Raw genomic sequence first — 57,671 nt, forward strand, 5'->3', positions numbered from 1 at the left:
TAAAACCCCCGGTTTTTCTTAGAAAAACCGGGGGTTTTATTTTTTCCTCTTTTCTCTCTCCTCTTTCCTCTTTCCTCTTAATTATTCCATTTCTAATTTCAAACTTCTACCCTCTAACTTCTTTTCACGCTTCTCCCCGTGCAGGATAATCTTTTTCAAGCACAAAATCTACAGCTTTAAGTAAATCATCAAATTTTGGCCGGGCAAAAAAAGGCATAGATTGTACAGAAGCTGCATACAAAGTGAAATCTGGCTTTATCAGGAAAATTGCAGGTTCAAAAAATACCTCCGGTTCCTCCTCTTTCACTCCTTCAGAAATATATAAATCCCATTTGCGGGCATCTTCAGGAGCAAGCCCATAACCAATAACAAGGTTTTCCACATCCCACTTTTCAACAGTCTTCCCGGCTCTTTCTTTGGAATCCCCACTAACGCAAATTACACTCACTCCTTTCTCCCTGAATTTGTCAATTTTACTATTCAGTTCTTCCAGGTATTTTTTACAAACCGGGCAATGCAATCCACGGTAAAAAACAATCATGGTAAAATTTTCCGGTTTTTGATCCCGCAACTCCCATTGCATTCCGTTTACCGTATCTACTATTAATCCCGGAACTTCCTTTTTTGGCAATGTATTTTTCATATCTCTTTCTTTAGTTTTTGATAAAATACCACTTTTGAAAAGTTCTTGCTATTAAAGCGCAATTAATCTTCTGCTAAGCTTGCCCGAAAATTAAATCCTACAGCTGAATTTCACTCAAAACTTTCAGAAATTTCTGGTGCATTTCTTCGGAATAGTCCAGGTGAGTTACAATCCTTAGTTTTCCCTGCCCCATGTTACTTATCCTAATGTTTTCATCCTGCAGTTTTTCCATAAAGGCGGCTTCATCTGAAGGGTTTCTTAGATAAAATATAATGATATTGGTCTCTACAGGTTCCACTTCAGCCACGTAGGCTTGCGAATCTAAAGTTTCGCCTATTTCCGTAGCCCTTCTATGGTCTTCTGCCAGACGCTCTACCTGGTGGTCCAGCGCGTAAATTCCCGCGGCGGCCATAAAGCCTACCTGGCGCATTCCGCCACCCAAGACTTTTCGCACCCGAATGGCATTTTTCATAATATCGCTATTCCCAATAAGCACCGTGCCTATTGGTGTGCCCAATCCTTTGGAGAGGCATACCGAAATCGTATCGAATATCTTCCCGTATTCCCTCGGATCTTCATTTTTGGCAACTAAAGCATTAAAAAGCCTTGCCCCGTCAAGATGGAGCCCCATATTATGCTCATCACAAACTTTCCTGATCTTTTTAAATTCTTCAAAATCATAACAGGCACCGCCGCCTTTATTAGTGGTATTTTCCAGGCAAACCAAAGTAGAAAGCGGACTATGATAAAAGTCCGGCGAATTGATATTCTCCTCAACCTGCGCCGCAGTGATCATTCCGCGGTGGCCGTCTACAAGTTTGCAGGAAACACCGCTGTTAAAGGAAGCGCCACCACCTTCATAATTAAATACGTGCGCCCATTTATCGCAAATAAGCTGCTCGGCAGGTTGGGTATGCAACTTTATAGCCGCCTGGTTGGCCATACTGCCTGTTGGGAAAAATAATGCCTGGTCTTTACCAAACATGGCCGCCAGCTTTTTTTCCAGTTTATTTACAGTGGGATCTTCTTTATAAACATCGTCCCCAACTTCAGCTCCCATTATGGCCTGTAACATTCCTTTTGTTGGCCGGGTTACCGTATCGCTTCTTAAATCTATTTCTTTCATTTTACTTTAATCCTGTAATTATTGGTTTATCTGAATTTCTTATTGCTCTGAATAGGTCTTAATATGATACATTTTTAATCCCACGCAAAACTTCCAATAGGAGAACCATCCGGAATTTTTGGGGCGTTTGGAATAGCTTTAAATTCTGAAGGATCCTCGCGGAATTCCTTTATTTCCCGGGACATTTGCGTGAACATTGGTTCGTCCTGTTTTCTTAGCCATTGCTGTACCTCATCAATCTGCGCGTTTGCTATGGCTTTTACCTGTGGAGTGGCATCTTTATGCACTGCCAGGTTCATAAGATGCTGGAGCACGTTATATCCTACAGTATTTTGCACTTCCTGCAAATAAGTATCTTTTTTTGAAGTTTTAATAGTTTCAGAAATGAGCCTATCTATAACTTCTTCTAATCCCAGTTGCTCTTTCTCTAAAGATTTTTGCTGAATTAGCCTTGCAGCTCTTTCCGGGTGCAGTAAAAGCCCCAGTGTCATGTCGCTTGCGGTGGCCGGGGCAGCCAGGGCATCAAAGGAAACTCCTGTATTACTCCTGAAGGATTCCCTGGTACGATTAAACCCAAAAGCCCTTGGCGGGAAAAGTTTTAGTTTATCTTTGGGAATAGCCAGTTCTTCGGCAGTAAGGGTTTGCAACACCGCATCTAAAGCTTTTAGTTGTTCTTTTTTATCTACAAATTCCACCACTGTTTCTTTACCTCCTTTTACGGCATAATTGTAATTGAGGCCGCCAATCGTCTTTACAGCTGCTTCAGTTTGATATCGGTGAAAAAAATAGAGCGGTACAAAAACATCTTCTAAAACAGTATACGGCTCATCTGTCCTTATATTATCTTCAGAAAAATCCTGAATAGCTTTTTTTCTAATTTTCAGCACTTCTTCAAGTTCTTCTGCAGCGTTGGCGCCATTGTCCCAAAGATGGGCGTTTATATGCGCTCCTCCTGCCGCCCTCGCATCACTGTCGGTTATAAACTGAAGCCCCTGCGCCGTGGCTTCAGAAATAATGTTGTTCAGGTATTCTTTTTGGCTAACACCTTCAGGTATACCACTATAGCTGTATTTTACCGTAACTTTGTCCCATTCTCCTATTCCGGTATCATAGGCATTGCTTAAATCTATTTTACCGTTTTTCAGCTCGAATTGTGGATGCGGATAATCCATAACCGAAGCCCTCTTGCTAACACTGGCCGCAAAATTATGCGCAAAACCAAGGGTATGCCCAACTTCATGTGCCGCCAGTTGTCGTATCCTGGCCAGGGCCATTGTCATCATTTGCTGATGGTTTTCATCATTTTCAGCAAACGGGTTATTGAGCAAAGCCTGGGCAATCATAAAATCCTGCCTTATACGCAGGCTTCCCAGGCTTACATGGCCTTTTATAATTTCGCCTGTGCGCGGATCTACCACGCTTGCACCATAACTCCAGCCGCGTGTAGAGCGATGCACCCACTGTATAACATTGTAACGCACATCCAGGGGATCTGCCTCCTCCGGCAGCATTTTCACCTGGAAAGCATTATTATAGCCTAATTCGCTAAAGGCCTGGTTCCACCAGGAAGCGCCTTCCAGCAAAGCAGATCTCACAGGCTCGGGGGTTCCTGGGTCCAGATAGTAAATGATGGGTTCCTCAGCTTCACTCACTGCTGCTTCAGGATTTTTCTTCTGTAAGCGATGCCTTATGGCATACCGTTTTTCCAAAGGTTCAAAAACAGGGGAAGCATAGTCATAATAAGAGATTGATATTGCCCCACTCCTGGGATCAAAAAGCCTTTTCTCGTAATGATCGTCTGGCAACTTCACAAAACTATGGTGCTGTACAAGGCTTATATTTTGAGGGTCCGGCACCACACTTCTAACAGTTCCTCCTTCCGGCTCGCCTTCAAAGGTAAGAAGCGCCTCAAATTCCACATTTTCAGGAAAAGCTTTTGTTCCGGAAAGTGATAACGCGCTTTTGCTTTTATTTAATTTATAGCTTCCGTAGTTACCGCGTTTCAGTCTTTGCACTACTCCGTGGGCATCCTGCATAAGGAAAGGAGTAAAGTCTATCACGTAACTGCTGTCCCTTTCCTCTTTTATTTCAAAACCAAAAAGTACCGACTGAGCAAAAGCCTCTTCCACACTTTGCCTTTCCTGTAAATTATCTGTTTCTGCCCTGTACTTGTAGTTAGGCTGAATAAGCAAAAGCTTATTCCCCGCTTTTTTAAATTTTACAATAATACCATCACCTAACTGGCCGCGATCCAGGCCTATATCGTTAGAACCTACACCGCTCCTTATGAAATGTGTATATAAAAATTCCCCATTTAAATTTTTAACTTCAAGATAAAGCTCGTCCTCTTCCTCGTTATAATGAAAATTAAAGAACCCATTGTAAGATTTCAGATTATCTTTTTCCTCTAAAAACTGGGAGATAGAAACTTGTGTTATGAGCAAAAACAGGCAGCAGAAGACTCTTTTCATATAAAATTTAATTGGAGATAAAGTTATAAAAATTGCGCTGCCTCAAAAGCAAAACTGGCTTGAGAAATCCTATAAAAAAGAATCTTTTTATTTAAGAATCTTCAGTTTAGCAAGGGATAAATATGAAATCAGCAGCTTCTAATTCCCTGAAAAGTTGTAATTTATATGAAAAGATATAGTTATGAAAACTCATGAGAACCAACCTACGTTTTCTTCTTATCAAAACGATCCACAATTTTTTGATGAAATTTTTGATGAAAATGATAACGTAAAAGATATTTACAAAACCCTTCTTAATCTCTATAGTGAACATTCTGCCCAGGATTTTGCCCTTTTAAACAACAAGGCCAAAGCTTCATTTTTTAATCAGGGGATTACCTTTCAGGTTTACGGAGAACATGAAATAAAAGAGAAGATTTTTCCTTTTGACCTTTTCCCGAGGATAATTCCCCCTGAAGAATGGGAGCATATAGAACAGGGAGTGTTGCAACGAAGTCGCGCTCTTAATGATTTCCTTTGGGATATTTATCATGATAAAAATATTATCAAGGAAGGCATTGTACCACTGGACCTTATTAATTCTTCGGTAAATTACCTGGACCAGATGATAGGACTCGATCCTCCCGGTGGGATTTACAATCATATTTCAGGAACAGACCTTATAAAACATTCAGACGGGGAATATTATGTGCTGGAAGATAATATCCGTTGCCCTTCAGGCGTGAGTTATGTTATTTGCAACCGTACCGCTTTAAAGAGGGCTCTATTTGGTGTTTTTAACCATTATCAAACCCATACGGTAACAGATTATGCCCAAAACTTACTGGAAATAATAGAGTCTGTTAAGCCTCAGGGGGTAGACAATCCAAATTGCGTGGTAATCACCCCCGGAATTTATAACTCTGCATACTATGAACATTCCTACCTCGCCAAATCCATGGGTGTGGAACTGGTGGAAGGCCGGGACCTTTTTGTAGAAAATGATTTTGTTTATATGAAGACCATAAGAGGGCCTGAAAAAGTAGATGTAATTTACCGCCGGGTAGATGACCTGTTCCTGGACCCGCTGGAGTTTAAGCCAGATTCCACTTTGGGAGTACCAGGTTTATTAGCGGCCTACCGGCAGGGAAACGTGTGCATAGTAAATGCCCCAGGCACCGGCGTGGCAGACGATAAAGCGGTATATACCTATATGCCCGAAATAATCAAATATTACCTTAATGAAGAACCGATACTAAAAAATGTGCATACCTACCATTGCAGCCGTCCAGACGAGTTAAAATATGTACTCGAAAACGTAGAGAAGCTGGTAATAAAACCTGTGGATGAATCTGGCGGGTATGGAATATCTATCGGCAATAAATTAACCAAGGAAGAAATTGAAAAGGTAAAGACCACCATACAAGCCAGTCCGCGTAAATATATCGCACAACCCATAATGTCCCTTTCCACACACGCCACCTATATAGAGGACAGCGAGTCTTTTGAACCCAGGCATGTAGATCTTAGAACCTTTACCCTGCTGGGCCAGGAAAAAGACTTTGTATTAAAAGGCGGCCTCACCAGAGTGGCCTTAAAAAAGGGAAATTTAGTTGTTAATTCTTCTCAGGGAGGTGGTTCAAAAGATACCTGGGTTTTAAAAAAATAAAAGTATTTTATGTTAGCAAGAGTAGCCAATAATTTATTCTGGATGGGACGTTATATAGAACGAACTGAACATGTGGCCAGATATTTAAATGTAAATTATTTTTCTTCACTGGATGCGCCCAACGAGCTTTCGCAATCCCGGCAATTTGTATTAAAGTCTTTGCTTTTTATGGCAGACGACGCGGTAACTTCTTCTAAAGATTTAAATGAAGAAGAAGTGCTTTACAACATTGGCCTTAATCCCGATAAAGATTTTTCTGTTATTAATTATGTAAAGCTTGCCCGGGAAAACGCCAATAGTGCCCGCGATCTTATCTCTACGGAATTATATGAAGCCCTCAACAGGTTTTATCATTATGTGCTGAATTACGACAGGAATACATTTGTAAAAAGCGGACTTTATGATTTTACCGTTCATGTGGCAGAATCTACCGCTGTTCTCCGGGGCAAAATCAGGGGGACACTATTACATGATGAGGTTTATGCCATAATTATGCTGGGTATAAACCTGGAAAGGGCCACGCAAATTATTCGTATTATAAATGCTAAATACAACGATGCCCTTATTGCCAAGGGAAGTTACGGTGATGCCATAAAAAAGAGTTACGAATGGATAACCCTGCTAAAGTGTACGGAAGCTTATGATATGATGCGCCGGCACTACAAAAAAACACCTGATAGCATTAATACCCTGGAATTTTTAATCCTGAACCCCAGCTGCCCGCGTTCCATAATGAATTGCCTTAATGAATTAAGCCGGCACATGGAAGGACTTATAACAGAAAAACGAACCAGGAAAGATTCTGTTGCCTTCCTGGTAGGCAAGGTTAAAGCGGAATATGAATACAAGCATATAGAAGAGATCGAAGGAAACTTCCAGGCTTTTATTGAAGGTATTCAGGATTCCCTGGTTCAAATAGGACAAAAAATGGAAAAGGAATATTTTAACTATTAGCTATGCTCCAGATGACTAAATTTGCACGAATTAAATTTGCCCACAGTGGAATATACAATAAAATACAAAGCGCACAATACTTACGAAGCTTCCACCAATGGAGCTTTATGGCAGTTCCTCATTACTCCTGAAGATAATGAGAACCAGAGCCTGGAGTATTATCAGTTTAAGAATTCCCTGCAAATTGCGGTGGAGAACAGCATCAACGGATATGGCTTTAAAACCTTCAGGGTCAATTCTAAAAATGTTATAAAAGAAATAGAGTTTGAAGCTGAATTTAAATTGTGGAAAAAAGAAGTCAATCCTTTTGAAGGAACACTATCTACAGATCCTGAAAAGGACCTTCAACTTTTAAATGAACTTTCCTTTAGGGTAGAGCATGAGCAATATCTTAGAAGTACAGAGCTTACTTCTTTGCCGTCACAGCCTGAAACAATTTTAGAATTTGACAAATCCCAAAGTATTTTTGAGAATCTTCAGAAATTAAACCAGTGGATTTTTGAAAGTTTTCAGTTTAAACCTGATGTTACCACCATAGATACAGATTTAAACCAGGTCATAAAAAGTAAAAAAGGCGTCTGCCAGGATTTTACACATTTGTTCTGTGCCATGGCCCGGAAAAATAAAATCCCCACCCGTTACGTTTCCGGATATTTGCACCAGGGAAATGGCTATTTTGGAGATTCCCAGATGCATGCCTGGGCAGAAAGTTTTATTCCGGGCAAAGGCTGGACCGGCTTCGATCCTACCAATAATCTCTTAGCCGTGGAGAACCACATTAAAGTAGCGCATGGTAAAGATTATGCCGATTGCCCTCCCATTAAAGGTATTGTTTTTACTTCAGGGGCAAACGAAACAATTTACAGTGTTGAAGTAACTTCTCAACAGCAGCAGCAACAGCAATAGCTTAATTTCAGCAATAATTTCTTGTTAAGGTTTCCCGTAAATAAAAAAAGTGTTATAATTTCGGGTAAAATTGAATAAATGGTTACTACCGATCAGGTAAAAGATATAAAGGAAAGGCTTAGCGCTCTGCATACCCATCTGGATATAGAGCAGAAACAGATAGAGATCCAGAATGATGAGGAAAAAACCTTTGATCCGGATTTCTGGAATGACCCTAAAGAAGCTGAAGCTTTTATGCGGGTCCTGAGGGGGAAGAAGAAATGGGTGCAGGAATATACGCAGGCAAAAAATTTACTGGAAGAACTTCAGGTTTTAATTGAATTTCATGAAGAGGGAGATGCATCTGAAGAAGATGTTCTAAAACAATACGATAAAATTATAAATCTTGTTGAAGGCATTGAATTTAGAAATATGCTTTCTGAAGAAGGAGATGATCTTAGCGCTGTACTGCAAATTACTGCTGGTGCCGGCGGAACCGAAAGTTGTGACTGGGCGCAAATGTTAATGCGAATGTACCTCATGTGGGCCGAAAAGCAGGGATATAAAATTAAAGAGCTAAATTACCAATCCGGAGACGTTGCCGGTATAAAAACGGTCACTTTGGAAATAGAAGGGGAATTCGCTTTTGGATGGCTTAAAGGTGAAAATGGGGTACACCGGTTGGTGAGGATTTCCCCATTTGACAGTAATGCAAAAAGGCACACCTCTTTCGCTTCTGTTTATGTTTACCCACTGGCCGATGAAAGCATAGAAATTGATATAAACCCTTCAGAAATTTCCTGGGAAACCATGCGCTCTTCAGGTGCAGGCGGGCAAAATGTAAATAAAGTGGAAACTGCGGTTAGATTACGCCACGCCCCAACGGGAATAGTGATTGAGAATTCTGAAACCCGCTCCCAGCTGGAGAATAAAAATAAGGCGATGCAGCTGTTAAAGAGCCAGTTATACGAAATTGAACTTCAGAAGCAACAGGCCCAACGAAGGGAGATTGAAGATTCAAAAATGAAAATTGAATGGGGATCCCAAATTCGCAATTATGTGATGCATCCATACAAGCTGGTGAAAGATGTGAGAACCGGAGAGGAAACAGGTAATGTAGATGATGTGATGGACGGGGCGCTGGACGATTTTCTTAAAGCATATTTAATGATGATGGGACAACGGAATGATGATTGATAATAATATTGAGATGTTTTAATTTTAAAATTAATTGTTTATTTTAAGACGTGTAAAGGAAAAAGAAAAATGATTACCATTTACCATAATACCCGCTGTAAAAAATCCCGTGAAGGATTGGAAATTGTAAAAAATTCAGGAGAAGATTATAGAGTAAGAGAATATTTGAAGGTACCTTTAACAGAAGAAGAAATCTCGGCACTTATAGGGAAGATGAACATTTCTCCTATTCAGTTAGTAAGGAAAAATGAGAAAACCTGGAAAGAGAATTATAAAGACAAAGATCTTAGTGACCGGGAATTGATAGCGGTAATGGCAAAAAATCCTAAATTAATAGAAAGGCCAATCGCAGAAAATGAAGAAAAAGCGGTTATAGGTAGGCCGCCTTCAAATATTGAAGAAGTACTGTGAAAGAAAAAGAATCACAAAAAAGGGAGAGAATGAAACTAGAACAAAGGTTAGGACTTATAGGATTGGCAGGCTTGCTTGTAGCAGGCTTTGTTTACACCAATTTGTATATACATAAAAAGAACCGCCAGGATATTAAGGAAATTGCCGAAGAACTGGCTTATGCCTGGAAATCAAAATTAAACCTTACACTGGACCAGGTTCATAAACTGGAAGAACTAATTATTGAATATACCATTAAGAAGAATGAGATTATTAATTCTTCATTGAAGCATGATTCCCAGATCACCAAATTGAAGTCAATTCAAAAATCAGAAAATACAGCGTTAAAAAAACTTTTTAATGAAGAGCAATTTGAAAATTATACTGCTATAAACAGGCAAATTACGCAAAAGTCTTAATTCTTCATTTTGAAATAGATAAGCGGTGACTTCAAAAAAAGTTTCCGCTTTAACGGAATCTTAACCTATTTCAATTAAACCATCTGCATTTTGAGGGGTCAAAAGAGAAAATCTATCTATGACCACCAAAATTTTTCGTGGGTTAAGTTGCACTCTTATCCTTCTTTTCAGTTTTATTTTTACAGCAAATGCACAAAGTCCGGAGGCGGAATACACTATCTCAGGTAAGGTAATTGATAATGACCTGGAGGTCCCTCTGGAATATGCCACTATTTCGGTTACCAACGTAAACGATCCGCAGGATGTAACGGGCGGAGTTACCGATGTGGATGGTAATTTCTCTGTAGAAGTACCGGGCGGCACTTATAACATTGTCGTGGAATTCATTTCTTACGAGCCAAAAAACTTCAATAACCGCAATGTAAATTCTGATCTTGACCTGGGGACGATTCCCCTTGGAGTAAGTTCTTCCAGCCTGGATGAAGTAGTGGTGCGTGCTGAGACCACACAGGTAGATGTGAGACTGGACAAGAAAATTTATAATATTGGGAAAGACCTTACCACTGCCGGTGGAACAGTGAGTGACGCCCTTAACAATGTACCCTCTATTTCTGTAGACATTGAAGGCGGAATAAGCCTGCGTGGTAATGAAAATGTGAAAATTCTAATTAACGGAAAACCTTCAGCCATGGCTGGTTTTGGCGGCACCGATGTGCTTGCACAGCTTCCCGCTGAGGCCATCGAACGTGTAGAAGTAATCACTTCTCCTTCGGCCAGATATGACGCTGAAGGGACTGCAGGGATTATTAATATTATCCTGCGGAAAAAAGAAACCCTTGGTTTCAATGGTTCTTTAACATTAAACACAGGCCATCCTGCCAACGCTGGGGTTTCAGCAAATCTTAATTACAGGACAGAAAATTATAATCTCTTTACCACAACAGGTTACCGGTATTCAGAATCTCCCGGGAACGGCTTTTTTGACACCCGGTACTTCCAAAATCAGCAGGATGCTTTTTTAGATAGCATTCCTTATAACCGCAACATTGAAGACAGGGAATATGACAGGATAAATCGTGGCTTCAATACCAACGTGGGAATGGAATATTACATCAACGATATGTCTTCTATTACCGGTGCTGTTTTCTATAGATATGGTAACGACGATGATCTTACTACTAACATAAGCGAATATTACCTTAATAATGCTCCACAATTGGGTACCTCGAGGTTTGAGCGGGAAACTGAAGATGATGACAGCTACCAGTTCTCGCTTAATTATATCAATAAATTTGATAATGAAGGGCATCAATTAACGGCAGATTTTCAGTACGAGATAGACAAAGAAACACAGGCCTCCTATATTAGGGAGCCGGTAACTTTTAATAATACTGCAAATGATGATATTTCCATTCCTAGGGAGCAAACTTCTACCCTGGAAGATCAGAAAGAATACCTGATACAGGCGGATTATGTGAGGCCAATTGGAGAAGATTCTCAGTTTGAAGCCGGCTACCGCGGAAATTTTGAAAATGAAGTGACCGATTACGAACTTTACCAGGAAAATGCCAATGGAGAGCTTATACTAAACGTAAACCAGACCAACGTTTTTGATTATTCTGAAAATGTGCAGGCATTATACTCGCAATACGGTTCAAGATTTGGCGATTTTAGCTTCCTTCTTGGTTTGCGTCTTGAAAACACACAGTTAAAAGGAACCATTGATTCAGAATTATCTGAAGATGAATTACAGGATATTTATTCCTTTGAAATTGATACCGATTTTGATAATAATTACCTCGGCCTCTTCCCTACCGTAAACCTTATTTATGAATTGGGGGAAGAAGAAAATATTACCCTGGGATATAACCGAAGAATTAACAGGCCCCGTGGCTGGTTTATCAATCCTTTTCCTTCCAGGAGCAGTAGAAACAACGTCTTTCAGGGGAATCCCAATTTACAACCCGCATACTCCAATGCCTTTGATCTTGGATATTTAAAAAGATGGGAGAAATTAACTTTAACTTCTTCAGTTTATTATCAACGGGAAACTGATGCTTTCTCCAGGGTACAGGAAAATGTGAATATTACCATTACCAATCCAAATTACGATCCTGAAGATGCCGATTCAGATCAGTACATTCAGCAGCGAGTAATAAGAAGTATTCCGTTTAACCTTGCGACTAACGACAGGATGGGCGCAGAACTTGGTTTCTTATACAACCCTGCCGACTGGTTAAGGCTGAATGGTAGTTTCAATTATTTTCAGTTTAACCTGGACGGGGAATTTAACGGCACAGACTACAGCCAGAAAAACACCAGTTATTTTGGAAGATTTAGTTCTAAAGTTACCCTGCCCTGGAGCATTGACTGGCAAACCAATGCCTTCTACCGCGGGCCTTCAGATGAAGTACAGGGAACACAGGACGGAATTCTTTCCATAGATGTTGCCTTGAGTAAGGAAATTTTGAATGAACATGCCACTATTTCCTTAAATGTTCGGGATTTATTGAATTCCAGGAAAAGAAGTTCGTACACGCTAACTGATAATTACGAACAGGACAGTGAATTCCAGTGGAGACAAAGGCAAATAAATGTTTCTTTTATATACAGGTTTAATCAACAAAAGAGGCAACAGGAACGCCGTGAAGAAGGAGAAAACGGAGATGGTGAAATGGAAGGGGAATTTTAGAAAAGATAAGATCTAAAAAAAGGGACATTTTACCGTCCCTTTTTTTATGCTGTGCTTTTTTATTGCGCTTCTTCTGCCTTTTTCTTTGCTTTTCTTTCTTTAAGAAGTTCGGTTATTGAACCGCCAAGCCAGTAAGGAACTATGGCCACAAGAAAAAACATTAACCAAAAACCCATGGTTAAAATAACAAGAAAAAGTAAAAACCCAAGATACTGATCAAACTCGAACATAATTCCTTAAATTTTGAATCTTGTCAAAGATATAAACTCTGCCGGCTTATCACAATTAAAATTTAAAATTTTCTAAAACCTCATTTTTTGGTCTTGCGTTTTGTAGAAGTGAAATTTCAGATTTTGACTTTATATATGTACGGGATTTAGCTATAAGCTCCCGGTGAAATAGAAAATATTATCTCTTTTTTATCTTCTTGAACCTTTTACTTTTCAACTCCCCCACTCCAAACATACAAATCCTAAAAATTTATTTTTCCTTATAAAGACGGTTAAGAGTTTCAAATTTAATGCCTTTTTTAGGGCCAAAGACCTCCCTAAAATGTAAATTTGTAAAGCAAATAACCTTTAACATTATGGATTACAGAATAGAGAAAGACACCATGGGGGAAGTTAAAGTTCCTTCAGATAAACTATGGGGAGCCCAGACAGAGCGATCCAGAAATAACTTTAAAATAGGCCCACCGGCGAGTATGCCGCTGGAAATTATCTATGGCTTCGCCTATTTAAAAAAGGCTGCGGCTTACACCAACTGCGAGTTGGGAGTACTTCCTGTGGAGAAAAGGGATTTAATCGCTAAGGTTTGTGATGAGATCCTGGCAGGAAAACATGACGATCAATTCCCACTGGTAATCTGGCAAACCGGGAGCGGCACGCAAAGCAACATGAATGTAAATGAAGTTATCGCCAACCGTGCCCATCAACTATCAGGAAAAGCTATCGGGGAAGGTGAAAAAACACTTCAGCCTAACGACGATGTAAACAAATCGCAGTCATCCAACGACACTTTTCCTACTGGAATGCATATTGCAGCCTATCACAAAATTTCAAAAATCACCCTTCCCGGAGTAAAGAAATTAAGGGAAACGCTGAAGAAAAAATCTGAAGAGTTTAAAGAAGTTGTAAAAATTGGCCGCACCCATTTTATGGATGCCACTCCCCTCACTTTGGGGCAGGAATTCAGCGGCTATGTGGCGCAGTTGGACCATGGCATTAAAGCCCTGGAAAACACCCTTCCGCATTTAGCTGAACTTGCCCTCGGCGGAACCGCTGTAGGAACAGGGCTAAATACTCCAAAAGGATATTCCAAACGCGTAGCCGAATTTATCGCGAAATTTACTGAACTTCCTTTTGTTTCTGCTCAGAATAAATTTGAAGCCCTGGCCGCCCATGATGCTTTTGTGGAAACCCACGGGGCATTAAAACAATTGGCAGTTTCGCTTAACAAAATAGGAAATGATATAAGGATGCTTGCCTCCGGACCCCGAAGCGGGATTGGGGAAATTATTATTCCGGCCAATGAACCCGGTTCTTCCATTATGCCGGGAAAAGTTAATCCTACCCAATGTGAAGCCCTTACGATGGTTTGCGCACAAGTGATAGGTAACGATGTGAGCATGAGTGTAGGTGGCATGCAGGGCCAGTTTGAATTAAATGTTTTTAAACCCGTAATGGCCGTAAACCTTCTGCAGAGTGCCGAGATCCTTGGAGATGCCTGCAGATCTTTTGAAGAGCACTGTGTAAGGGGAATAGAACCGAATACTGAAAGAATCCAGGAACTGCTAAATAATTCCTTAATGCTGGTAACTGCTTTAAATACTAAAATAGGATATTATAAAGCTGCTGAAATTGCCAATACCGCCCATAAAAATGGAACCACTTTAAAAGAAGAAGCCGTGAACCTTGGTTATCTTACTGCTGAAGAGTTTGATGAATGGGTACAACCTAAGGATATGGTTGGAAATTTGAAGTAATTTAAAAGCTCAACATTATTAAAACTAAAAAACCTGCCGAAAAGCAGGTTTTTTTATGTCTTGAATTATTTAAAAGCTATCAAACTACTTCGCTATCCTTCCTTATTTCCTTCTTTGCCTTTTTAGCATAGTATTTCTTGTACCTCCAGTACGAAACTGCTCCCAGCACAGCCACGCCCGCAGCGGTATAATAAATAAAATTAGGGGTTATTACTTTATCTCCGCTCGCATAGGAATGCAATCCGCTTAAGTAGAAGTTCACTCCAAAATAAGTCATCATCACAGAAGAATATGCCACAACAGACATGAAGTTGAATGTCCATCTTCCTCGAAGCCCCGGCACCAGCCGCATGTGGATTACAACAGCATATATCATGATGCTGATTAAGGCCCAGGTTTCTTTAGGGTCCCAGCCCCAGTAACGGCCCCAGCTTTCATTTGCCCATTGTCCTCCCAAAAAGTTACCAATGGTAAGCATTACCAGGCCTACCGTAAGAGCTAGTTCATTAATAATCGTGATCTCTTTTATATTGAGGTCCATTTTCTTTTTATTGGAAGAATTGGTTAAAATCATTAGTAATAAAGCAACCACGCCTAAAATCATTCCCAGCGTCAAAGGCCCGTAACTCCCTACAATTACTGAAACATGTATCATAATCCAGTACGAGTCCAGCACGGGTACTAAATTGGCTATTGCGGGATCTGTCCAGTTGCCGTGAGCGATCATCAAGATAATTGCCGACACAAAAGCGGTTGAGGCAATAGTAAGGTTGCTTTTTCTTCCAAAGGCAAGGCCAAAGAACATGGTTGCCCAGGCCACGTAAATCATAGATTCATAAGCATTACTCCATGGGGCATGGCCAGAAATATACCACCTCGCAGCCAGGCCTGCCGTATGTAAAGCAAATAGAATTGCTATGGAAACGATACATAAGGTAACCAATCCACGCATTATTTTATTATCCTTAAAAATGTTTACGATCACAAAAATGAGCATGAGCACTCCGGCGAGCATATACATCCAGTAAAGATTCCTGAAAATATCATATTTGTTATAAGTGATTTCCGCTTCAATTTTTTCTTCGGAAGGCATTACCTCGGCTCCAAACTTCTGCTGAAAACTTTTAATACTTCCCAAATATTTATCGGCAGTTTCATAATCTCCCGTTTCACGGGCATCTTTAAGCGCGTTCATGTAAAGCGGCAAAATTTGCCTCACGTAAACAGAATCCATGCCTTTAAAAGCCGCATCCTCTACCTCGGGATAAGAAACCCATTTATTATTTTCATCCCCCGGAATAGGAAATATCCTTAAAATATCCCCCTGAAGCGCCTGGTACAACAGGTTTACCTTTTTATCGGTATTGATAAAGTCTTTCTGAAACTTGTTGGGAACCGCTGCCTGATAGGCGCTTTCCAGATATGGAGCTAATTTATAATTGCCGGCATTATCAAAAAAGTCGGTTAAAGACAGGAGTTTTTTACCTTCTTCCACTTTCAGGATATTATGCAGGCTATCATTATGTTTTTCTACATAAATAAGTGGAATATTATACCAAACCATGGGATTTTCAGTCATGGAAAGCAACACCTGGTCTGAAGTCATTCCATTATAAGAATCGGTTTTGCTGAGCTTCCGCAGTAATTCTGAAGAATAGGTGTTGGCGGGCTTCATTCTTCCCCCGACATCCTGGATCACCATTCTTCCAAATTTTGCCGCATGCTCTTCTTTTACGGCATTGGTGGAAATTATAGAATCCATCTGCCGCTGCGCGTTCTCTATATTGGTATGCACATGCTGCTCTTCAGGCGTTTGGGCAAGAGAGCTAAAAGAAACCATCAAAATGGCACTAATGCCTGCCAGCTGTTTCTTCTTCAGTTTTAATTTATCCAAACGTTGCTTTAATTGCCCAAAGCGGGAACCTTTATCAAACAGGATCCACATCAAACCAAAATAAAGCAGAAAATATCCGGTGTAAGTAATCCACGTTCCCCACTGGTCGTGGTTTACCGAAAGTATGGTTCCCTGCTCGTCGGGATCAAAACTGGACTGGAAAAAACGATACCCGCGGTGGTCCAGGATATGGTTCATATAAATTTCATAAGGCACATTTTCCTTGCCTTCTTCCACAATTTCCACATCGCTCTGGAAGGATTTATAACTGTTTTGAGTACCGGGATATTTTTCCGCGATAAAATCATTTAAACGCAGCGCGAAAGGCAATTCTTTTTCGATAGAACCGTAATTGAGGTAAATCTCAAGCCCTGCCAGATTAATTTGTTCCGGTTCGGTGGGGATTCCTTTTCCGCCAAGAAGGGTCACCATTTCCGAATTTCCCTGGGAGCTAACCTTCATTACCACGCCGTCTGGCTGGTCTTTGTTTTTTTGTTTGGTAGGCACCACATCGTATTCGCCCCTTACCACCGGCTCCGGGATTACAAATTGCAGAGTTCCAATATTGTAGAGGGAACGCAGCATAAGTGTTTGGGTAGAATCCTGTACCAGCTGCCCTTGTTTCTGGTCGGCCATTCTCATATAGTCCCCTGCAAAAGGTGAATCTATGGTATATTCTCCTTCCTCATTAACGCTTATATTAATAGCGCCTTCGGTAGGATTGTTAAGAGTAAATAGCGTATTGTGGATATTGCTTACTTCACCTTCTTTAAGGTAGTGGTCGTGGCGCTGGCCCCCGCCGGCTTCCACTATCTTCAAATACTTTTCGCCGCCTTCTGTTGGCACCAGCGTCTCTTCGGCGCTGTCTATAAAATTAAGCACTTCAAAAGTAACAGGCTGCCCGTTGTAATCGGTGTTCAGCACATAATCATTTTCAGTTTCCGGTGCGAGCAATACCTCTTCCTGCAGCACCCTTCTTCGTGGCTCCCCGTTTATTTCGCCATCTATGAAAAATGTGAAATAGGTTTCATGGGTGAGGAATTTATTAGTGGTCTCCCCTTCTCTAATGGGCATAATTCCCTCGTAGCTAATGTACCTGGTTATAAAGGCCCCTATTAAAATAAAAATAAAGGATAGGTGAAGCAGCAGCGTAGACCATTTTTCTTTTTTTAACAGGTGGTAGCGCGGAATATTCCCAATAAAATTTACAAGTAAAAACAGCATAATCCCTTCAAACCACCAGGTATTATAAATTAACACCCTTGCCGTTTCAATACTGTACCAGGTTTCTATAAATGTTCCCAATGCCATGGCAATGGCAAAAACTATGAATAAAACTGCCATTATACGGGTAGAAAAAATGACAGAAGCTATTTTATTCTGCATGAAAGATATCCTTTAAATCGGCTGCAAATTTAAGGAATTTTAACGGTTTTGTAAGACTTCCGCTCTTCAATCTCTATCTGTAAATGTTAATTTTACCTCAGCAAAATTTTTGGTATTTTTGCCGCATGACAGAAGTGGTAATTATAGGCGCGGGAAATGTTGCATCCCACCTCTTTCGCGCTTTCCGGCAATCAGGCGAAGTGCAAATAGTGCAGGTTTATAACCACCGCTCGGAAAAATTAGCTGATTTTGCTGAAATATCTACCACCACCTCCCTTTCAGAAATTACGCAAGCCGATTTATACATTTTCGCGCTGAAAGACGATGCGATTGCCAAAACCGCTGCACAACTGAAGGATACAGGCGGGTTGTTTGTACATACTTCCGGCGGAGTTGCAATGGAAAGCTTGTCTAAATTTAAAAATTTCGGGGTTTTCTACCCGCTTCAAACCTTTTCCAGGAATAGGGAAATCAGCTTTAAGAATATTCCGCTTTGCCTAGAGGCCAGTTCCGAAGAAAACCTTCATAAATTAAAAGAACTGGGGGCCGCTATTTCTGAAAATTTATATGAAATTAATTCTGAACAACGGCGGGCGCTGCATGTTTCGGCCGTGTTCGTGAACAATTTCAGCAATCATCTTTATCAAATTGGCGCTGATATTTGCAAGAAACACGAGGTGCCTTTCGAAATTTTGCGTCCGCTAATCGCTGAAACCGCCGCGAAAATTGAAGAATTATCGCCTGCAGAAGCCCAAACCGGCCCTGCCTTGCGAAATGATGAAAAAACCATAAACGCGCACCTGGAACTTCTCAATGCCCAGGAATCAAAAATATATAAACTCTTAACCTCTTCGATTCAGGAATTACATGGAAAAGAACTATAAAGAATATTTAAACCACATTAACACCTTTGTTTTCGACGTAGATGGCGTACTAACAGACGGCTCGGTGCAGGTGAGCACTTCGGGAGAACTCTTGCGCACCATGAATATTAAAGATGGTTACGCCCTGAAAAAGGCCAAAGATGCCGGTTATACCGTTTGCATTATTTCCGGCGGAAAAAATGAAGGGGTGAGAATGCGCCTTCGGAATTTGGGCATCAACGATATTTACCTTGGAATTTCAGACAAGGTGGAGCAAATGGATGAATTCTTCGATATTTATGAAATTAAGCCGGAAGAAGTGCTTTATATGGGAGACGATATTCCCGATTACTACCCCATGAAGCTGGTGGGCATGCCCTGCTGCCCGCAGGATGCCGTGGCAGAAGTAAAGGAGATTTCCCGGTATGTTTCCCACCGCAAAGGCGGCAAAGGTTGTGTGCGGGACGTGATTGAACAGGTAATGAAAGTGCAGGGAAAATGGATGGAAAAGGAATAAGCTGGGTTTTGCTGATTATCGCCGGCCTTTGTGAAGTAGGCTTTGCCTTTTGCCTTGGAAAGGCGAAATTCAGTTCCGGAAATACAGCGAATTTCTGGTTGTTGGGATTTCTTTTGTTCCTGGCAGTAAGCATGCTTTTGCTCTACAAAGCCACCCAGGTTTTACCCATTGGCACTGCCTATGCGGTATGGACGGGAATTGGTGCCGCGGGAACCGCTTTGCTGGGAATCCTGGTTTTTAAGGAGCCCGCCCATTTCTGGCGTATTTTCTTCCTGAGCGGCCTTATAATTTCCATTATCGGCTTAAAGTTTGTCTCCAACTAAACCCCTATGAAATATTTACGCCTGGCCAGGTACAAAAACCTACTCTTTATAGCGGCTACCCAGTTCCTGATAAAATATGGCCTTTTTGAGCCATTCGGGGCTTCAATTACCCTGGATGTGTTGGGATATTTCCTGCTTGCCCTGGCCACCGTGTGCCTGGCTGCCGGCGGTTATATCATCAATGATGTTCAGGACGTGCAGACAGACAGGATTAACCGCGGCGATAAAACTATCATAGGTTCGGGAGTTTCAGAAAAAACAGGTTATAACCTCTTTATGATCCTGAACGTTGCAGGGGTGGGAATTGGTTTTTACCTTTCTAATATCGTGGGCTGGCCGGTCTTTTCGGGCTTGTGGATTTTCGCTTCCGCGATCCTTTACTTTTATGCCATGTACCTTAAAAGGCTGCCGCTTATAGGAAATATTATCGTTAGCTGTACCATTGCCGGGGTTGTGGTAATTGTGGGGCTTTACGATCTCCTGCCGGCAATAAACGATCAAAACCAGCCATTACAAAGATTGCTCTTTTCCATTCTTACAGACTATGCGGTTTTCGCTTTTTTAATCAACCTGCTACGGGAAATGGTAAAAGACCAGGAAGATATTAAAGGCGATTACAATGCGGGAATGCAAACCCTGCCCATCATTTTAGGGACTTCCCGTACCAATAAGGTTATTTTTACCGTGGCCTTATTCCCGCTGGTGGCGATTTTCCATTACACTTACACTTATTTATTCCAGAACACGCTTGCCACAATTTACGTGCTCCTGTTTATTTTCGCGCCCCTCATTTACGTAATGCTGAAGATATGGGATGCTGAAAAAAAAGAACAATTTACCCGTTTAAGCCTTATCCTGAAACTGATCCTTTTCTTCGGATTGGTTTCCATGGGCCTTTACAAATTTATATTATAGTTGTATGCTGAAAGATTATTTAAAGAACAAAGAAGTGATCCTTGCCTCAGGCTCCCCCCGAAGGCAACGCTTCTTTAAGGAAATGGAAATCCCTTATACTGTAGACGTGCGGCCGGTTAAAGAAGTTTTTCCGGATCATCTTAAAGATGAAGAAATAACCGATTTCCTGGCTCAGCTTAAAGCTGAAGCTTTTGAAAACCTGGAATCAAACCAGATCCTTATTACCAGCGATACCATTGTTTTAAACGATGGCGTGGCCATGGGAAAACCCGCAGATGCAGCAGAAGCTGTGGGTATGATTGAATCCCTTTCGGGAAAAACCCATCAGGTAATTACCTCTGTTTGTTTTACCACCGCACAAAAGCAGGAAACCATACACTCCACAACCCGGGTTAGCTTCAGGGAGCTTACTTCTGAAGAAATCGTGTTTTACGTAAGAAACTACAAACCTTTTGACAAGGCCGGCGGTTATGCTATCCAGGAATGGATTGGTTTGGTGGGGATTACGGGGATTGAAGGCAGTTATTTTAATGTGGTGGGCCTTCCCACCCACCTGGTCTACAACAAATTAATTGAATTCGCGAAATCCTGATTTTGCCATCTTCGGTGTTGGGATAGTCTTTATATTTGCCATAAACCTGAATTTTAAAATGCCCGACATTTTTAGTAGCATCCGTATTGAAATCTTTTACAGCATAGGAATATTCCTTTTACTGCTCATTATTCAGTATATCCTTAAACAAACCGCAAAGAGGGTTGGCGAGCGTGCCGAAATAAACATCACGCGCATCAAATTAATGTTTAAGTACATTAATATCCTCATTTTTATTCTTGCCACTTTATTGCTTTCTGTGGCCTGGGGGCTGGAATGGGCAGATTTCGCCCTTATTTTTTCTTCTGTTTTTGCCATTCTGGGGGCAGCGCTTTTCGCCATCTGGTCTATTTTAAGCAATATTACCTCTGGGGTAATCATGTTCTTTTCTTTCCCTTATAAGATTGGGGATAAAATAAAAATTCACGACAAAGACCTGCCTATTGAGGCGATTATTGAAGACATAAAGGCTTTCCACCTGCATTTAAGGACTATGGAAGGGGAACTTATTACCTATCCCAATAACCTGATGCTACAGAAAGCTGTTTCCCTGGTAGAAAAAAATGCCAGGCTGGATGAAGGCAAGGACGCGCTTTAAAAGTTAAACCTCAACAAATAGCTTAGAAGAGACTGCAAAGTTTTTATATTTGGTTTTACCTATAAAATCCATGTGGGAAATGCGCAAATTTCTATCTCTCCTATTCCTCTTTTTGATTACCACCATACAGGCCCAGGCTCCAAAAAAATTAACCGCTTCAGAAATTTATCACGAAATTGAAAAACTCAATTTCCTGGGCTCGGTTTTGTATCTGGCTGCCCACCCAGATGATGAAAACACGCGCCTCATCTCTTATTTCTCCAATCAGGTAAACGCTAGAACGGCCTATCTCTCACTTACCCGTGGAGATGGCGGCCAGAACCTTATAGGGCCGCAAATAAGGGAAGAGCTGGGCGTGATTAGAACACAGGAATTACTGGCTGCCAGAAGAATTGACGGCGGGCAGCAATTTTTTACCCGCGCCAACGATTTTGGCTATTCCAAGACGCCTGAAGAAACACTGCAAATATGGGATAAAGAGGAAGTGTTAAGTGATGTGGTTTGGATTATTCGTAAATTCCAGCCCGATGTGATCATCAACCGGTTTGACCATCGTACGCCCGGCAGCACACACGGCCACCACACTTCTTCCGCGATATTAAGTGTGAAGGCTTTTGATCTGGCAGATGATAATGCCGCTTTTCCCGAACAACTTCAGTTTACCAATACTTTTCAGCCAAAACGTTTATTCTTCAATACTTCCCCCTGGTTCTACGGAAGCCAGGAAGCTTTTGAAGAAGCCAGCAAAGAGAAATTTTTACAATTTGATACCGGTGTTTATTTTCCGCTGAAAGGCCTATCGAATCCTGAAATCGCCTCCCTTAGCCGGAGCCAGCACCGTTCCCAGGGGTTTGGAAGCACCGGCAGCCGCGGCTCCCAGATGGAATACCTGGAATTTTTAAAAGGGGATATGCCGCCGGCCAAAGATGATATTTTTGCCGGCATAGATACCTCCTGGAACCGGATAGAAGGCGGGGCCGAAATTGGTGAAATTTTAACCAAGGTTCAGGAAAATTACGATTTTACAAATCCCGCGGCCAGCATCCCGAAACTGGTAGAGGCTTATCAGCTAATTAAAGAACTTAAAAATGCGCACTGGCGCAAGATAAAGCTGGAACAAATCACGAATATTATAGCCGCTTCGGCCGGCCTTTATCTTGAGGCCGTAGCCCAGGCTCCTGCCGCCACGCCTTCAGAAACGGTTCCTGTTTCCTTTGAAGCCATTAACCGCAGCAACTTTACTATGGTGCTTAAAAATGTGGAGCTTTCTCCAAATAATTCCTCGCTTCAGCCAAATGCAGTGCTTGAAAACAATAAAGGCTGGAATGCAAATTTAAACCTCAATATTCCTGCGGAAAGTAAAACGACCTCCCCTTACTGGTTAAAGAAAGAAGGAACCGTGGGAATGTATAAAGTTGAAGACCGGCAGTTAATTGGCCTGCCGGAAATGCCCAATTACACCAAAGCTACTTTCAGCATCAATTTTAAGGGAGTAACAATTCCGTTTTCAAAAGAAGTGGTTTATAAATACAACGATAATGTTTATGGGGAAACCTATCGTTCTTTTGAAATTGTCCCGCCGGTGTCGGTAGCCTTTGATGAGCAGGTCATGATTTTTGATAATGCCGAAAAAAGGCAAATTTCGGTGAAGCTTACTTCAGGAAAAGACGATGTTGCCGGGGAGCTTTCGCTGGCTTCAGCTAAAGACTGGAAAATTGAGCCCGCTTCCGCAAACTTCAGTATTCCGAAGAAAGGTGGCACCGCGATTATCAATTTCAGCATCACCCCGCCCGCAGATGAGAGCGAGGCCGTTATTGTTCCGCAGGCAAGTATTAATTCGAACACCTTTTCTAAAGAAGTTGTTCATATAGATTACGAACACATCCCTTACCAGACGCTGATTCTGCCTTCAAAACTAAAAGTGGCGAAACTGAATATAAAAACCAGAGGACAGAACATTGCTTACATTGAAGGCGCCGGAGATGTGGTGCCGGAAAGCCTGGAACAAATTGGTTACAAAATCACCAAGATTGGCCCGGCACAGATTTCCGCAGCGCTCCTGGAGAATTTTGATGCCGTGGTAATGGGAATTCGTGCCTATAACGTGCAGGAGGAACTGGCTTACAAACAAAATATCCTGCTGGATTACGTGGAATACGGCGGTACGCTGATTGTGCAGTACAATACCAATCGCGGACTCGTTACCGGCAATATAGCTCCTTATAATCTGCAATTATCGCGCGACCGGGTTACCGATGAATTTGCGGAAGTGCGGTTCCTGGCGCCAGAACATCCCCTGCTGAATTCACCTAATAAAATCACCAAAGCCGATTTTAAGAATTGGGTGCAGGAACGCGGGCTCTATTTTCCTGATAGCTGGAGCGATGAATTTACACCTGTGCTTTCTATGAACGATCAGGGCGAACAGCCTAAAGATGGCAGCCTGCTGGTAGCAAACTATGGCGAAGGCTATTATATTTACACGGGTATTAGCTTTTTCAGGCAATTTCCAGCCGGAGTTCCAGGGGCTTTTAAACTTTTCGCCAACATGATTTCTATAGGAAAATGATGGAGAAGCCCGAAAAGTACATTTGGAAAAAAAGTTACAGCCTGGTACTTATTGCCAATGCCGTTTACATTGTCCTGTTTTACATCCTTATGAAATCTTTCGCCTGATATGGAGCTAATCGACTGGTGCGTCCTTATTCTTACCATTACCTTTATCGTGTGGTACGGCATCTATAAATCCCGCGGCAGCAAAAACGTGCAGGATTATATAAAAGGCGGGGGCGATGCCAGGTGGTGGACAATAGGGCTCTCGGTTATGGCCACCCAGGCGAGTGCGATCACCTTTCTTTCCACCCCGGGGCAGGCTTTTCACGACGGGATGGGATTTGTACAGTTCTACTTTGGGCTGCCCATTGCAATGGTAATTATCTGCATGGTGTTTATTCCTATCTATCATCGTCTTAACGTATATACCGCCTATGAATACCTGGAATCCAGGTTCGACAGGAAAACCAGGACGCTTACTGCAATTCTTTTTCTAATACAAAGAGGCCTGGCTGCGGGATTGACCATTTTTGCACCTGCAATTATCCTTTCGGCCGTGCTGGGATGGAACCTTACCGGACTTACTATTTTAATTGGCGCACTGGTAATAATTTACACGGTTACCGGGGGAACCAAGGCTGTAAGTGTTACCCATAAACAGCAAATGGCAGTCATTTTAACCGGAATGGTTTCCACATTTTTTATTATTCTGCACTACTTGCCTGAAAATATAGGTTTTCAGTCTGCCATGGAAATTGCCGGGACCAGCGGCAAAATGGACATCCTCGATTTTTCCTTTGATTTTGAAAATCGATATACCCTTTGGAGCGGCCTCCTGGGAGGTACCTTTCTCGCGCTCTCCTATTTTGGTACAGACCAAAGCCAGGTACAACGTTATTTAACAGGAAAATCGGTAAGGGAAAGTCAGCTGGGAATGATATTCAACGGATTGCTGAAGGTACCGTTGCAGTTTTTTATCCTGCTGGTTGGAGTGATGGTTTTTGTGTTCTACCAGTTTAATGAAACGCCGCTCAATTTTAATCCGGCAGCAACAGAAACGGTTCTGAATTCTGAATATTCAGAACAGTACCAGGACCTTATAATGGATCATAAACAGCTGGAAACGCAAAAGCATAATCTTACCCAAAATTTTGCTGAAGCCGGTATGGAAATTTCCGAAGCTCAAAAAGCACAATTTCATGAAAAGCTCAATGGCCTGAATTCCGAAGAAAGGGATTTACGGGAAAAAGCAAAGATGTTTATAGACGCGGCCGATAAAGATGCTGAAAGCAATGATAAGGATTATGTTTTTATTCATTTTATCCTGAACAACCTTCCCCGCGGGATTGTTGGGTTGCTCCTGGCGGTTATTTTGTGCGCGGCAATGTCTTCCACCGCTTCAGAATTGAATGCCCTCGCCTCGACCACTACTATTGACCTTTATAAAAGAAGTAGGAAATCTGAAGAAGACGAGGGACATTTCGTAAAAGCCACCAGGTGGTTCACCCTTTTTTGGGGAATAATTGCCATTGCTTTTGCCACGGTGGCAGATCTTTTTGATAACCTCATCCAGCTGGTAAATATTATTGGTTCCATTTTCTACGGAAATGTGCTCGGGATTTTCCTGCTGGCCTTTTTTGTAAAACATGTACATAGCAACGCCACCTTTACCGCGGCGTTTATTACCCAAATCCTTATTATAGGAATTTTTCTACTGGATATTATCCCTTATTTATGGCTGAATCTATTGGGTTGTGCCATTGTAATGCTGCTCGCCCTTATAATTGAAAAATTCAGCGGAAATTCAAAAGTCACCACATGAAAAAGCAAACTGTAAACTGGGCCATTATTGGCCCTGGAAGAATCGCAAAAAAATTCGCCAGCGGATTAAAAGAAGTTCCCGGCGCCAATCTCTATGCCGCAGCCAGCCGTTCCCTGGACCGGGCAGAGGCTTTTGCAGCCGAATTTGAAGCAGATAAAGCCTACGGCAGCTATGAAGAACTGGTAAAAGATGAAAATGTGGAGGTGGTTTACATTGCCACTCCGCATGTATTTCATTATGAAAATACTTTGTTGTGCCTCAAAAATGGGAAAGCGGTGTTATGCGAAAAACCTTTTGCCATGGATACCGAACAGGTAAAAGAAATGATCGCTGTAGCCAGAGAGAAAAAGGTTTTCCTGATGGAAGCCATGTGGACGCAGTTTTTACCCCATTTTAAATTTGTGATGCAGCTTATCCAAAAAGGCAAATATGGAAAGCTGAAGAATCTCAAAGCCGATTTCGGATTTCATTCGCCGTTTAACGAAAATCACCGGCTTTACAACAAAAGCCTTGGAGGCGGCAGCCTGCTGGACATAGGAATTTATCCCGTTTTTACCGCTTTAAGCGCTCTAGGTATTCCTGAAGAAATTTCGGCGAAAGCAAAACTCGCCGTAACAGAGGTAGACGAGGAATGTGAGATGATCTTTACCTATAAAGATGGCATTGAAGCTGAATTGCACAGCACTGTGGGAAGAAAAACTCCCACCACCGCCACTTTTCTTTTTGAAAAAGCTGTGGTAACCATGAACAGCCGCTTCCATGAACCTACCACAGTGACAATTTCTACTGAAAAAGGTGAAAAAACAAAGGAATTTGGGGTTACAGCCAATGGCTACAATTTTGAGGCAGCCCATGTACAGGAAATGCTTCGGAAGGGAAAAACAGAAAGTGACCAGATGACTTTTGAAAAAAGCCTTCAGCTCATCGGGCTGTTGGATGAAGTAAGGAGAAAAATCGATTTGGTATATTAATTCTTAAACCATTAATAAAGAAATCAGTACCTAATTGCGGAATTGAGAACCCAGATTTTCTAAAAAGCTGCTCCTCTAAACTTACGTTTTTTCATTCTTCATCTTAACCTAAGCTGTAAGGATTTTGATCTGCAGATAGGGATTTCAAGGTTTGGTTTGATATTTTACAAAAAAAGCCCTTAACTTCTTCCGAAGAAAGGGCTTTAGATATTTTTTCCCGTGTTTTACATTGCTCCCCATTCCTGCAGGGAATCTTTGTTCATCTTTACGTAATCCTTGTTTCCGGCTTTTTCGGCGGCAGCCAGGGATTGTTTAGCAGTGGCTATGGCCTCCTCTTTTTTACCCATTTCGGCTTCTATCAATGATTTTCTTCTTAAAATCCAGAATGCGCCTTCATTGGCTTCAGCAGCTTTCTGTATCCAGGTATATGCCTTGTCCATATCTTTTTTCTGATCGTGATAATAGCTGGCGGCCGCAAAATAATCGTTCGGCCCGGGCTGGCCACTCATGACTTTTTCTATACTTGCCGTTGCTTTTGCATCTGTGGGCACTTCAAAAGGAAGGGCGGCCACAATATTGGCCCAAATGAAGTTAAGCGTTGCCCCATCGTTATGCAGTTCATCAACCATAATGGTAAAAGTTTCCATATCAAAAGGCAATTGTTGCGCCCGGGCTGTGGCCTTAAGGGCAATATTGTTTTCATCCCACTCCTGGGGCAGCCCCCAGTTATCGGTTGTGGTATAAAAGATCACCTCCCACTCCCCTTGTTTTGGAATAGTATAAATGGAATATTCTCCTTTTGGCAATTTTTCCCCATTAATCATCACATCGTCACTAAAGCTTATACTGGTATTTTCATTAGCTCCCGTACGCCATACTTCGTTGTAAGGCACAAGATTGCCAAAAATTTCGCGGCCACGCATATTGGGGCGCGAATATTCAATACTTACGTCGGTAAGGCCAATCTTCTGTTCAATTTTAGCTGAAGGACTGGGCTGCGGCGTTTCAATTTGGGCAAGGGCACCAGAACTGCTGGCGCATAATAACATGAGAATCAGTATAAAATTTTTCATAATTTGGTAATTTGTGTTAGTTATTCAAATATAAGAAGAAGAAGCTTAGCGTATTATAAAATTTTATCCTGCAGGAGAGACTATCTAGGGGATTATATTTTGTTTAACTATTAAATTTTTATTTTAAACAAAATTGATTTTATTTTTATAGCTCCAAATATCATTCTAATGAAGATTTATACCTTACAGAGCAAACAGAAACTGCCCATATCTGTAGATGAAGCCTGGGATTTTCTTTCAGATCCTAAAAACCTTAAAACCATTACTCCAGATTACATGAGCTTCGATATAATCTCGGGGGCAGACCGGCCAATGTTTGAAGGCCAGATAATACAATATATTGTTACTCCTGTGGCAGGCATTAAGACAAAATGGGTAACCGAGATCACCCACGTAAGGGCCAAGGAATATTTTGTAGATGAACAACGCTTTGGGCCTTATGCACTCTGGCACCATAAACATTTTATAAGGGAAATTGAAGGTGGTGTGGAAATGGAAGATATTGTAGATTATAAGCTGCCCATGGGTTTTTTGGGGACCCTGGCCCATCCTATCCTCGTAAAGCCAAAACTAAAAGAAATTTTTGATTACCGCCAGCAAAAACTAGTGGAGCTTTTTGGCCAATTTGAATCTGCGCCCACTGCTGAAACAAGTGTAAAAGAAAAACATCAGCAAAACTGAGGAAATTAAAAAACAGGAAACCATGAAAAAAGAAATATTATTAGTTGGAGGTTCTTCAGGTATAGGTTTTAAAATTGCCAAAAATATAAGCCAGACGCATAATGTTACCGTGGCTTCAAGGAATGCGGGAAACCTGGATGAGCTTAATGTAAGGCATTTAAAATTTGATGTACATCACGATAACATAGAAGAAATGGACCTGCCCGAGAAACTCCACGGCCTGGTGTACTGCCCCGGCAGCATAAGCCTGAAACCTTTTAAAATGCACAGGCTGGAAGATTTTAGAAAAGAAATGGAGCTTAATTTCTTCGGCCTGGTAAAAACAGTACAGGCCGTAATGCCCCGGTTACGCAGTGCCGAAGAAGCCAGCCTGGTATTTTTCAGCACGGTTGCCGTAAAAGTGGGCATGCCGTTTCACACCAGCATTTCTGCAGCCAAGGGAGCTATTGAGGGCTTCGCCAAATCGCTCGCGGCAGAATATGCCCCGGGCCTCAGGGTAAATGTAATCGCCCCTTCTTTAACAGATACCCCTCTTTCAGAAAAACTGCTGAACACCGAGAAAAAAATAGAAAGCATGAAAGCGCGGCATCCGCTTAAACGCATAGGGCAAGTTTCAGATATTGCCAATCTCGCGCAATTTCTTCTTAGCGACGAAAGCGGCTGGATTACCGGGCAGGTAATGGGGATTGATGGCGGGCTTTCCACCTTAAACCTTTCCTGATGAGCAAAAAAGTAAATGTATTCTGGTTCCGAAGAGATTTACGTCTCGATGATAATGTTGGTTTTTTAGAAGCATTAAAAAGCGAAAAACCGGTACTTCCAATTTTCATATTTGACCCTGAAATCCTGGACAATCTGCCTAAGGATGATGCGAGGGTCACATTTATTTATGAGACGCTGCAGCATATGCGCAAAGAATTACAGGAAAAACACGGCAGCTCCTTGGCCCTTTACCATGGGCAACCTTCAGCAGTTTTCAGCAGCATTATAAAAGATTTTGAAGTTGAAGAGGTATTCACAAATCGCGATTATGAACCTTATGCAAAAGAACGGGATAAGGAAATAGGTGAGATTCTGAAAGAAAAGGATATAAATTTTCACACATTTAAAGACCAGGTAATCTTTGAAAAGGACGAGATCACCAAAAAAGACGGCGGTTCTTACGTGGTGTACACGCCATATATGAAAAGCTGGAAAGAAAAATTTAGAAACCTGGACCTTAAAATTCATTATACGAGTCAGTACATAAAAAATCTCTTGCAAAATACCCGCTTACCGAATTTAAACCTTAAGGAAATCGGCTTTAAATCTTCTTCCCTAAAAGTGCCCGATTATGATGTTTCCCCAACTCTCATAAAAGAGTATGAAAACACGCGGGATATCCCTTCCAGACACGGTACTTCCCGACTGGGGGCACACCTGCGTTTTGGCACCGTAAGCATTCGTAAGATGGTAAAAAAAGCCAGTGCTGAAAAAAACAAGACTTTTTTGGAGGAATTGATCTGGAGGGAATTTTTTATGCAGGTGCTGGATTATAATCCCCAAACCGTGACCCATGCCTTTAAGGATAAATATGACCGGATTAACTGGCGCAATAATAAAGAGGAGTTTCGCCTCTGGAAACAGGGAAAGACAGGATACCCGCTTGTAGACGCCGGAATGCGGCAGTTAAACGCCACCGGTTTTATGCACAACAGGGTAAGAATGCTGGTGGGCAGTTTCCTGTGCAAACACCTTCTAATAGACTGGCGTTGGGGCGAAGCTTATTTTGCTGAAAAACTGCTGGATTACGAAATGTCTTCGAACGTTGGAAACTGGCAATGGGTGGCCGGGAGTGGCGTTGATGCCGCCCCGTATTTCAGGATTTTTAACCCCACCACTCAAATCAACAAATTTGATAAGGATAAAGAATACATCAGGAAATGGGTAGAAGAATATGGCACAGATAATTATCCTGAACCCATGGTAGATCACAAAGAAGCTCGCGAACGGGCTTTAAAAGTTTACAAAGAAGCGGTGAGCAATTAGGAATCCATCAGCTGTCTTGCTTTTTCCAGGTCTTCGGGGGTATCTATTCCAATGGTTTGCATGCTGGTTTCCACCATTTTTATCTTTTTGCCATATTCAAGAAAACGAATGGCTTCAATTTTCTCGGTAGCTTCCAAAGGCAACATGGGCAGGTTATGAAAATCAAGCAAGGCCTGCTTTCTGAACGCGTAAATGCCTATATGCTTAAAATAGGTCATCGGCGCCTCGTTATCCCGCGGGTAAGGGATAGGAAACCTTGAAAAATACATGGCAAAGTTATCTTTATCGGTAATAACCTTCACGTTATTGGGATTGGTTATTTCGTCACTTTGGGCAAGTGCTACTTTTAGGGAAGCCAGGTCCACCACTTTGGTTTCATCTTCCCTGAAGACCAGCAGTAATTTTGCCAGGCTGTCCCTGTCTATAAAAGGTTCGTCCCCCTGCACATTTACCACCACATCTACATCTAAATTCTCCACAGCTTCAGCCAGCCGGTCACTCCCGCAATCATGTTCTTTCTTGCTCCTGATGGTTTTACCCCCAAAACCGGTAACTTCTTCTTCAATTTTATCACTATCGGTCACCACATAAACTTCATCAAAAAGGTCAGTTTCCTTTGCGGCTTCATAAGTTCTTCTAATTACGGTCTTGCCGTTAAGGTCCTGTAGTAGTTTCCCCGGGAAGCGGCTGGCTTCATAACGGGCGGGAATCATTGCGATAACTTTTAGCGGGGTATTGTTCAAAACTGTTATTTTTATAGTTGCCTAAAATTAGCCAAATTTAAGAGGCTGTCGTGTTTAGGTTAAGTTAATTTAGTTTTTTGCACCTTCCGGGCTGGCTGCTTTTGCCAGGATTTTTTCATAAATCCTTTATCATCCAAACCGTACAATTATAATGGCCTGTATCGCCAAGTGGTTTTTCAAGATTTTTAAAACCGGTTTTTGCATATAATTTTCGGGCGTCTACCATATAGGGCAAGGTCTCTATATAACACTTTTTAAATCCTTCAGATTTGGCAAATTTCAGGCAGGTATCCATCATTTGCGTGCCTAATCCCCTGCCGCGGGCTTCAGGGAGAAAATACATTTTTTGCAATTCACAAACTTCATCTTCAAAACCTTTTAGAGGGGCTATCCCAGCGCAGCCAATCACTTTTTCTTCATTTTCCACAACAAAATAGTCCATCCTTGGAAAATCATACGTGGCAAACATATCATCCAGGGCCTTATCTTCATAGGCAGTTCCTACTTTAGGCACTCCCATTTCTACTAAAACACTTCTTACCACCTCAGCAATCTGCTGATTATCTTCTGGTTGGATTTTGCGGATTTTGTAACTACTCATTCTTGTTAATTAATCTTATTTTTGGGGCGTGAAGATACACGAAAAATATATAAAAAAATGTATTAGCCTTGCCCGAAATGGCCTTGGAAGCACCTATCCTAATCCTATGGTAGGCAGCGTGGTTGTTCATAATAATAAAATTATTGGTGAAGGATGGCATCAAAAAGCCGGCCTGCCACATGCCGAGGTAAATGCCATCAATTCGGTTAAAGATCCGGCACTTTTACCGGCCTCCACAATTTATGTGAGCCTCGAACCTTGCAGCCATTATGGTAAGACTCCTCCCTGCAGTGACCTCATTATCGCGAAAGGCATAAAAAAAGTGGTGATTGGGACGGTGGATCCTTTTGCTGAAGTTGCCGGAAGAGGCATTAAAAAGCTGATGGATGCCGGTTGTGAAGTCGCTGTTGGTATTGAAGAACAGGAATGTCGGGAACTTAACAAACGGTTTTTCACATTTCACCAAAAGCAGCGGCCTTATATTATACTGAAATGGGCGCAGACTTCAGATGGTTTTATAGCCCCTGCGGAAAAGCAGAACCGCCAGCCGGCATGGATCACCAACCAGGCTTCCAAACAACTGGTGCATAAATGGCGCGCAGAAGAACAGGCTATTTTAGTAGGAACCAACACAGTGGTTGCCGATAATCCTAAACTGAACACAAGGCTGTGGCATGGGCCAAATCCCACCCGGATAATCATTGACAGGAATTTTCGTATTCCGCAGGATTCTTTTGTTTTAGACGGAAGCATCAAAACTGTAATTTTGACAGATGCTCCCAATGCTGAAGCTGCCAAAGAACCTTCTACTGAAAATTTGATCTTTGAACCCGTTAACTTTGAAGGAAATTTGGCTGCGCAAATTTGTGAAATCCTTTACAGGCACGAGTTGCAATCGGTAATAATTGAAGGCGGAGCCAAAACACTGCAAACTTTTATTACTTCAGGGCTTTGGGACGAAGCAAGGATTTTTACCGGAAAGAAAATATTTAAATCTGGGATACAGGCGCCACGAATTAGCGGAAGTTTAAAAGAAGAATCTGGCCTTACCGGTGACAATTTGAAAATATACATAAATGATTAAGACTATAATTTTTGATTTTGGAGATGTTTTTATCAACCTGGATAAAGCTGCCACACCCCGGGAATTAAAAAACTGCGAGGTTCCGGAATTAACTGCAGGCCTTTTGGAGAAAAACCTTCAGTATGAAAAAGGGCTTATTTCTTCTGAAGAATTTGTAGGAGCATATTGTTCAGAATTTGAACACCTGCAGAAAGAACAGGTGCTAAAATCATGGAATGCGATCCTGGTGGATTTCCCCCGTTACCGATTTGAATTCCTTAAAAAACTTTCCGAAGAAAAAGATTACCAGTTGATCCTGTTAAGCAACACTAACGAAATTCATATCGACTGGGTGAGGAAAAATGTGCCGTTTTTTGAAAAATTTCAACAATGTTTTGATGCTTTCTATTTGTCTCACAAGATTAATTTTAGAAAACCAGACGCCGAAATATATCAGTTTGTGCTGGAAAAACATAAACTGGATCCACAAGAATGCCTTTTTATAGACGACACTAAAGAAAATACAGATGCCGCAGCTGCCCTGGGAATCCATACCTGGAATATTGAACCTACCCGCGAAGATGTGATTGACCTCTTTACCGCCAAACAGGATATATTTTGATTTACCTCCTGCTCAGCATTCTTTCTTCCAGTATCATTTTTGTTGTTTTTAAACTCTACAACAAATTTGGAGTGAATACCCTGCAAGCCATAATAGTAAATTACTACATCGCCTGTACCGTAGGTTTTTTTGGGTATATTAAAAACCTGGAAATTTCTGAGATTCCTGCTCAATCCTGGTTTCCCGGCACACTTATTCTTGGAGTTCTCTTTATAAGCGTATTCTACCTGGCGGCAATCACCACCCAAAAAAGTGGTTTGTCTGTAGTTTCTGTAGCCACAAAAATGTCAGTCGCAATCCCTGTTTTTGCAGGAATTTTTCTATATAAAGAGAGTACCGGCATTTTTAAATTATCAGGAATTGTATTGGCATTAGTTGCGGTTTACCTAACTTCAATAAAGACAAGGGAAGGCTTAAGTATAAAAAAAGAGAACCTTATTTTTCCTCTCCTGGTTTTTTTGGGAAGCGGAATTATAGATGCCACCATAAATTTTCTGGAAACAACTTATGTTTCTGAAACTGATGTTGGTTTGTTCTCATCCACAATTTTTGCCATTGCCGGGATTATTGGAACCTGTATATTATTAGGACAGGCAATTGCAGGCAAACTAAAACTCTCGCTAAAAAATGTTCTTGGGGGAGTAGCTTTGGGCATCCCCAACTACTTTTCTATTTATTTTCTTGTGATGGCATTGCGAAATCCAGGTTTTGAAAGTTCAGTGATATTTACGATGAACCATGTGGGTATTGTCACTGTTTCTACATTAGTTGGAATCGCATTTTTTCATGAACGGCTTCTGCGGAAAAACTGGATAGGAATTTTTCTGGCTATTTTGAGTATTGTTCTCGTAGCTTATAACTAAAAATTTGAGGAAGAAGAATTTTTAACGCTTTTAGCATTAATCTTAATCCAATGAAAGACACCTATAAAAGCATAACCTCAGCTTCAGAAGAAGTTTTATTTAAAGACCGGAATTCCAAATTCTACGGCTATGCTTTCCCGGTGAAGACGGAAGAAGAAATAAATGCCCACCTTGAAGAATTGCGCAACCGGCACCATAAAGCCAGGCATTGGTGTTACGCCTGGCAGTTAGGAAAAGAAGAATTCCGTTATCGGGCCAATGATGACGGCGAACCCTCAAATTCTGCCGGGATGCCTATTTACGGGCAAATCCAGTCTTTTGAAGTTACCAACATTCTTATTGTTGTGGTACGTTATTTTGGCGGAGTGAAGCTTGGGGTTGGCGGACTCATAAATGCCTATAAAACCGCTGCGCAAATGGCCTTGGAAACTTCAGAAAGGATCACCAGGAGTATTGACCGCGTTTTTGTGGTAAAATTTGATTATCCTGAAATGAATACGGTTATGAGAATGATCAAAGAAAACAATCTTAACGTTATAGAGCAAAAACTGGAATTAGACTGTAAGATTTTTCTTTCTGTTAGAAAAAAGGAGGCAGAAGAAATCTTCGAAAAATTTAACTCCACCTATAAAGTTGAAATAAAAGAGCTTGAAATTTAAAAGCCCAGTTTTTCCAGAATAAAGGCCGGGCAACGTACCGGTTTTTTAGTTTTGGCATCCATAAATACCAGGACTGTAGACGCAGTAGTTATCAGCTTTTCCTGTTCATTAAAAATGGAATAATCGAAGCTGATTTTTACGCCGGGTTTTTCCTTTAACCTCGTTTCTATTTTTAGATTTTCATCGAAGGTGGCAGGGACAAGAAATTTGCAATTTAGCTCATACACCGGCAGCATTATTCCATTCCCCTCCATTTTCTTATAAGAGATCCCCAGCGTCTCAAGCCAGTCTATACGGGCGATTTCAAGATATTGAGCATAATTCCCGTGGTGAACCACACCCATCTGGTCGGTCTCGGCATAACGAACTTTAACATGGCTTGTATGGCTTTTCATACGCTAATAAATAGTATAATTGAATGAGGTTTTGTACTTTCAAAGACGGATTTAAGTATGCGTAAAATTTTCTTAAAATTCAACATCAATTACGTTTTTTTTTCAGATAATTTGTTCACATATTTGTTCCGCCTAAGTACGGAAAGCAATTCCTTTTCGTGCACAAATTTGAACTTTCTACTAACCCATTAATAAGTCGAAATAAGCATGTCGGAAACTGCGCAATCAGTTTGGAATAGCTGTCTAGCTTTTATTAAGGATAACATCACCCCACAGGCCTACAAAACCTGGTTTGAACCTATTCAAGCAGTAAAACTTACCGATTGTGCACTTAGCATTCAGGTACCTTCCAAGTTTTTCTACGAGTGGCTGGAAGAGCATTATGTGAAGCTATTAAAGGTTTCGCTTACCCGTGAGCTTGGGGAAAAAGCAAAGCTGGTGTACGTTATAAAAATGGAGAATACCTATGGCAACAAACTTCCGTTCACCGAAAAAATTCCAAGTAGCCAGCGCAGCAATGTAACGTCTCAGGAAGTAGATGTTCCTATAAAAAATAAGAACCCGGAGCTTAAAAACCCTTTTATTATCCCCGGGATTCGCAATGTTAAAATTGAATCCCAGCTTAACCCAAGCTACAGTTTCGATAATTTTCTGGAAGGAGATTCCAACAGGCTGGCGCGTTCAGCGGGGATGGCTGTTGCTAACAAGCCTGGCGGAACTTCATTTAATCCATTGCTCATCTTTGGAGGGGTTGGTTTGGGAAAAACGCACCTGGCACATGCCATAGGAGTGGAAATAAAAGATAAGTACCCGGAAAAAACGGTATTATATATTTCCGCAGAAAAATTCACACAGCAATATATTGAGTCTGTAAAGAAAAATAACCGGAACGATTTCATTCATTTTTACCAGATTATTGATGTACTGATTGTTGACGATATACAGTTACTCTCTGGCAAAGCAGGGACCCAGGATGTATTTTTCCACATTTTTAATCACCTGCACCAGAATGGAAAACAGGTAATTCTTACAAGTGACAAAGCTCCTGTGGATATGCAGGATATCGAGCAACGGCTACTTTCCCGGTTTAAGTGGGGACTGTCCGCAGAGTTGCAACATCCCGATTTCGAAACCAGGGTTTCTATAATTAAAAACAAGCTTTATCGCGACGGGGTGGAGATGCCGGAAGATATAGTGGAGTTTCTGGCCAATAATATCAAGACCAATATCCGGGAACTGGAAGGTGCGATAATTTCGTTAATTGCCCATTCTTCTTTTAACCGAAAGGATATAACCCTGGACCTGGCGAAAAAGATTGTAGATAATTACGTTAAAAACACCAAGCGTGAAGTTTCTATTGATTATATCCAGAAGGTTGTAAGCGATTACTTCCAGATGGATGTGGATACCCTGCAATCTAAAACCAGGAAACGCCATATTGTACAGGCGAGACAGCTGGCCATGTTTTTTGCTAAAAAATTCACCAAAGCGTCCCTTGCGAGTATTGGCTCCCAAATTGGAAGCAGGGATCATGCAACGGTTTTACACGCCTGTAAAACGGTAGACAATCTTGCAGCTACAGACAAGCAATTCAAAAAGTTTGTGGAAGATCTTAATAAGAAGCTAACCATTTAGTTTCACCAATAAAGACAAAAATCCTTTTATTCAGGATAAGTTTAATAGCTCTCACAAGTGCCTGATGAGCCGAAAAAAATCCTTAGATGAAGACCAAAATTTTGATGGTTTGCCTTGGCAATATTTGCAGGTCGCCTCTTGCCGAAGGGATCCTGAAATCTAAAACAGATCCTCAAAAAGTCTATATAGATTCCGCGGGAACCGGTGGATATCATGTAGGTTGCGCCCCGGATGAACGTTCTATCGCGGTGGCTAAAAAATACAACCTGGATATAACCGCACAGAAATGCCGAAAATTTGATGTGTCAGATTTTGAAGAATTTGATCATATTTTTGTGATGGATAATTACAATTACCGGGACGTACTTTCGCTGGCAGAAGATGAAGATGACAAGCAAAAGGTCCATTTGATCCTGAATGAAATATTTCCAGGAGAGAATGTAGATGTTCCCGATCCTTACCACGGCGGGGAACAGGGTTTTGAAAATATTTATTTAATGCTGGAAGAGGCCTGTGAAAAAATTGCGCAACGCCTGGACTTAAAGTAAATTATGGCTGATTCTTCTTTTAAATATTCCGGAAAACTCTTTATGATCCCTACCACCCTGGGAGATTCCAATTCCCTGGAGGTACTTCCGGCGCATATAAAAAAAATAATTGCAGAAACCGACGAGTATATTGTTGAAAATGAAAAAACCGCGCGCAGAGCTATAAAGAAGGTTTTACCAGAAAAACCACAGCAGGCCTTAAAACTGCATTTACTGAATAAATTTACCGAATTGGCAGACCTTCCCTCCTACCTGAATTCCTGCAAAGAAGGTAAAAATGTGGGTTTAATGAGCGAAGCCGGCTGCCCGGGCGTGGCAGATCCCGGGGCCGAAATGGTAAAGCTTGCTCACCTGCAAGGCATACAGGTGGTACCGCTGGTTGGCCCTTCTTCAATCTTACTTGCCCTTATGGGAAGCGGGATGAACGGACAGGGATTTTGTTTTCACGGCTATTTGCCCATAGATAAAAAGGAGCGAAAACATGAATTGAAAAACCTCGAAAGAATTTCCGCAGAAAAAAACCAGGCGCAGATTTTTATAGAAACACCTTACAGGAACAACAAATTACTGGAAGACATGCAACAGAATCTGCATCCCGGCACGAGGCTTTGCATTGCCTGCGATCTTACTTTGCCAACAGAATATATTCTTACCTGCACGATCCAGGAATGGACAAAAACAAAAGTGGACCTACATAAGAGGCCCACTATTTTTATTATTCAGAAAGATTTTTAAGCCGTTGGCAAAACTGCCTTGGCCCTTTTCTCTGGCTGGATAAAAGAAGTATCATATCCGCCGAATTTTTGCATATAGTTTTTAATACTGGTCCCAAAAGCATCGCTGAAAGCCTGTGCGCCCCAGCTTCTCAAATACTTTTTAACGCTGCCAGGTCCTGCCAGGTGAGCAGCAGCCAGAATACCAGATTCTGTTACCTCCACCCCATTTATAGTTTTACCCACAAAACGCTTTATATCGCGCTTAAGGATCCATTTGTTTCTGGAAGCGTTTGCATAGAAGGCTGCTTCCTGCAAAGCAGGGGAATTGAGAAATTCCTGAGTGTTGTAAATCCCTATAAGGGCTAAGGTACCTTTCCCAAACTGGTATTTCCCCATATAACCATATTCATTTATGGTTTTATAGTTTCCGCGGGATTCTTTAAACCCCACAGCTTCTTTAAATCCAAGATAGGATTTCCCCAATTTTGGAAGGTTGCTTACATGAACTTCTTTTATAATATCTTCTTCTAAAAGAGGTTCTACAGTGTAATCAAGTTCCAGATTGGCTGTGGAAAAACTTTCCAGATCTAATTTAGCAGCATCTTTTGTAGAAAAACTGAAAAACATCGTTCCGGCCACTGCCGGTAAAATTGAGAATTTTGCAATTTTCTTTCTTTTTTGCATTACATTTTGTTTCTGAAGAGTTAACGGTTTTTCCTCCAAATTGGCTGAAAATCCCCCTTCAATTTTGCGGCGCAAAGGTACAACAATTTTTAATAATTTGATACACAGCCTGTTAATATAATTAAAAAGCTTTGGAAGCGCTTAACACAAGTATAAGATTCAGTAGGCCAAAGCCTTATAGCCACGTTAAAGAAAATCCCGGAAAACTGGTGTTATCTCCTTATGCCCTGTTGGTTGATCCAGCGCACATATTCCTGCTTATTCCGGTTATGCTGGGAGAGATTTTTAGCAAATTCATGATAGCCAAAATTATCCACATCGGCCACAAAATAGAAGTAATCATGGTCCTGGTAATTAAGCACGGCGTCTATGGAAGAAATATCAGGCATGGCGATGGGGCCCGGAGGAAGTTCTTTATATAAATAAGTATTATAAGGAGAGTCCAGGGTGAGATCTTTATAAAGCACCCTCTTAATAATAGTGTCAAAATTCTTAGTGCTTTTTTTAATAGCATAAATTACCGTGGGATCGGCATCAAGCTTCCAGCCATTTTTATAGCGGTTCATATACACGCCGGCTACTTTTGGCCTTTCGTCCACCTTGGCTGTTTCTTTTTGCACTATGGAGGCAAGAACAGTCACTTCATCTGGTTTTAAGCCTATTTCTTCAGCTTTGGAAAGACGTTCTTCCGTCCAAAACCGCTTATATTCTCTTAGCATTCTCTCCCGGAATTCTTCTGCGGAAGTGTTCCAGTAAAATTCATATTTATTGGGAATATACATGGATAGCGCGTCCTCTTCAGCAAAATTATTTTCAGCTAAAAAAGTACTATCCCTGAAGGATTGAAGAAGGCTAATGCTATCGGCCTCAATCTGGTCTGCAATCCTGCCCGCAAGGTTTTCCAGCCGTTCCTGGTTATTAAAACTTACATTCACAGGATTGTTGCGGCTTCTAAGCACATTAACAATTTCATTACTGTTCATGTTCTTTTGCAGTACATATCTGCCGGGGCGAATATTAGTCTTATAACCTTTCTTTTCGGCAACAATATCGAAGGAACTCACATCCTTAAGTAAAGGACGCAGGGAATCGACGAGTGTTTGATAACTGGCTCCCGTGGGAACATACACTACGGCCTGGTCTTGCTGGAAAGCCGTATTCGCCCCAAATATGCTCTGGTAAATATGATAGCTGAAAAAACCCAACGCGATAAGTCCTAACAAGGCAACGGCTGCGAGTATTTTTTTAATGTACATCGTTAATTAATTGATATAAAATTTCATCTTTAAAGGAACCATTCAAAAAATTCCAGTCCTTTTTTATTCCTGCTTTTCTGAAGTTCTGGCCTTCAAAAAGCTTAACACTAGCCAAATTTCCTTCAGTAACATTGGCATAAACCTGGTGCAAAGCCAAATGCCTAAAACAATAATTACAAATAAGGGAAAGGCTTTCTGCTCCGTAACCTTTTCTACGTTCTCCAGCCTCAGAAATCAAAATTCCAAGTGCTGCCCTGCGATCCCTTGGCTCCAGGTCAAAAATATCTATCAGGCCAATATTTTTGTCCTCATTGTTGCAAATTACGAGCCGCAATTGCTTGTAATCATAAATATCACGGTGGGCATTTTCAAGATACTTCCTTATCATAAACCGGGAATATGGCACACGGGTAGCACTTACTTCCCAAAAATCTTCAGTATTCTCCAGTTCATGCACAAAATCCAGATCTTCCGGCTCCAGTGCCCTTAAATACACTTTCTCGCCCCTGAGCGTTAACATATAATCTCTCCTTTAAAAACCTGTTCGGCCGGCCCGGTTAACCAAATATTTTCATAGCTATTATTTTCTTTCCGCTCAAAAGAAACAGAAAGCTCGCCCCCCGGTACTTTTAAATGAATTTTCTTTGCATGAACCCTTCCGGAAGCATTAGCCGCAATAGCCACCGCGGTAACGCCTGTGCCGCAGGAAAGAGTTTCATCTTCTACCCCACGCTCATAGGTACGCACTAAAAAAGTATTTTCAGCTTCGGCTTCAACAAAATTCACATTGGTGCCGCCACTGGCAATATAGGTATCTGAATTTCTGATAGCCGCACCTTCTGCCTTTACATCAATATCCTTTACATTTTCAGTAAAAACAATATGATGGGGAGAGCCCGTGTCCAAAAATGAAATATTTCCTTTCTGACTAATTTCGCTTACGTTTTGCATTTGCAGGCTTACCAGCCCGTTTTCTATGCTAGCTTTATGTGCACCGTCTACCGCGGTAAAAGTCGCTTCGTTCTCTATTATGCCAAGATATTTTGCAAAAGCCACCAAACATCTGCCGCCATTGCCGCACATGCTGCTTTCATTACCATCGGCATTAAAATAAACCATCTTAAAATCATCTCCTTCAACTTCAGGGTTTCCGAGCAGAATCAATCCATCTGCCCCAATGCCAAATTTACGGTCACAGAGCTTCCTTATCATTTTGGTATCGTTTTTGGATATTAGATTTCGGCGGTTATCAATCATCACAAAATCGTTGCCCGTGCCCTGGTACTTAAAAAAAGAGATCTTCATAACTCATATTTTAAAGGGCACAAATATACAATAAAGCATAAGATTTGCAGGGTGTTAAATAGCCGTTAAAGTCATAGGTTTTAATAATAAATAAAGATCACTTAAAGTTTAATTATAAAATCAATTATTAAATATGAAAAAACTAGCAAGTTTACTCATTGTTGCTATTTTGGGAGGCATACTTTCACTTTGCGGATACAAGCTGTTTTTAGAAGAAGAATCCGTGGCCTCTATTGCGGGAATTTCTTCATCTCAGCCTCATCAGAGCAGTACCATTATCCCTGCGAATTACACAAACACTGTTTATGGCACTAATGCCGATTTTACCGAAGCTGCTGAGAAAACCGTTCATGCAGTGGTGCATGTGAAAAACGTGGCCGTTTTTAACGGGCCAAGAAATCCTTTTGAATATTATTACGGAAACCGCGGCGAAGGTAAAGCCGTGCAGGGCGCAGGTTCTGGGGTTATTATCACTCCAGACGGCTATATTGTAACTAATAACCACGTAATTGAAGGGGCCAGCGAACTGGAAGTTACCCTAAACAATAATCAATCTTACACTGCTGAAGTGGTTGGGAGCGATAAAAAATCTGATATCGCTTTGCTGAAGATAGACGCTGAAGACCTGGATTATATTCCTTTTGGGAATTCAGATAATGTAAAACTTGGCGAATGGGTATTGGCGGTAGGAAACCCTTTTAACCTGAAGTCTACAGTTACTGCCGGGATTGTAAGTGCCAAGGCAAGGGATCTTAACACTGCTGATGCCATGCCACAATCTTTTATACAGACAGATGCCGCAATTAATCCCGGTAACAGTGGCGGGGCCCTTGTAAACATAAATGGAGAGCTAATTGGTATAAACACTGCCATTACTTCCAAAACCGGAAGTTATATTGGTTACGCTTTTGCCGTACCATCCAATAACGCCAGGAAAATTGTGGAAGACATCATGGAATTTGGTGATGTGCAACAGGGAATCCTTGGCATTAGAGGAGGTAGCATTACCCCTGCCGCAGTTGAAGAATACGGCCTCAGTACCAGCCAGGGTGTGTATGTTGCCAGCGTGAGCCCCGGAAGCGGAGCAGAAAATGCCGGGCTTAAAGAGCACGATATTATTAAACAAATTGATAATATTAAGATTAATAAATTTTCTGACCTAACGGGTTACATTAATAGTAAACGTCCTGATGACGTGGTAAAAGTTACCTACCTTAGAGATGGTGATAAACGCGAGGTAGATGTGAAATTAACCAAATACGAAGCTTACAGAATAACCCCTATTGGCCTGGAAGTAGCCAATGCTTCTAAAAAAGAACTGCGCAACTATAATACCGATTATGGTGTAAAAATAAACCGCATTCTTAGAAATGATCTTCCTGCTGAAGAATTTACCGGAGCCATTATTACCGAAATTAATAATGAAAAAGTCTCCGATATTCGTGATGTGGAGAGAGTGGTGGAAAGCAAAAGCACTGCAGATCCAATTGTGGTAACCTTTATTGATAAAAAAGGTGAAAAGCAAAGAGTTGTTTGGAGATAATTCTGAAAGTTCGCGTAAAGAAGCTCTCTTGGTTGCAAGGGAGCTTTTTTTTATACCTGAATTTTCCTGGTGCTCAACCTCTTTTTGGCTATTTATTAACTTGAACATAAGGCCGGAAATACCACATTTGCTATAAACATTTGAAGATGAGCAAGCCAGAGAAAAAAAGAAAATACCACAGGAAGCGCTACTTGATACCAGCTGTTGTTATAATTCTCCTGATAATTGCACGCATTCTTCTTCCTTTTATCCTCAAAAGATCTGTGAACAACACATTGAATAACATTCCGGGGTATGAAGGCCATGTAGAAGACATAGATGTAGCCCTATGGCGTGGTGCCTATGTGATAGAAGGATTACTTCTTCGAAAAGAAGCTGCCGAAAACCAGCCGCCCTTGCTAAATTTCCCTAAAACAGATATTTCTATTGAATGGAAGTCCTTGCTGAAGGGCAAAATTGTAAGTGAAATAGAAATGCATAATCCGGAATTCAATTATATTTTCGAAGTTCAGCAAAAAGAAAACACTGAAGGCGAAGCCGATGCAGATGCATGGACTGACGCGCTTAAAGAACTTGTTCCAATCAGCATAAATCACCTGGCCATCTATAACGGGAAGGCTAATTTTGCTCAAGTGTCTGCAAATCCCGAAATTAACATGTTTCTTCAGCAAATAAACCTGCAGGCAACCAATTTAAGCAATGTGGTGAATCAAGAAGAAACGCTACCTTCCAACCTTCGTGCTACAGCCGTCTCTTTTGGTAATGGGGACGTTTTACTGGAAGGAAATTTAAATCTGCTAAAGAAAATTCCTGATATGGACATTGAGTTCTCCTTGGAAAAGGCAGACGTACGAGCTCTGAACGACCTTACCAATAAATACGCCGGGGTAGATTTTGAATCAGGAACTTTTGAACTTTATAGTGAAGTGGCCATTGCCGATGCCTACCTTAAAGGTTATATAAAACCCATGTTTATCAATACCAAGTTATTAGGGAAAGAAGATGATGGTGGGTTTTTCAAAAAATTGTGGGAAGGATTTGTAGGAGTTTTTAAATTTATTCTGAAGAACCAGGGCACAGATACGCTGGCTACAAGAATACCTTTGGAAGGAGACCTGAGCAAAGTAAAAACTGGAATTATTCCCACTATACTTAATATTTTTGAGAATGCCTGGATAGAAGCATTTAAGGGCAACGTTGATGAAAATATCAATTTTGAAGATGCCGTTAGGGCTAAAAATTAATTTCTAAACTGGGGCTAAATTCCTATTGCACAATCCCTTTTTTTACTGAAATTTGCACCCAAAAATTTTGGCTGTCGGCAATAACTTTTTTGACAAGGCGTTGTGTGATAAAACCAGAAAAGAAATCAAGAAAAGGATGAACAAAAGAATTTTCGCATTGCTGTTTTTCGCTGCAGTGTTTACACAGGCAAAAGCACAGGATAGTTTAACGAATACTCAGCAGCCTGTAAGAACTGAATTTGATGAACTTATTCAAAGCTCAAATGATTACCAGGGGTATAAAGTAATAGATTATGATCGTATTATAGAACTGAGAAATACCACTTCGGCTTATATTGAAAACCTGAGAAATGAAATCACGACCCAAAAAAACACAATGGATCGTCAAAATCAGGAAATTGAGGAGTTAAAGGCACAGCTTTCCAATACACAGGCAGACCTGGAAAGGGTAAATAATGAAAAGGATGCCATTACATTTTTGGGGCTGCCATTCAGCAAAGGATCCTATAAGGCGATAATGTGGGGATTGGTTGGATTACTGGTGTTGGCCCTTCTATTTTTCATTTACAAATACAGAAGTTCTAACGCCACTACAAAGGAAGCACGTAAAAAGCTGGATGAAACCGAGAAAGAATTTGATGCCTACCGGGCCAAGTCGCTTGAAAAAGAACAAAGGCTTGGAAGGCTTTTACAGGACGAGCGCAATAAATCTGCAAATTCCTGAGAATTTTACATCTTCAGGATAAATATTGAATATCCTGAAAAACCACAACTATGCGAATAGATATTATCACAGTAGTCCCGGACCTTCTTAAAAGCCCTTTTGAAGCCTCCATTCTTAAGCGGGCCATTGAGAAAGGCCATGTGGAGATTCATTTTCATAATTTGAGGGACTATGTGACCGATAATTATAAACAGATAGATGATTACCAGTTTGGTGGCGGCGCGGGAATGGTAATGATGGTAGAGCCTATAGATAAATGTATCTCCCATTTAAAATCTGAACGCGAATATGATGAGATTATTTATATGACGCCTGATGGTGAACGTCTGCAACAAAAACTTGCCAACAAAATCTCCATGTATGAGAATATCATTATTCTTTGTGGCCATTATAAAGGAGTGGATCAAAGGGTAAGAGACCATTTTATAACTAAAGAAATTTCCATTGGGGATTATGTTCTTTCAGGGGGAGAACTTGGGGCTGCAGTTTTATGTGATGCGATAATAAGGCTTATTCCAGGGGTGCTGGGGAACGAAACTTCAGCATTAACAGATTCTTTTCAGGATAATCTGCTTGCGCCGCCGGTTTACACCAGGCCTGCAGAATATAAAGGATGGGAGGTTCCGGAAATCCTTACTTCTGGCAATTTTCCTAAAATTGAAGAATGGCGGGAAGAGCAGGCCTATTTGCGCACCAGGAAACTTCGGCCGGACTTACTTGATGAAGACGAAAAAAATTAAATTACCTGCTTGTAATTACATTTTAATTTTTAATTTTGCACTCATTCTAAAATAACCTCTGGCGAAAACCGTGAATGTTGTTTCAGATTTATTTTTAAACTAAAAGATATGGAATCGTTAATCAAATACGTTCAGGACGAATTCGTTAACAAAAAAGAACTCCCTGAATTTTCAGCAGGAGACACAATTACAGTTTATTACGAAATTAAAGAAGGCCAAAAAACCCGTACCCAGTTTTTTAGAGGTGTGGTAATCCAAAAAAGAGGAACCGGAGCTTCACAAACTTTTACTATTAGAAAGATGAGTGGAACTGTGGGTGTGGAACGTATTTTCCCTCTAAACCTTCCTGCAATCCAAAAGATTGAAGTTAACAAACGAGGTAAAGTAAGAAGAGCAAGAATTTACTACTTTAGAGGTCTTACTGGTAAGAAAGCACGTATTAAAGAAGCAAAGAGATAATCCTTCTTTTCTTTTTACAATATTATATAGAGCTCCCGCCTTGGGAGCTTTTTTTTTGCACTCTTAGCCGCTATTGTCCAATAAAAAATTTTCAATATTTTTATCTTTTTGTTGAATATTATGTGTTAAAAAAATTGAATCATTTGTTTATTTTTTTACATTCAACCCTAAATAATATAAATATTAAAACGTTTCAAATTATGAAAAGAAAATTAAAAGGATTACAGATAATACTTGCTATCTGTATTTTGGGGCTTCTTGTGATTTCTTGCGAATCCGAATCTGTAGAAACAGTAGTAAATGAGGATGTTTCACAATTACCTGAAGCTCCTTTCAAGAATTACATGGTAATTTCTGAAAGTAGTGAGATTACTAAAAGTTTTGAAGATGAATTAAAAAAAGGGGGAACAAAAATCGTCTATACTATTCCGCAAATTGGAATAGCTGTAGTGAATTCAGAAGATGCAGATTTTGTTAAGAATACCTTGAAGAAAAAAGGAGTGGTTTCAGTTGTTCCGGATTATGAAATAAAGTGGATCCCTTCTAATATAGGCGTGGAAGCAAATCCACCAAGTATAGGAGATACTGAATTCTATTATTTTAACGATTATCTTTGGGGACTTGATGCCATAGATGCCCCTGAAGCATGGAATGCCGGTTACACCGGTGAAGGAGCCAGTGTTTTTGTATTGGATTCTGGAATAGATGCAGAGCATGTTGAGATTGCACCTAACCTGAATACTGCACTATCAAAATCTTTTGTTCCTGGAGAAAACTGGAATATTAGGCCAGGCCAGTATTTTAATCATGGAACACATGTGGCAGGAACCATTGCCGCGGCAAGAAACGGAGTGGGATTAATTGGAGTAGCACCAGATGCAGAACTGGTAGCAGTTAAAGTCCTTTCTGAATATTCCGGGTCCGGAGCATTTAGTGGGATAAATGCGGGGATTATTTATGCTGCAGAGGAAGGTGCCGATGTTATTAATATGAGCCTTGGGGCTTCTCTATACAAAAACGGAAAATTAGTAGATGCCGATGGAAATGCTTACCGTGTTTCCCCAAAAGATATTCAGGAAATAATCCATGCCCAGCAAAGAGCTATTGATTATGCCTATAAAAGCGGAACCACGGTCGTTGCTTCAGCAGGAAATGATGCCCATGATGCCGATGGAGATGGTTCATGGATTAACCTCCCTGGAGGCTTAAATAAAGTGATTACAGTTTCAGCAACCGCTCCTGAAGGTTACGATTACCTGGCCGAATATACCGATTATGATGTACCCGCCAGTTATACCAATTATGGAAGATCTCTAATAGATATTGCAGCACCGGGAGGAGACGGGGATGTTTCTGTATACGACATGATCCTTAGCGCGGGAAGCGGAAACACTTTTTATTGGAGTTCCGGAACAAGCATGGCTGCACCTCACGTTTCCGGTGTTGCTGCCCTTGTAATTGGAGGTAACGGGGGAGAAATGGACCCTCAGCAGGTTACCCAGCAAATTTACCAAACCGCAGATGACATCGTGAGTAATGGAAAAAGTGTTTATTATGGTCATGGAAGGGTTAATGCCTACAGAGCCGTAACCGAAAAATAGTTTTTTAAATTATTTAAAAGCCGGGAATAGAATATCCCGGTTTTTTATGAACAATTGTGAACAACTATTGCTTGTAACATGTTGAAAACAAATAAGTTAAAAAATTGCTAAAAAATTTTGTGAGAGATCGTTTTGGTTTAAATTTATAGTAGAAAATTAATTTCTAAGGATTGACAAAAGGGTTTCTGCAGAGATTGTTTTTGATGTAGAGACGATATATCTTTACATACGGTTTTTATCTTCTATATAACGCTCGTTTTTTGCAATTGCAAAAATAGTTTGAAAGTTAAAAACCATTTTTGAAGTATTCCTTGTTCTAATCATCAGGAATATTTCATTGAAATAATGTACACTTAAGCAGCCTTGCTTTTAAGGAATAAAATTTCCGGTGATAACGCATTATTTCTGTAGAAGCCATTTCATTTTAGATATTAAGATGAAATGGCTTTTTTTTATTCCTCTGCCATCCCTTGGCTGACATTAAAAAATCAGGCTTTTAAAAACTTTCAACTATGATAAAAGCATGAAAAATGCTATATTGCGGAGGTTTCAACGCCTTGGGGAAATCCTGGGCGTTTATTGAATATATTGCAATCAAAAAAATAAAACATGACACAAAAATCAAGGATTGTCTATACTAAAACAGATGAGGCTCCGGCACTGGCCACTTACTCTTTCTTACCTATAGTGCAAACTTTTACGAAAACTGCAAATATCGATCTGGAAACTAAAGATATTTCCCTTGCAGGAAGAATTCTTTCTCAATTTCCGGAATATCTTAATGAAGATCAGAAAGTAAATGATGCTCTTGCCGAACTTGGCGAGCTGGCTAAAACACCTGAAGCCAATATTATAAAACTTCCTAATATTAGCGCTTCCATTCCGCAATTGAAGGCGGCAATTAAAGAATTACAGGAAAAAGGCTTTGGCATTCCTGATTACCCGGACGAAGCATCTTCAGAAAAGGAAAAAGAAATAAAAGCAAAATACGACAAGGTAAAAGGTAGTGCGGTAAACCCGGTGCTGCGTGAAGGAAACTCAGACAGGCGTGCCCCGAAAGCGGTTAAAAACTTCGCCAAAAAAAATCCGCACAGCATGGGAGAATGGAGCAGCGATTCTAAAACCCATGTGGCTACAATGGATTCAGGGGATTTCAGGCATACTGAAAAATCTGTTACCATTTCAAAAGAAGGAGATGTGAGTATAGAGTTCACCTCTGCTTCAGGAGAAAAAACAGTACTTAAGAAGGATATTTATCTTTTAACCGGGGAAATTATAGACGGTGCTGTAATGAATAAAAAAGCACTGGTTGAATTCTTACAGGAACAGGTAAAAGATGCCAAAGAGAAAAATATCCTTTTCTCCCTTCATATGAAGGCTACGATGATGAAGGTATCAGACCCTATTATTTTTGGACATGCCGTTAAAGTGTTCTTCAGGGATGTTTTCGATAAGTATGGAGAAGAACTAAAAGAGGCAGGCGCCAATCCTAATAGTGGCCTTGGGGATATTCTGAGTGCGTTAGATAAACTACCCGAAGATAAAGCGAAGGAAATAGACGCAGCTATTAAAGCAGATCTTGAAGAAGGGCCGGACATTGCGATGGTAAATTCCGATAATGGGATTACTAACCTGCATGTGCCAAGTGATGTGATTATTGATGCTTCTATGCCGGCAATGATCAGGACTTCAGGACAAATGTGGAATGCAGAGGGGAAACAGCAGGATACCAAAGCGGTGATTCCTGATAGTAGTTATGCCGGGGTTTACCAGGCAACTATAAATTTCTGCAAAAAAAATGGTGCTTTCGATCCTACCACCATGGGAACAGTTCCTAATGTTGGTCTTATGGCTCAAAAGGCAGAAGAGTACGGTTCTCATGATAAAACCTTTGAAATTCCTGCAGATGGAACTGTTCAGGTAATCAATAATGCCGGGGAAGTTCTTATAGAGCATGCAGTGGAAGAAGGAGATATATGGAGAATGTGCCAGGTTAAAGATGCGCCTGTAAGAGACTGGATTAAACTTGCAGTAGGCCGTGCGCGCGCTACCGGCAGTCCTGCTGTTTTCTGGCTGGACAACGAAAGAGCCCACGATGCGCAGTTAATTGAAAAGGTGCAGAAATACCTGCCGGAACACGATACAGAAGGACTTGACATTAAAATTATGTCGCCTGTTGAGGCTACGGAATATACTCTGCGCCGCGTAAAAGACGGTAAAGATACCATCTCGGTTACCGGAAATGTTTTAAGGGATTACCTAACCGATTTATTTCCTATTCTGGAACTTGGTACCAGTGCAAAAATGCTTTCTATTGTGCCATTGATGAATGGTGGCGGATTGTTTGAAACCGGTGCAGGAGGCTCTGCTCCCAAGCACGTACAGCAGTTTGTGCAGGAAGGCCATCTTAGATGGGATTCCCTTGGGGAGTTTTTAGCGCTCTCTGTTTCCCTGGAACATGCAGGCCAGAAATATAATAATGAAAAAGCTATTATTCTTTCTGAAACTTTAGATGAAGCAACAGATAAATTCCTGGATAACAGGAAATCCCCTTCCAGAAAAGTTAATGAACTGGATAACAGGGGAAGCCATTTTTACCTGGCATTATACTGGGCTCAGGCTTTAGCAAACCAGGATAAGGATGCAGAAATGAAAGAATATTTCAGTAAAATTGCCAAAGCCATGGAAGCAAAAGAAGATCAGATCCTGGAAGAGCTAATTGATGTACAGGGCTCTCCAGTAGATATTGGCGGCTATTATGAACCTGAAGAAGAAAAAGTTACGAAGGCAATGAGGCCTAGTGAAACGCTAAATTCAATTTTGGGATAGGTTATAAATCAATATCATTTACAAAGGCCGGGGCAACTCCGGCCTTTTTTTGTTTAAAGCCTTTCAGTTTTTAAGATACATAGTATCTTTATATTTTTGAAATCCGGATTTTCTATGAAGCCCGAAATATCTGTTATAATCCCAACGTACAATCGCGCACATACGCTTCCGGAAACACTTCAGTGCCTGTTGCATCAAACCTATAAAAACTGGGAATGTATTATTATTGATGATGGTTCCAAAGATAAAACAGAAGAAGTACTGCAACCAATCCTGTTAAAAGACAAAAGAATAAGTTTCTTAAAAAGGCCGTCAAATAAAGCCAAAGGAGCTGCTTCCTGCAGGAATATTGGTTTGGAAAAAGCGAAAGGTAAGTATATCCAATTTCTGGATTCTGATGACTTAATCGCAGAAAACAAACTTGAATCTCAGCTAAAAGTTTTAAAAAAAAATTCGGGGCTGAGCATTGCTACCTGCAAGTGGGGAAGAATGCAGCCGGGATGGCCAAAAGCTAAAATTCATGAAGGCCTTCCCTCCTATCGCAGCCTGAAAAAATCCCAAAGATTGCTGGATATTTTTGGAAGAAATTTCACCTATTTTCCTCTTCATGTCTATCTGGTTCCCTTAACTTTAATTCGAAAAGCCGGAATCTGGAATGAATCCCTGAGCGTTAACGACGATGGGGAATTTATATGCCGAATCATTCTTAACGCTTCAGATATCAATTTTGTGGAAAATACCTATGCCATTTATAAACAAGGTGCTGGCAACCGCCTTAATGGTACATTAAACCGTGAGGGGATTAACAGTTACATAGAAGCATGGAAAATAATAGAAGAAGAAATTTTCCGCAGTACAGGTACCGAAAATCACGTTTTTGTAAGGCAGGCTAAACTTTATTTTTACAGACGAATAAAAAAAAATTATCCTGAAGTGGTTTCCAGGTATGAAGAATTCTTTGCTTCCCGTATGTCACGTAAGGAATATGCACTTCGAAAAATTCTAAATAAAATAGCTAATAAAGCTTAAGTTTATGAAGCCTGAAATCTCCGTTATCATCCCCACTTTTAACAGGGCTCATATCATTCCCGAAACTCTTGAATCTGTACTTGCCCAAACTTTTACAAATTGGGAATGTCTTATAATAGATGATGGCTCCACTGATAATACAGATGAGCTGGTGGAGAAATATCTTCATGATAAACGGTTTAAGTATTTCAAAAGGCCAGGCCAATTAATGAAAGGAGCCTGTACCTGCAGGAATATTGGCATTAATAATGCGTTGGGCAATTATATTCAGTTCCTGGACTCCGATGATCTTTTGGCCGCCAACAAATTTGAAGTTCAGCTAAAAGCATTGGAAAAAAAGAATTCTTATCATATTGCCACCTGTAAATGGGGTGGTTTAAAGCCTATGTGGGATTTTCCCCGACTATATGAAGGATTACCGTCCTACTTAAGTACCCAAAAACCAATTTCTCTTTTTAAAATTTTTGCCACGCGCTTCACCTATTTGCCGGTTCATGCTTATCTTGTTCCCCGCGCCTTGATTATAGCTGTTGGTGGTTGGAAGGAAAATCTTAAAATAAACCAAGACGGGGAATTTTTCTCCCGCATTCTGCTGAATTGCTCCGGAATACTCTTCTGTGAAGATACTTTTGTCCTCTACCGCACCGGGAGTGGAAACAGGACCAGTAACCGCAGAAAAACGAGGGAAGGTGTTAGGAATTACACCGAAAGCTGGGAAATGATCAACAAAACCATTGCTAAAAAGACAGGAATAGACAACCACCTTTTTGTCAAACAGGCCCGCGCTGAATTATACCATACCCTTAAAAAGCACCACCCGGAATGGATTGAAGAAAACAAAGCCTTTCTCTCCGGCCGTACACCGGTTTTCATTTATAATTCGCTAAGGTTACTTTCCAGGATAAGGGACAGGCTGCAGGTAAAGCAGCTGCCATTAAATAATCGCGATTTTTGAGGTTTTTAAGAGACCATATAAAAAAGATCCTGAGAATTCTTTAAAGATTTTATAGTGAAATTGATGTTCTCCAAAAGAAAAATACCTGAATAAGGGAATTTCACATTTCGGTATTAAGTTTAAGTTAAAGGCTTTTCATGCTTTCCACACAGCATGGTTTTTAACGAAATTTGCAAAATGGCAGATGTAAAAAACGGAAGGAATAAAAAACGGGAAGCTATAATTCTTTTTGTTCTAGGGACATTAATTGCATTGGGGCCATTCTCTATAGACGCATACCTCCCGGGTTTCCAAAGAATTGCTGAAGATTTTGATATTTCCATTGCCCAGGTGGGGCTTACCCTTACCAGTTATTTTATAGGTATTTCCCTGGGGCAACTGGCATATGGGCCTATAATGGATAAGTTTGGCCGTAAAAAACCTTTGCTCACCGGTCTGGCAATTTATTTTCTGGCAGCGCTTACCTGTTATTATTCCCCAAATCTCACCTGGCTTATCATAAGCCGGTTCTTTCTGGCTGTAGGTGCATCTGCAGGGATGGTGGCAGCAAAAGCGGTGGTCAGGGATATTTTTCCTGTAAATGAAGTGGCAGGAGCCATTTCAGTATTAATGCTTATTATGGGAGGAGCGCCCATAATCGCACCTACTGTGGGAAGTTTTATTATTGAAGGCCTTGGCTGGAAGAGTATTTTTATTTTTCTGGCGTGTTTCTCCCTCCTTATGATCCTAAGCGTATACCGCTTTTTACCAGAAAGCATTATTCCCGATAAAAATGTGCAGCTAAAGCCGGTTACAGTTCTAAAAAAGTATTTTGGAATTTTGACACACGAAAAGTTCTGGAGTTTTTCCATGGCGGGAAGTTTTACCATTGGTGCCATGTTCGCCTATATTTCGGATGCGCCGCGGCTTTTTATGGAAAATTTTGATCTTACCCAGAAACAGTTTGGGATATTATTTGGCGTAAATGCGGCCGGACTAATTTTGGGGAGCCAGGTGAACCGCCTGTTCCTAAAAAAATTCAGCACCTTCCAGATCACCTTTTTCAACAGTATTTTACTGGTTGTCCTGGCTTCTGTTTTTCTTATTAACGGACTTGCAGGGCCGGATTTTTATCTTACGGTAATTCTGCTCTTCAGCATTTTGTTCCTGTTGGGTTTCCAAAATCCTAATACTACCGCCCTTTCCCTGGAGCCTTTTGCCACCAAGGCTGGAAGAGCTTCTGCCCTTATAGGCAGCCTGAAAATGATATTGGGCGCGCTGGCTTCTTTTGTGGTTAGCCTGTTTCACAATCCCGGCGTGGTTCCCCTGGCTGTAATCCTGCTTTCCTGCCTGCTTGTTAGTTCCTTCTTGCTCTTCCGTTTTTCCGGAAAAGAAAAAAGAAGGCTCGCCCTTGGAGAAACCTGACTTCAACAATTTATAAACCGCTTTTTAGTTATGGCTGTGTAGTGTATCTTTACGTAAAAAATAATTGACTATCTGCCGGTTACTCCTCTTCTGCCTCTGCTTTTTTCCTTTTATTTCGGGCAATGCCCAGGAAACTTTTACCCTTAGCGGAACGGTTACTGATAATGCCAGTAACGAGACCCTTATAGGGGTAAATGTTCTTATTCCTGAAAAAAACACAGGAGTGGTAACCAATGAGTATGGTTATTTTTCCCTGAAGCTTCCTGAAGGCTCTTATGAGCTGCAGGTTTCCTATTTGGGATATGCAACCATTTCCCGGCAAATTGAATTGCGGGAAAATACACGTATCGATATTCAGCTGCGACAATCCTCTGAAAGCCTGGATGAGGTGGTAATTACTGAAGATGTAGAGCAAACCGATATTCGCAGTCCCGAAATGAGCGTAAACAAACTTTCCATAAGCACCATCCAGAAATTGCCGGCCGTTTTTGGGGAAGTTGATGTGGTGCGGTCTTTACTCCTGCTTCCCGGGGTATCAAATGCAGGCGAAGGTTCTTCCGGCTTTAACGTGAGGGGCGGGGCAGTAGATCAGAATCTAATCCTTCTGGACGAAGCTACCATTTTTAATTCTTCCCACCTGTTTGGCCTTTTTTCAATTTTCAATCCCGATGCCATAAAAGACCTAAAATTGTATAAAGGGGGCATCCCGGCGAAGTTTGGGGGCAGGGTTTCCTCGGTACTGGATATTTATCAGCGGGATGGCAACAGCCGCGAATTTAAAGCACAGGGCGGGATTGGCGTAATATCGAGTCGGTTACTGGCAGAAGGGCCAATTATAAAAGACAAAAGCTCTTTTCTTGTTGGCGGCAGGAGTTCTTATGCCCATTTGTTTCTGAAGTTTACCGATAATCCGAACTCTGCCTATTTCTATGACCTCAATACAAAGCTTAATTATAAGATCGACAAGGATAACAAACTTCTCTTCTCCGGCTACTTCGGAAGAGATGTTTTTAACATCAACCAGAATTTTAAAAATATCTACGGCAATTCGGTTTTTAACCTAAGGTGGAACCATGTGCTTTCAAATAACCTCTTCAGCAACCTTTCGCTCATTTACAGCGATTATTACTACGGCCTTACTCTGGATTTTGTTGAATTTAACTGGGATAGCGGGATTAAAAATTTCAATATAAAGTACGACCTTAATCATTATGTAAACGATAATTTTAAGCTGGAGTACGGTTTACAGAACACCTATTATCAGTTCTTGCCCGGAGAAATAACTCCTACCAGCCCGGCTTCAGGTATAAACTATTATAAACTGGACAACAAATACGCCGTAGAAAGTGCTGCGTATATTTCCGCAGAACAGGAACTTTCAGAAAAGCTCTCCCTGGAATACGGGGCGAGAATTAGCGGCTTTTTCCGGCTGGGGCAGGAGAATATCAATTTTTACGAGAATGACCAGCCGGTACTTTACAACGAAGCCAGGGATATCTACCAGGAAGCTGTTCCTGTAAATACTCAAACCGGTAACCGCGGCGAAGTGATAAAATCTTTCTTTAACCTGGAGCCGCGGCTTGCAGCAGCCTATAGCTTTAACGAAAAACAGTCTGTTAAGGCCAGCTACAATCGTATGACGCAGTACCTGCACCTTATTTCCAATACCAGCTCTCCCACACCCATAGATGTTTGGGCGCCAAGCGGACCTTATATTAAACCGCAGCTTTTAGTCCAGGTTGCTGTTGGGTATTTTCAAAATTTCAATAACGGAGATTATTCCCTGGAAACTGAAGCTTTCTATAAAAAAATTAAAAACCGAATAGATTATGTAGACGGTGCGAACCTTATAGCAAATAATGCTATTGAAACTGTTATTCTTAATGGAAGGGCAAGGGCTTACGGCCTGGAATTTTTACTAAAGAAGAACGAAGGCCGCCTCACCGGATGGCTTTCCTATACCCTCGCCCGCTCTGAACAGCAAACTCCAGGGCGAACGGAGCTGGAAAGCGGAATTAACAACGGGCAATGGTATAAGGCAAATTTTGACAGGACGCATGATTTTAGCCTCACTTCGTCCTACCAGCTGAATAAAAAATGGGAATTAAACGCTAATTTTATATTTCAATCAGGGCTGGCCACCACTTACCCGGTGGGACAGTATGAATATGCGGGTATAAGCGTTCCAGTGTATTCCTCACGTAACAGCAATCGCCTGCCGGCGTATCACCGCCTGGATGTGGCCGCAACTTACACACCGCATCCCGGGGCGGGAAAAAAGGTAAAATCTTCCTGGAACTTTGGAATTTATAATTTATATAATCGCAAAAATGCCTATTCCATTACCTTCAGGGAAAATATAGACAACAATAAAAATGAAGCCACGCGGCTTTCCCTTTTTGGCATCATCCCTTCAATAACTTATAATTTCAGTTTTTAGATGAAAAAATTAGGCAATCTGTTCCTTCTCTTCATTGTATTCATGCTCATTTATGGATGTGAAGATGTGGTGGAAATTGAACTTGAGGAAAGTGAACCACGGCTTGTTGTTGAGGCTTCCATTGAGTGGCTTAAAAATACCGGGGGCAATTTTCAATCGGTAAAACTAAGTACCACCAGCGGCTATTACGAAGAAGAAGCGCCTGCCGTAACCAATGCGCAGGTGAAGATTATTGATGAAGCAGGGAAAGTTTTTAATTTTGAGCATACCAGCGACGGGATTTACCAGAACAATAACTTTGAGCCACAGCTTAATATGGAATACCAGCTGGAAATAAAATATGAAGATGAAGTATATACCGCACAAGAAACTTTAATTCCCGTGGTAAACCTGGATTTTGTAGAACACACAAGCAGCGGCGGATTTGAAGGCGAACAGGTAGAAATAAAGGCCTATTATACAGATCCTGCAGATGAAGTCAATTTTTACATGTTTACCTTCAGAGACGAAAAGGCAACATTCGAAATTTATGAAGACGAATTTACCAACGGGAACCAGATCTTCGGTTATTACTCCAACGAAGATATCGAACCCGGGGATGAGATTTATATAGAACTGGCAGGCATATCCCGCTCCTATTATGAGTATCTTTTTATACTGCGTTCGCAAATAGGCACCAATGCCGGTGGCCCTTTCGAAACCCGGCCTGCCACGGTAAAAGGCAACATTATCAATCAATCCAACAGGAGCAATTATGCTCTGGGATATTTTCGCCTCTCCCAGGTAGTAGAGACCGATTATGTTGTAGATTAGCACCGGAAAAACCTTTGCAATGCATACCAACAGAGACCAGCTGGGAAAAGGTATAAAATACCTGCTCATCTCAATGCCGCTTATAGTGGCCGGCCCATCGGTAATCTTTAGCGCCTTTAATAACCAGGAGCATTCCTTCTATATTCCCGTTCTGGTACTAGGCATTATTTTATCT

53 protein-coding genes (1 of these 53 running past the window's edge) are annotated in these 57,671 nt (G+C 41.1%); 40 read left to right on the forward strand and 13 right to left on the reverse strand.

Going from position 1 to position 57,671, the window contains the following annotated elements:
- Nucleotides 1-124: 124 nt before the first annotated feature.
- The 3 genes from RM553_RS16605 to RM553_RS16615 all read right to left on the reverse strand — a co-directional run bounded on the left by RM553_RS16605 (nt 125) and on the right by RM553_RS16615 (nt 4,240).
- The gene (locus RM553_RS16605) at nt 125-643 is read right to left on the reverse strand and encodes a redoxin domain-containing protein (RefSeq protein WP_311536079.1); all 519 of its coding nucleotides are present in this window, start codon (nt 641-643) and stop codon (nt 125-127) included.
- Between the two features lie 97 nt (nt 644-740).
- Entirely contained in the window at nt 741-1,769 is a 1,029-nt protein-coding gene (locus RM553_RS16610) for a threonine aldolase family protein (RefSeq protein ID WP_311536080.1), read from the reverse strand.
- Between the two features lie 74 nt (nt 1,770-1,843).
- Complete coding sequence (locus RM553_RS16615) at nt 1,844-4,240, reverse strand: zinc-dependent metalloprotease (protein WP_311536081.1); 2,397 nt, start codon at nt 4,238-4,240, stop codon at nt 1,844-1,846.
- A 181-nt stretch (nt 4,241-4,421) separates the two neighbouring features.
- Between RM553_RS16615 and RM553_RS16620 the strand changes: the two genes are divergently transcribed.
- The 7 genes from RM553_RS16620 (at nt 4,422) to RM553_RS16650 (ending at nt 12,425) form a co-directional block, all read left to right on the forward strand.
- Nucleotides 4,422-5,888, forward strand: a complete 1,467-nt coding sequence (locus RM553_RS16620; RefSeq protein ID WP_311536082.1) for a circularly permuted type 2 ATP-grasp protein — start codon at nt 4,422-4,424, stop codon at nt 5,886-5,888.
- A gap of 9 nt (nt 5,889-5,897) precedes the next feature.
- Entirely contained in the window at nt 5,898-6,842 is a 945-nt protein-coding gene (locus RM553_RS16625) for an alpha-E domain-containing protein (protein WP_311536083.1), read from the forward strand.
- A gap of 45 nt (nt 6,843-6,887) precedes the next feature.
- On the forward strand, nt 6,888-7,748 hold the full coding sequence (locus RM553_RS16630; RefSeq protein ID WP_311536084.1) for a transglutaminase-like domain-containing protein: 861 nt from the start codon (nt 6,888-6,890) through the stop codon (nt 7,746-7,748).
- Between the two features lie 78 nt (nt 7,749-7,826).
- Nucleotides 7,827-8,924 (forward strand): peptide chain release factor 2, encoded by a 1,098-nt coding sequence (gene prfB / locus RM553_RS16635; RefSeq protein ID WP_311536085.1) that lies wholly within the window; start codon nt 7,827-7,829, stop codon nt 8,922-8,924.
- A 69-nt stretch (nt 8,925-8,993) separates the two neighbouring features.
- Complete coding sequence (locus RM553_RS16640) at nt 8,994-9,335, forward strand: arsenate reductase family protein (RefSeq protein ID WP_311536086.1); 342 nt, start codon at nt 8,994-8,996, stop codon at nt 9,333-9,335.
- Between the two features lie 29 nt (nt 9,336-9,364).
- Nucleotides 9,365-9,733 (forward strand): hypothetical protein, encoded by a 369-nt coding sequence (locus tag RM553_RS16645; protein WP_311536087.1) that lies wholly within the window; start codon nt 9,365-9,367, stop codon nt 9,731-9,733.
- Nucleotides 9,734-9,851: 118 nt separating this feature from the next.
- Nucleotides 9,852-12,425 (forward strand): TonB-dependent receptor, encoded by a 2,574-nt coding sequence (locus tag RM553_RS16650; RefSeq protein ID WP_311536088.1) that lies wholly within the window; start codon nt 9,852-9,854, stop codon nt 12,423-12,425.
- Between the two features lie 59 nt (nt 12,426-12,484).
- Here RM553_RS16650 and RM553_RS16655 read toward each other — a convergent pair whose 3' ends face one another.
- Nucleotides 12,485-12,655, reverse strand: coding sequence for a hypothetical protein (locus RM553_RS16655; RefSeq protein ID WP_311536089.1), 171 nt, complete (start codon nt 12,653-12,655; stop codon nt 12,485-12,487).
- 356 nt (nt 12,656-13,011) lie between these two features.
- On the opposite strand from RM553_RS16655, the gene fumC reads away from it, so the two are divergent.
- Entirely contained in the window at nt 13,012-14,409 is a 1,398-nt protein-coding gene (fumC, locus tag RM553_RS16660; protein WP_311536090.1) for a class II fumarate hydratase, read from the forward strand.
- A gap of 79 nt (nt 14,410-14,488) precedes the next feature.
- On the opposite strand, the gene RM553_RS16665 is transcribed toward fumC, so the two are convergent.
- Complete coding sequence (locus tag RM553_RS16665; protein ID WP_311536091.1) at nt 14,489-17,689, reverse strand: cytochrome c biogenesis protein CcsA; 3,201 nt, start codon at nt 17,687-17,689, stop codon at nt 14,489-14,491.
- 125 nt (nt 17,690-17,814) lie between these two features.
- Here RM553_RS16665 and RM553_RS16670 point away from each other — a divergent pair, with 125 nt between their 5' ends.
- From RM553_RS16670 to RM553_RS16710, 9 genes are all read left to right on the forward strand, one after another.
- Entirely contained in the window at nt 17,815-18,573 is a 759-nt protein-coding gene (locus RM553_RS16670) for a Rossmann-like and DUF2520 domain-containing protein (protein ID WP_311536092.1), read from the forward strand.
- Nucleotides 18,557-19,069 (forward strand): KdsC family phosphatase, encoded by a 513-nt coding sequence (locus RM553_RS16675; protein WP_311536093.1) that lies wholly within the window; start codon nt 18,557-18,559, stop codon nt 19,067-19,069. The genes RM553_RS16670 and RM553_RS16675 overlap by 17 nt, the downstream gene beginning before the upstream one ends.
- Entirely contained in the window at nt 19,066-19,392 is a 327-nt protein-coding gene (locus RM553_RS16680) for a DMT family transporter (protein WP_311536128.1), read from the forward strand. Before RM553_RS16675 ends, RM553_RS16680 begins: the two co-directional genes overlap by 4 nt.
- A 6-nt stretch (nt 19,393-19,398) precedes the next feature.
- Nucleotides 19,399-20,307, forward strand: a complete 909-nt coding sequence (locus tag RM553_RS16685; RefSeq protein ID WP_311536094.1) for a geranylgeranylglycerol-phosphate geranylgeranyltransferase — start codon at nt 19,399-19,401, stop codon at nt 20,305-20,307.
- Between the two features lie 4 nt (nt 20,308-20,311).
- Nucleotides 20,312-20,899 (forward strand): Maf family nucleotide pyrophosphatase, encoded by a 588-nt coding sequence (locus RM553_RS16690; protein WP_311536095.1) that lies wholly within the window; start codon nt 20,312-20,314, stop codon nt 20,897-20,899.
- Nucleotides 20,900-20,957: 58 nt separating this feature from the next.
- Complete coding sequence (locus RM553_RS16695) at nt 20,958-21,497, forward strand: mechanosensitive ion channel domain-containing protein (RefSeq protein WP_311536129.1); 540 nt, start codon at nt 20,958-20,960, stop codon at nt 21,495-21,497.
- A 79-nt stretch (nt 21,498-21,576) separates the two neighbouring features.
- Complete coding sequence (locus RM553_RS16700; RefSeq protein WP_311536096.1) at nt 21,577-24,066, forward strand: PIG-L family deacetylase; 2,490 nt, start codon at nt 21,577-21,579, stop codon at nt 24,064-24,066.
- Nucleotides 24,067-24,174: 108 nt separating this feature from the next.
- Nucleotides 24,175-25,872 (forward strand): sodium:solute symporter family protein, encoded by a 1,698-nt coding sequence (locus tag RM553_RS16705; RefSeq protein WP_311536097.1) that lies wholly within the window; start codon nt 24,175-24,177, stop codon nt 25,870-25,872.
- Nucleotides 25,869-26,843 (forward strand): Gfo/Idh/MocA family protein, encoded by a 975-nt coding sequence (locus RM553_RS16710; RefSeq protein ID WP_311536098.1) that lies wholly within the window; start codon nt 25,869-25,871, stop codon nt 26,841-26,843. The genes RM553_RS16705 and RM553_RS16710 overlap by 4 nt, the downstream gene beginning before the upstream one ends.
- A gap of 224 nt (nt 26,844-27,067) precedes the next feature.
- Here RM553_RS16710 and RM553_RS16715 read toward each other — a convergent pair whose 3' ends face one another.
- The gene (locus RM553_RS16715) at nt 27,068-27,916 is read right to left on the reverse strand and encodes a DUF2911 domain-containing protein (RefSeq protein WP_311536099.1); all 849 of its coding nucleotides are present in this window, start codon (nt 27,914-27,916) and stop codon (nt 27,068-27,070) included.
- Between the two features lie 168 nt (nt 27,917-28,084).
- On the opposite strand from RM553_RS16715, the gene RM553_RS16720 reads away from it, so the two are divergent.
- From RM553_RS16720 to RM553_RS16730, 3 genes are read left to right on the forward strand one after another with little or no spacing between them, the layout of a single operon-like run.
- Nucleotides 28,085-28,597: an SRPBCC family protein gene (locus RM553_RS16720; RefSeq protein ID WP_311536100.1), complete on the forward strand. Its 513-nt coding sequence runs from the start codon at nt 28,085-28,087 to the stop codon at nt 28,595-28,597.
- A 22-nt stretch (nt 28,598-28,619) separates the two neighbouring features.
- Entirely contained in the window at nt 28,620-29,318 is a 699-nt protein-coding gene (locus tag RM553_RS16725) for an SDR family NAD(P)-dependent oxidoreductase (RefSeq protein ID WP_311536101.1), read from the forward strand.
- Nucleotides 29,318-30,625 (forward strand): cryptochrome/photolyase family protein, encoded by a 1,308-nt coding sequence (locus RM553_RS16730; RefSeq protein ID WP_311536102.1) that lies wholly within the window; start codon nt 29,318-29,320, stop codon nt 30,623-30,625. The genes RM553_RS16725 and RM553_RS16730 overlap by 1 nt, the downstream gene beginning before the upstream one ends.
- Here the strand turns inward: RM553_RS16730 and kdsB are convergent.
- A complete protein-coding gene (gene kdsB / locus RM553_RS16735; protein ID WP_311536130.1) occupies nt 30,622-31,338 on the reverse strand; it encodes a 3-deoxy-manno-octulosonate cytidylyltransferase in 717 nt (238 codons plus the stop codon). The genes RM553_RS16730 and kdsB overlap by 4 nt on opposite strands.
- A gap of 145 nt (nt 31,339-31,483) precedes the next feature.
- Entirely contained in the window at nt 31,484-31,969 is a 486-nt protein-coding gene (locus tag RM553_RS16740) for a GNAT family N-acetyltransferase (RefSeq protein WP_311536103.1), read from the reverse strand.
- Nucleotides 31,970-31,997: 28 nt separating this feature from the next.
- On the opposite strand from RM553_RS16740, the gene ribD reads away from it, so the two are divergent.
- From ribD to RM553_RS16760, 4 genes are read left to right on the forward strand one after another with little or no spacing between them, the layout of a single operon-like run.
- Nucleotides 31,998-33,053, forward strand: a complete 1,056-nt coding sequence (gene ribD / locus RM553_RS16745; protein WP_311536104.1) for a bifunctional diaminohydroxyphosphoribosylaminopyrimidine deaminase/5-amino-6-(5-phosphoribosylamino)uracil reductase RibD — start codon at nt 31,998-32,000, stop codon at nt 33,051-33,053.
- Nucleotides 33,046-33,654 (forward strand): HAD family hydrolase, encoded by a 609-nt coding sequence (locus tag RM553_RS16750; protein WP_311536105.1) that lies wholly within the window; start codon nt 33,046-33,048, stop codon nt 33,652-33,654. Before ribD ends, RM553_RS16750 begins: the two co-directional genes overlap by 8 nt.
- Nucleotides 33,651-34,517, forward strand: coding sequence for an EamA family transporter (locus RM553_RS16755; protein WP_311536106.1), 867 nt, complete (start codon nt 33,651-33,653; stop codon nt 34,515-34,517). The genes RM553_RS16750 and RM553_RS16755 overlap by 4 nt, the downstream gene beginning before the upstream one ends.
- Nucleotides 34,518-34,567: 50 nt before the next feature.
- Nucleotides 34,568-35,176: an IMPACT family protein gene (locus RM553_RS16760; RefSeq protein ID WP_311536107.1), complete on the forward strand. Its 609-nt coding sequence runs from the start codon at nt 34,568-34,570 to the stop codon at nt 35,174-35,176.
- On the opposite strand, the gene RM553_RS16765 is transcribed toward RM553_RS16760, so the two are convergent.
- Nucleotides 35,173-35,571, reverse strand: coding sequence for an acyl-CoA thioesterase (locus RM553_RS16765; protein WP_311536108.1), 399 nt, complete (start codon nt 35,569-35,571; stop codon nt 35,173-35,175). The two genes, RM553_RS16760 and RM553_RS16765, sit on opposite strands and share 4 nt — an antisense overlap.
- Before the next feature lie 207 nt (nt 35,572-35,778).
- On the opposite strand from RM553_RS16765, the gene dnaA reads away from it, so the two are divergent.
- The 3 genes from dnaA to RM553_RS16780 all read left to right on the forward strand — a co-directional run bounded on the left by dnaA (nt 35,779) and on the right by RM553_RS16780 (nt 38,489).
- Nucleotides 35,779-37,206 carry a chromosomal replication initiator protein DnaA gene (gene dnaA / locus RM553_RS16770; protein ID WP_311536109.1) on the forward strand — a complete coding sequence of 476 codons (1,428 nt, stop codon included), beginning with the start codon at nt 35,779-35,781 and terminating at the stop codon, nt 37,204-37,206.
- An 86-nt stretch (nt 37,207-37,292) separates the two neighbouring features.
- A complete protein-coding gene (locus tag RM553_RS16775; protein WP_311536110.1) occupies nt 37,293-37,754 on the forward strand; it encodes a low molecular weight protein-tyrosine-phosphatase in 462 nt (153 codons plus the stop codon).
- Nucleotides 37,755-37,757: 3 nt separating this feature from the next.
- Nucleotides 37,758-38,489, forward strand: a complete 732-nt coding sequence (locus RM553_RS16780) for an SAM-dependent methyltransferase (protein WP_311536111.1) — start codon at nt 37,758-37,760, stop codon at nt 38,487-38,489.
- On the opposite strand, the gene RM553_RS16785 is transcribed toward RM553_RS16780, so the two are convergent.
- From RM553_RS16785 to dapF, 4 genes are all read right to left on the reverse strand, one after another.
- Entirely contained in the window at nt 38,486-39,154 is a 669-nt protein-coding gene (locus tag RM553_RS16785) for a peptidoglycan-binding protein LysM (protein WP_311536112.1), read from the reverse strand. The two genes, RM553_RS16780 and RM553_RS16785, sit on opposite strands and share 4 nt — an antisense overlap.
- A gap of 212 nt (nt 39,155-39,366) precedes the next feature.
- The gene (gene mltG, locus RM553_RS16790) at nt 39,367-40,410 is read right to left on the reverse strand and encodes an endolytic transglycosylase MltG (RefSeq protein WP_311536113.1); all 1,044 of its coding nucleotides are present in this window, start codon (nt 40,408-40,410) and stop codon (nt 39,367-39,369) included.
- Nucleotides 40,400-40,930, reverse strand: coding sequence for a GNAT family N-acetyltransferase (locus RM553_RS16795; protein ID WP_311536114.1), 531 nt, complete (start codon nt 40,928-40,930; stop codon nt 40,400-40,402). Before RM553_RS16795 ends, mltG begins: the two co-directional genes overlap by 11 nt.
- Complete coding sequence (gene dapF / locus RM553_RS16800) at nt 40,924-41,715, reverse strand: diaminopimelate epimerase (RefSeq protein ID WP_311536115.1); 792 nt, start codon at nt 41,713-41,715, stop codon at nt 40,924-40,926. Before dapF ends, RM553_RS16795 begins: the two co-directional genes overlap by 7 nt.
- Before the next feature lie 133 nt (nt 41,716-41,848).
- Between dapF and RM553_RS16805 the strand changes: the two genes are divergently transcribed.
- The 13 genes from RM553_RS16805 to RM553_RS16865 form a co-directional block, all read left to right on the forward strand.
- Nucleotides 41,849-43,258, forward strand: coding sequence for a S1C family serine protease (locus RM553_RS16805; protein WP_311536116.1), 1,410 nt, complete (start codon nt 41,849-41,851; stop codon nt 43,256-43,258).
- 146 nt (nt 43,259-43,404) lie between these two features.
- Nucleotides 43,405-44,502, forward strand: coding sequence for a DUF748 domain-containing protein (locus tag RM553_RS16810; RefSeq protein WP_311536117.1), 1,098 nt, complete (start codon nt 43,405-43,407; stop codon nt 44,500-44,502).
- Nucleotides 44,503-44,638: 136 nt separating this feature from the next.
- Nucleotides 44,639-45,226, forward strand: a complete 588-nt coding sequence (locus tag RM553_RS16815) for a hypothetical protein (RefSeq protein WP_311536118.1) — start codon at nt 44,639-44,641, stop codon at nt 45,224-45,226.
- 50 nt (nt 45,227-45,276) lie between these two features.
- Complete coding sequence (trmD, locus tag RM553_RS16820; RefSeq protein ID WP_311536119.1) at nt 45,277-45,966, forward strand: tRNA (guanosine(37)-N1)-methyltransferase TrmD; 690 nt, start codon at nt 45,277-45,279, stop codon at nt 45,964-45,966.
- Nucleotides 45,967-46,074: 108 nt separating this feature from the next.
- Entirely contained in the window at nt 46,075-46,425 is a 351-nt protein-coding gene (gene rplS, locus RM553_RS16825) for a 50S ribosomal protein L19 (RefSeq protein ID WP_311536120.1), read from the forward strand.
- Nucleotides 46,426-46,625: 200 nt separating this feature from the next.
- On the forward strand, nt 46,626-48,026 hold the full coding sequence (locus RM553_RS16830; RefSeq protein ID WP_311536121.1) for a S8 family peptidase: 1,401 nt from the start codon (nt 46,626-46,628) through the stop codon (nt 48,024-48,026).
- Between the two features lie 609 nt (nt 48,027-48,635).
- A complete protein-coding gene (locus RM553_RS16835; RefSeq protein WP_311536122.1) occupies nt 48,636-50,855 on the forward strand; it encodes an NADP-dependent isocitrate dehydrogenase in 2,220 nt (739 codons plus the stop codon).
- A 114-nt stretch (nt 50,856-50,969) separates the two neighbouring features.
- Nucleotides 50,970-51,884 carry a glycosyltransferase family 2 protein gene (locus RM553_RS16840; protein ID WP_311536123.1) on the forward strand — a complete coding sequence of 305 codons (915 nt, stop codon included), beginning with the start codon at nt 50,970-50,972 and terminating at the stop codon, nt 51,882-51,884.
- A 4-nt stretch (nt 51,885-51,888) separates the two neighbouring features.
- Nucleotides 51,889-52,839, forward strand: a complete 951-nt coding sequence (locus RM553_RS16845; RefSeq protein WP_311536124.1) for a glycosyltransferase family 2 protein — start codon at nt 51,889-51,891, stop codon at nt 52,837-52,839.
- 177 nt (nt 52,840-53,016) lie between these two features.
- Nucleotides 53,017-54,243, forward strand: coding sequence for a multidrug effflux MFS transporter (locus tag RM553_RS16850; protein ID WP_311536125.1), 1,227 nt, complete (start codon nt 53,017-53,019; stop codon nt 54,241-54,243).
- A gap of 64 nt (nt 54,244-54,307) precedes the next feature.
- On the forward strand, nt 54,308-56,683 hold the full coding sequence (locus tag RM553_RS16855; protein ID WP_432271470.1) for a TonB-dependent receptor: 2,376 nt from the start codon (nt 54,308-54,310) through the stop codon (nt 56,681-56,683).
- Nucleotides 56,684-57,496 carry a DUF4249 domain-containing protein gene (locus tag RM553_RS16860; RefSeq protein ID WP_311536126.1) on the forward strand — a complete coding sequence of 271 codons (813 nt, stop codon included), beginning with the start codon at nt 56,684-56,686 and terminating at the stop codon, nt 57,494-57,496. It begins immediately after the preceding gene.
- A gap of 19 nt (nt 57,497-57,515) precedes the next feature.
- A protein-coding gene (locus RM553_RS16865) for a DUF6095 family protein (protein WP_311536127.1) crosses the window boundary here: on the forward strand, nt 57,516-57,671 show its 5' portion. Its footprint extends 63 nt past the window's final position; the window shows 156 of its 219 coding nt (coding positions 1-156); the start codon lies at nt 57,516-57,518; the stop codon falls past the right edge of the window.

Source organism: Autumnicola tepida, from assembly GCF_031846485.1.
GTDB lineage: Bacteria > Bacteroidota > Bacteroidia > Flavobacteriales > Flavobacteriaceae > Autumnicola > Autumnicola tepida.

Bases quoted from the DNA above. Each gene is read 5' to 3' on its own strand.
- RM553_RS16605 (WP_311536079.1), bottom strand. From the start codon at position 643: ATGAAAAATACATTGCCAAAAAAGGAAGTTCCGGGATTAATAGTAGAT.
- RM553_RS16610 (WP_311536080.1), bottom strand. From the start codon at position 1,769: ATGAAAGAAATAGATTTAAGAAGCGATACGGTAACCCGGCCAACAAAA.
- RM553_RS16615 (WP_311536081.1), bottom strand. From the start codon at position 4,240: ATGAAAAGAGTCTTCTGCTGCCTGTTTTTGCTCATAACACAAGTTTCT.
- RM553_RS16620 (WP_311536082.1), top strand. From the start codon at position 4,422: ATGAAAACTCATGAGAACCAACCTACGTTTTCTTCTTATCAAAACGAT.
- RM553_RS16625 (WP_311536083.1), top strand. From the start codon at position 5,898: ATGTTAGCAAGAGTAGCCAATAATTTATTCTGGATGGGACGTTATATA.
- prfB (WP_311536085.1), top strand. From the start codon at position 7,827: ATGGTTACTACCGATCAGGTAAAAGATATAAAGGAAAGGCTTAGCGCT.
- RM553_RS16640 (WP_311536086.1), top strand. From the start codon at position 8,994: ATGATTACCATTTACCATAATACCCGCTGTAAAAAATCCCGTGAAGGA.
- RM553_RS16645 (WP_311536087.1), top strand. From the start codon at position 9,365: ATGAAACTAGAACAAAGGTTAGGACTTATAGGATTGGCAGGCTTGCTT.
- RM553_RS16650 (WP_311536088.1), top strand. From the start codon at position 9,852: ATGACCACCAAAATTTTTCGTGGGTTAAGTTGCACTCTTATCCTTCTT.
- RM553_RS16655 (WP_311536089.1), bottom strand. From the start codon at position 12,655: ATGTTCGAGTTTGATCAGTATCTTGGGTTTTTACTTTTTCTTGTTATT.
- fumC (WP_311536090.1), top strand. From the start codon at position 13,012: ATGGATTACAGAATAGAGAAAGACACCATGGGGGAAGTTAAAGTTCCT.
- RM553_RS16665 (WP_311536091.1), bottom strand. From the start codon at position 17,689: ATGCAGAATAAAATAGCTTCTGTCATTTTTTCTACCCGTATAATGGCA.
- RM553_RS16670 (WP_311536092.1), top strand. From the start codon at position 17,815: ATGACAGAAGTGGTAATTATAGGCGCGGGAAATGTTGCATCCCACCTC.
- RM553_RS16675 (WP_311536093.1), top strand. From the start codon at position 18,557: ATGGAAAAGAACTATAAAGAATATTTAAACCACATTAACACCTTTGTT.
- RM553_RS16685 (WP_311536094.1), top strand. From the start codon at position 19,399: ATGAAATATTTACGCCTGGCCAGGTACAAAAACCTACTCTTTATAGCG.
- RM553_RS16690 (WP_311536095.1), top strand. From the start codon at position 20,312: ATGCTGAAAGATTATTTAAAGAACAAAGAAGTGATCCTTGCCTCAGGC.
- RM553_RS16695 (WP_311536129.1), top strand. From the start codon at position 20,958: ATGCCCGACATTTTTAGTAGCATCCGTATTGAAATCTTTTACAGCATA.
- RM553_RS16700 (WP_311536096.1), top strand. From the start codon at position 21,577: ATGCGCAAATTTCTATCTCTCCTATTCCTCTTTTTGATTACCACCATA.
- RM553_RS16705 (WP_311536097.1), top strand. From the start codon at position 24,175: ATGGAGCTAATCGACTGGTGCGTCCTTATTCTTACCATTACCTTTATC.
- RM553_RS16710 (WP_311536098.1), top strand. From the start codon at position 25,869: ATGAAAAAGCAAACTGTAAACTGGGCCATTATTGGCCCTGGAAGAATC.
- RM553_RS16715 (WP_311536099.1), bottom strand. From the start codon at position 27,916: ATGAAAAATTTTATACTGATTCTCATGTTATTATGCGCCAGCAGTTCT.
- RM553_RS16720 (WP_311536100.1), top strand. From the start codon at position 28,085: ATGAAGATTTATACCTTACAGAGCAAACAGAAACTGCCCATATCTGTA.
- RM553_RS16725 (WP_311536101.1), top strand. From the start codon at position 28,620: ATGAAAAAAGAAATATTATTAGTTGGAGGTTCTTCAGGTATAGGTTTT.
- RM553_RS16730 (WP_311536102.1), top strand. From the start codon at position 29,318: ATGAGCAAAAAAGTAAATGTATTCTGGTTCCGAAGAGATTTACGTCTC.
- kdsB (WP_311536130.1), bottom strand. From the start codon at position 31,338: ATGATTCCCGCCCGTTATGAAGCCAGCCGCTTCCCGGGGAAACTACTA.
- RM553_RS16740 (WP_311536103.1), bottom strand. From the start codon at position 31,969: ATGAGTAGTTACAAAATCCGCAAAATCCAACCAGAAGATAATCAGCAG.
- RM553_RS16750 (WP_311536105.1), top strand. From the start codon at position 33,046: ATGATTAAGACTATAATTTTTGATTTTGGAGATGTTTTTATCAACCTG.
- RM553_RS16760 (WP_311536107.1), top strand. From the start codon at position 34,568: ATGAAAGACACCTATAAAAGCATAACCTCAGCTTCAGAAGAAGTTTTA.
- RM553_RS16765 (WP_311536108.1), bottom strand. From the start codon at position 35,571: ATGAAAAGCCATACAAGCCATGTTAAAGTTCGTTATGCCGAGACCGAC.
- dnaA (WP_311536109.1), top strand. From the start codon at position 35,779: ATGTCGGAAACTGCGCAATCAGTTTGGAATAGCTGTCTAGCTTTTATT.
- RM553_RS16775 (WP_311536110.1), top strand. From the start codon at position 37,293: ATGAAGACCAAAATTTTGATGGTTTGCCTTGGCAATATTTGCAGGTCG.
- RM553_RS16780 (WP_311536111.1), top strand. From the start codon at position 37,758: ATGGCTGATTCTTCTTTTAAATATTCCGGAAAACTCTTTATGATCCCT.
- RM553_RS16785 (WP_311536112.1), bottom strand. From the start codon at position 39,154: ATGCAAAAAAGAAAGAAAATTGCAAAATTCTCAATTTTACCGGCAGTG.
- mltG (WP_311536113.1), bottom strand. From the start codon at position 40,410: ATGTACATTAAAAAAATACTCGCAGCCGTTGCCTTGTTAGGACTTATC.
- RM553_RS16795 (WP_311536114.1), bottom strand. From the start codon at position 40,930: ATGTTAACGCTCAGGGGCGAGAAAGTGTATTTAAGGGCACTGGAGCCG.
- dapF (WP_311536115.1), bottom strand. From the start codon at position 41,715: ATGAAGATCTCTTTTTTTAAGTACCAGGGCACGGGCAACGATTTTGTG.
- RM553_RS16805 (WP_311536116.1), top strand. From the start codon at position 41,849: ATGAAAAAACTAGCAAGTTTACTCATTGTTGCTATTTTGGGAGGCATA.
- RM553_RS16810 (WP_311536117.1), top strand. From the start codon at position 43,405: ATGAGCAAGCCAGAGAAAAAAAGAAAATACCACAGGAAGCGCTACTTG.
- RM553_RS16815 (WP_311536118.1), top strand. From the start codon at position 44,639: ATGAACAAAAGAATTTTCGCATTGCTGTTTTTCGCTGCAGTGTTTACA.
- trmD (WP_311536119.1), top strand. From the start codon at position 45,277: ATGCGAATAGATATTATCACAGTAGTCCCGGACCTTCTTAAAAGCCCT.
- rplS (WP_311536120.1), top strand. From the start codon at position 46,075: ATGGAATCGTTAATCAAATACGTTCAGGACGAATTCGTTAACAAAAAA.
- RM553_RS16830 (WP_311536121.1), top strand. From the start codon at position 46,626: ATGAAAAGAAAATTAAAAGGATTACAGATAATACTTGCTATCTGTATT.
- RM553_RS16835 (WP_311536122.1), top strand. From the start codon at position 48,636: ATGACACAAAAATCAAGGATTGTCTATACTAAAACAGATGAGGCTCCG.
- RM553_RS16840 (WP_311536123.1), top strand. From the start codon at position 50,970: ATGAAGCCCGAAATATCTGTTATAATCCCAACGTACAATCGCGCACAT.
- RM553_RS16845 (WP_311536124.1), top strand. From the start codon at position 51,889: ATGAAGCCTGAAATCTCCGTTATCATCCCCACTTTTAACAGGGCTCAT.
- RM553_RS16850 (WP_311536125.1), top strand. From the start codon at position 53,017: ATGGCAGATGTAAAAAACGGAAGGAATAAAAAACGGGAAGCTATAATT.
- RM553_RS16860 (WP_311536126.1), top strand. From the start codon at position 56,684: ATGAAAAAATTAGGCAATCTGTTCCTTCTCTTCATTGTATTCATGCTC.